General features: G+C 61.6%; 52 protein-coding genes, 1 tRNA gene and 1 pseudogene (1 of these 54 cut by a window edge). 38 read left to right on the top strand and 16 right to left on the bottom strand.

From position 1 onward, the window contains the following. The 9 genes from thrS to BM70_RS0121035 all read left to right on the top strand — a co-directional run. Positions 1-1,442, top strand: the 3' portion of a protein-coding gene (thrS, locus tag BM70_RS0121075) for a threonine--tRNA ligase (RefSeq protein ID WP_025857830.1). The gene continues 481 nt to the left of window position 1, outside the view; only the last 1,442 of its 1,923 coding nucleotides appear in the window; the start codon falls outside the window, past its left edge; its stop codon occupies positions 1,440-1,442. Further along, positions 1,442-1,993: a translation initiation factor IF-3 gene (gene infC / locus BM70_RS0121070; RefSeq protein WP_169850653.1), complete on the top strand. Its 552-nt coding sequence runs from the start codon at positions 1,442-1,444 to the stop codon at positions 1,991-1,993. Before thrS ends, infC begins: the two co-directional genes overlap by 1 nt. A gap of 60 nt (positions 1,994-2,053) precedes the next feature. Continuing rightward, the gene (gene rpmI / locus BM70_RS0121065; protein WP_002553160.1) at positions 2,054-2,248 is read left to right on the top strand and encodes a 50S ribosomal protein L35; all 195 of its coding nucleotides are present in this window, start codon (positions 2,054-2,056) and stop codon (positions 2,246-2,248) included. A 30-nt stretch (positions 2,249-2,278) separates the two neighbouring features. Beyond that, positions 2,279-2,635 carry a 50S ribosomal protein L20 gene (gene rplT, locus BM70_RS0121060; RefSeq protein WP_002553161.1) on the top strand — a complete coding sequence of 119 codons (357 nt, stop codon included), beginning with the start codon at positions 2,279-2,281 and terminating at the stop codon, positions 2,633-2,635. A 108-nt stretch (positions 2,636-2,743) separates the two neighbouring features. After that, positions 2,744-3,760, top strand: coding sequence for a phenylalanine--tRNA ligase subunit alpha (gene pheS / locus BM70_RS0121055; RefSeq protein WP_003192486.1), 1,017 nt, complete (start codon positions 2,744-2,746; stop codon positions 3,758-3,760). Positions 3,761-3,786: 26 nt separating this feature from the next. Next, positions 3,787-6,165: a phenylalanine--tRNA ligase subunit beta gene (pheT, locus tag BM70_RS0121050; protein ID WP_025857829.1), complete on the top strand. Its 2,379-nt coding sequence runs from the start codon at positions 3,787-3,789 to the stop codon at positions 6,163-6,165. A gap of 3 nt (positions 6,166-6,168) precedes the next feature. Then, positions 6,169-6,471, top strand: coding sequence for an integration host factor subunit alpha (gene ihfA, locus BM70_RS0121045; RefSeq protein WP_002553164.1), 303 nt, complete (start codon positions 6,169-6,171; stop codon positions 6,469-6,471). Further along, positions 6,452-6,808, top strand: coding sequence for a MerR family transcriptional regulator (locus BM70_RS0121040; RefSeq protein WP_003174972.1), 357 nt, complete (start codon positions 6,452-6,454; stop codon positions 6,806-6,808). The genes ihfA and BM70_RS0121040 overlap by 20 nt, the downstream gene beginning before the upstream one ends. Before the next feature lie 90 nt (positions 6,809-6,898). Next, positions 6,899-6,975: transfer RNA gene (locus tag BM70_RS0121035), tRNA-Pro, on the top strand. Positions 6,976-7,183: 208 nt separating this feature from the next. Here BM70_RS0121035 and BM70_RS0121030 read toward each other — a convergent pair. From BM70_RS0121030 to BM70_RS0120990, 9 genes are all read right to left on the bottom strand, one after another. Then, the gene (locus BM70_RS0121030) at positions 7,184-7,420 is read right to left on the bottom strand and encodes a hypothetical protein (protein ID WP_025857828.1); all 237 of its coding nucleotides are present in this window, start codon (positions 7,418-7,420) and stop codon (positions 7,184-7,186) included. A 37-nt stretch (positions 7,421-7,457) separates the two neighbouring features. Then, positions 7,458-8,732 (bottom strand): L-dopachrome tautomerase-related protein, encoded by a 1,275-nt coding sequence (locus BM70_RS0121025; RefSeq protein ID WP_218187295.1) that lies wholly within the window; start codon positions 8,730-8,732, stop codon positions 7,458-7,460. 108 nt (positions 8,733-8,840) lie between these two features. Next, positions 8,841-9,635 (bottom strand): SDR family NAD(P)-dependent oxidoreductase, encoded by a 795-nt coding sequence (locus BM70_RS0121020; RefSeq protein WP_025857826.1) that lies wholly within the window; start codon positions 9,633-9,635, stop codon positions 8,841-8,843. 318 nt (positions 9,636-9,953) lie between these two features. After that, positions 9,954-10,970: an aldo/keto reductase gene (locus BM70_RS0121015; protein WP_025857825.1), complete on the bottom strand. Its 1,017-nt coding sequence runs from the start codon at positions 10,968-10,970 to the stop codon at positions 9,954-9,956. A 32-nt stretch (positions 10,971-11,002) separates the two neighbouring features. After that, positions 11,003-12,325 carry an MFS transporter gene (locus BM70_RS0121010; RefSeq protein ID WP_025857824.1) on the bottom strand — a complete coding sequence of 441 codons (1,323 nt, stop codon included), beginning with the start codon at positions 12,323-12,325 and terminating at the stop codon, positions 11,003-11,005. Between the two features lie 48 nt (positions 12,326-12,373). Continuing rightward, the gene (locus tag BM70_RS0121005) at positions 12,374-13,231 is read right to left on the bottom strand and encodes a sugar phosphate isomerase/epimerase (RefSeq protein ID WP_025857823.1); all 858 of its coding nucleotides are present in this window, start codon (positions 13,229-13,231) and stop codon (positions 12,374-12,376) included. 49 nt (positions 13,232-13,280) lie between these two features. Further along, a complete protein-coding gene (locus tag BM70_RS0121000) occupies positions 13,281-14,453 on the bottom strand; it encodes a dihydrodipicolinate synthase family protein (protein ID WP_025857822.1) in 1,173 nt (390 codons plus the stop codon). Positions 14,454-14,471: 18 nt separating this feature from the next. Continuing rightward, positions 14,472-15,242: a 3-ketoacyl-ACP reductase gene (locus BM70_RS0120995; protein ID WP_025857821.1), complete on the bottom strand. Its 771-nt coding sequence runs from the start codon at positions 15,240-15,242 to the stop codon at positions 14,472-14,474. Next, positions 15,239-16,384, bottom strand: a complete 1,146-nt coding sequence (locus tag BM70_RS0120990) for an acyl-CoA dehydrogenase family protein (protein WP_025857820.1) — start codon at positions 16,382-16,384, stop codon at positions 15,239-15,241. Before BM70_RS0120990 ends, BM70_RS0120995 begins: the two co-directional genes overlap by 4 nt. A gap of 177 nt (positions 16,385-16,561) precedes the next feature. On the opposite strand from BM70_RS0120990, the gene BM70_RS0120985 reads away from it, so the two are divergent. Next, a complete protein-coding gene (locus BM70_RS0120985) occupies positions 16,562-18,073 on the top strand; it encodes an acyl CoA:acetate/3-ketoacid CoA transferase (protein ID WP_025857819.1) in 1,512 nt (503 codons plus the stop codon). Between the two features lie 47 nt (positions 18,074-18,120). Here the strand turns inward: BM70_RS0120985 and BM70_RS0120980 are convergent, their stop codons facing one another. Beyond that, the gene (locus BM70_RS0120980; protein ID WP_025857818.1) at positions 18,121-18,777 is read right to left on the bottom strand and encodes a TetR/AcrR family transcriptional regulator; all 657 of its coding nucleotides are present in this window, start codon (positions 18,775-18,777) and stop codon (positions 18,121-18,123) included. Positions 18,778-18,992: 215 nt separating this feature from the next. On the opposite strand from BM70_RS0120980, the gene BM70_RS0120975 reads away from it, so the two are divergent. The 14 genes from BM70_RS0120975 to BM70_RS0120910 all read left to right on the top strand — a co-directional run bounded on the left by BM70_RS0120975 (position 18,993) and on the right by BM70_RS0120910 (position 33,546). After that, positions 18,993-20,495, top strand: a complete 1,503-nt coding sequence (locus tag BM70_RS0120975) for an aldehyde dehydrogenase family protein (RefSeq protein ID WP_025857817.1) — start codon at positions 18,993-18,995, stop codon at positions 20,493-20,495. Between the two features lie 52 nt (positions 20,496-20,547). Further along, positions 20,548-22,203 carry a GMC family oxidoreductase gene (locus BM70_RS0120970; protein ID WP_025857816.1) on the top strand — a complete coding sequence of 552 codons (1,656 nt, stop codon included), beginning with the start codon at positions 20,548-20,550 and terminating at the stop codon, positions 22,201-22,203. Positions 22,204-22,383: 180 nt separating this feature from the next. Beyond that, positions 22,384-23,487 (top strand): sugar ABC transporter substrate-binding protein, encoded by a 1,104-nt coding sequence (locus BM70_RS0120965; protein ID WP_025857815.1) that lies wholly within the window; start codon positions 22,384-22,386, stop codon positions 23,485-23,487. Between the two features lie 74 nt (positions 23,488-23,561). Then, the gene (locus BM70_RS0120960) at positions 23,562-24,506 is read left to right on the top strand and encodes an ABC transporter permease (protein WP_025857814.1); all 945 of its coding nucleotides are present in this window, start codon (positions 23,562-23,564) and stop codon (positions 24,504-24,506) included. Positions 24,507-24,515: 9 nt separating this feature from the next. Further along, positions 24,516-26,021, top strand: coding sequence for a sugar ABC transporter ATP-binding protein (locus BM70_RS0120955; protein ID WP_025857812.1), 1,506 nt, complete (start codon positions 24,516-24,518; stop codon positions 26,019-26,021). An 8-nt stretch (positions 26,022-26,029) separates the two neighbouring features. Next, positions 26,030-26,977, top strand: a complete 948-nt coding sequence (locus tag BM70_RS0120950; protein ID WP_025857811.1) for an ABC transporter permease — start codon at positions 26,030-26,032, stop codon at positions 26,975-26,977. Positions 26,978-26,998: 21 nt separating this feature from the next. Beyond that, entirely contained in the window at positions 26,999-27,748 is a 750-nt protein-coding gene (locus BM70_RS0120945) for an electron transfer flavoprotein subunit beta/FixA family protein (RefSeq protein WP_025857810.1), read from the top strand. 2 nt (positions 27,749-27,750) lie between these two features. Further along, positions 27,751-28,680, top strand: a complete 930-nt coding sequence (locus BM70_RS0120940) for an electron transfer flavoprotein subunit alpha/FixB family protein (RefSeq protein ID WP_025857809.1) — start codon at positions 27,751-27,753, stop codon at positions 28,678-28,680. A gap of 23 nt (positions 28,681-28,703) precedes the next feature. Then, complete coding sequence (locus tag BM70_RS0120935) at positions 28,704-29,423, top strand: IclR family transcriptional regulator (protein WP_025857808.1); 720 nt, start codon at positions 28,704-28,706, stop codon at positions 29,421-29,423. 85 nt (positions 29,424-29,508) lie between these two features. Beyond that, positions 29,509-29,898, top strand: a complete 390-nt coding sequence (locus tag BM70_RS0120930) for a heme-binding protein (RefSeq protein ID WP_025857807.1) — start codon at positions 29,509-29,511, stop codon at positions 29,896-29,898. Next, entirely contained in the window at positions 29,895-31,094 is a 1,200-nt protein-coding gene (locus BM70_RS0120925) for an MFS transporter (protein ID WP_025857806.1), read from the top strand. The genes BM70_RS0120930 and BM70_RS0120925 overlap by 4 nt, the downstream gene beginning before the upstream one ends. Before the next feature lie 62 nt (positions 31,095-31,156). Next, positions 31,157-31,747 (top strand): TetR/AcrR family transcriptional regulator, encoded by a 591-nt coding sequence (locus tag BM70_RS0120920; RefSeq protein ID WP_025857805.1) that lies wholly within the window; start codon positions 31,157-31,159, stop codon positions 31,745-31,747. A gap of 170 nt (positions 31,748-31,917) precedes the next feature. Further along, a complete protein-coding gene (locus BM70_RS0120915) occupies positions 31,918-32,430 on the top strand; it encodes a VOC family protein (protein ID WP_025857804.1) in 513 nt (170 codons plus the stop codon). A gap of 102 nt (positions 32,431-32,532) precedes the next feature. Continuing rightward, positions 32,533-33,546: a zinc-binding dehydrogenase gene (locus BM70_RS0120910; protein ID WP_025857803.1), complete on the top strand. Its 1,014-nt coding sequence runs from the start codon at positions 32,533-32,535 to the stop codon at positions 33,544-33,546. A gap of 43 nt (positions 33,547-33,589) precedes the next feature. On the opposite strand, the gene BM70_RS0120905 is transcribed toward BM70_RS0120910, so the two are convergent. From BM70_RS0120905 to BM70_RS31450, 3 genes and pseudogenes are all read right to left on the bottom strand, one after another. After that, positions 33,590-34,423, bottom strand: a complete 834-nt coding sequence (locus BM70_RS0120905; protein WP_025857802.1) for a CmcJ/NvfI family oxidoreductase — start codon at positions 34,421-34,423, stop codon at positions 33,590-33,592. Positions 34,424-34,437: 14 nt separating this feature from the next. Beyond that, positions 34,438-35,166: an SDR family NAD(P)-dependent oxidoreductase gene (locus BM70_RS0120900; RefSeq protein WP_025857801.1), complete on the bottom strand. Its 729-nt coding sequence runs from the start codon at positions 35,164-35,166 to the stop codon at positions 34,438-34,440. 104 nt (positions 35,167-35,270) lie between these two features. Next, positions 35,271-36,682, bottom strand: a pseudogene (locus tag BM70_RS31450) (transporter). Positions 36,683-36,801: 119 nt separating this feature from the next. Between BM70_RS31450 and BM70_RS0120890 the strand changes: the two are divergent. Together BM70_RS0120890 and BM70_RS0120885 are read left to right on the top strand one after the other, a co-directional pair. Continuing rightward, positions 36,802-37,284: an Lrp/AsnC family transcriptional regulator gene (locus BM70_RS0120890; protein WP_025857800.1), complete on the top strand. Its 483-nt coding sequence runs from the start codon at positions 36,802-36,804 to the stop codon at positions 37,282-37,284. 91 nt (positions 37,285-37,375) lie between these two features. Continuing rightward, positions 37,376-39,781 (top strand): TonB-dependent receptor, encoded by a 2,406-nt coding sequence (locus tag BM70_RS0120885; RefSeq protein WP_025857799.1) that lies wholly within the window; start codon positions 37,376-37,378, stop codon positions 39,779-39,781. Positions 39,782-39,851: 70 nt separating this feature from the next. Here the strand turns inward: BM70_RS0120885 and BM70_RS0120880 are convergent, their stop codons facing one another. From BM70_RS0120880 to BM70_RS0120870, 3 genes are read right to left on the bottom strand one after another with little or no spacing between them, the layout of a single operon-like run. Continuing rightward, a complete protein-coding gene (locus BM70_RS0120880; RefSeq protein ID WP_025857798.1) occupies positions 39,852-40,772 on the bottom strand; it encodes a sulfonate ABC transporter substrate-binding protein in 921 nt (306 codons plus the stop codon). Continuing rightward, positions 40,769-42,100, bottom strand: coding sequence for an LLM class flavin-dependent oxidoreductase (locus tag BM70_RS0120875; protein ID WP_025857797.1), 1,332 nt, complete (start codon positions 42,098-42,100; stop codon positions 40,769-40,771). Before BM70_RS0120875 ends, BM70_RS0120880 begins: the two co-directional genes overlap by 4 nt. Before the next feature lie 2 nt (positions 42,101-42,102). Then, entirely contained in the window at positions 42,103-44,292 is a 2,190-nt protein-coding gene (locus BM70_RS0120870) for a TonB-dependent receptor (protein ID WP_025857796.1), read from the bottom strand. 209 nt (positions 44,293-44,501) lie between these two features. Between BM70_RS0120870 and BM70_RS0120865 the strand changes: the two genes are divergently transcribed. The 12 genes from BM70_RS0120865 to gspD all read left to right on the top strand — a co-directional run bounded on the left by BM70_RS0120865 (position 44,502) and on the right by gspD (position 55,279). Further along, a complete protein-coding gene (locus BM70_RS0120865) occupies positions 44,502-45,542 on the top strand; it encodes a LacI family DNA-binding transcriptional regulator (RefSeq protein WP_025857795.1) in 1,041 nt (346 codons plus the stop codon). A 252-nt stretch (positions 45,543-45,794) separates the two neighbouring features. Next, on the top strand, positions 45,795-47,456 hold the full coding sequence (gspE, locus tag BM70_RS0120860) for a type II secretion system ATPase GspE (RefSeq protein WP_177326574.1): 1,662 nt from the start codon (positions 45,795-45,797) through the stop codon (positions 47,454-47,456). Then, positions 47,453-48,649, top strand: a complete 1,197-nt coding sequence (gene gspF / locus BM70_RS0120855; RefSeq protein ID WP_025857793.1) for a type II secretion system inner membrane protein GspF — start codon at positions 47,453-47,455, stop codon at positions 48,647-48,649. The genes gspE and gspF overlap by 4 nt, the downstream gene beginning before the upstream one ends. A 13-nt stretch (positions 48,650-48,662) precedes the next feature. Further along, positions 48,663-49,052 carry a type II secretion system protein GspG gene (locus BM70_RS0120850; protein WP_025857792.1) on the top strand — a complete coding sequence of 130 codons (390 nt, stop codon included), beginning with the start codon at positions 48,663-48,665 and terminating at the stop codon, positions 49,050-49,052. 7 nt (positions 49,053-49,059) lie between these two features. After that, the gene (locus BM70_RS0120845; protein WP_025857791.1) at positions 49,060-49,485 is read left to right on the top strand and encodes a GspH/FimT family pseudopilin; all 426 of its coding nucleotides are present in this window, start codon (positions 49,060-49,062) and stop codon (positions 49,483-49,485) included. Further along, a complete protein-coding gene (locus BM70_RS0120840) occupies positions 49,482-49,814 on the top strand; it encodes a type II secretion system protein (protein WP_025857790.1) in 333 nt (110 codons plus the stop codon). Before BM70_RS0120845 ends, BM70_RS0120840 begins: the two co-directional genes overlap by 4 nt. Then, entirely contained in the window at positions 49,811-50,380 is a 570-nt protein-coding gene (locus BM70_RS0120835; RefSeq protein WP_025857789.1) for a prepilin-type N-terminal cleavage/methylation domain-containing protein, read from the top strand. Before BM70_RS0120840 ends, BM70_RS0120835 begins: the two co-directional genes overlap by 4 nt. After that, a complete protein-coding gene (locus BM70_RS0120830; RefSeq protein ID WP_025857788.1) occupies positions 50,377-51,078 on the top strand; it encodes a hypothetical protein in 702 nt (233 codons plus the stop codon). The genes BM70_RS0120835 and BM70_RS0120830 overlap by 4 nt, the downstream gene beginning before the upstream one ends. After that, entirely contained in the window at positions 51,075-52,067 is a 993-nt protein-coding gene (locus BM70_RS0120825) for a type II secretion system protein GspL (RefSeq protein WP_025857787.1), read from the top strand. The genes BM70_RS0120830 and BM70_RS0120825 overlap by 4 nt, the downstream gene beginning before the upstream one ends. Beyond that, the gene (gene gspM / locus BM70_RS0120820; RefSeq protein ID WP_025857786.1) at positions 52,042-52,644 is read left to right on the top strand and encodes a type II secretion system protein GspM; all 603 of its coding nucleotides are present in this window, start codon (positions 52,042-52,044) and stop codon (positions 52,642-52,644) included. The genes BM70_RS0120825 and gspM overlap by 26 nt, the downstream gene beginning before the upstream one ends. Then, positions 52,641-53,159, top strand: coding sequence for a general secretion pathway protein GspN (locus BM70_RS0120815; protein ID WP_025857785.1), 519 nt, complete (start codon positions 52,641-52,643; stop codon positions 53,157-53,159). The genes gspM and BM70_RS0120815 overlap by 4 nt, the downstream gene beginning before the upstream one ends. Positions 53,160-53,164: 5 nt before the next feature. Next, a complete protein-coding gene (gene gspD / locus BM70_RS0120810) occupies positions 53,165-55,279 on the top strand; it encodes a type II secretion system secretin GspD (protein WP_025857784.1) in 2,115 nt (704 codons plus the stop codon). Positions 55,280-55,882 lie beyond the last annotated feature (603 nt).

Genomic DNA, 55,882 nt, shown 5'->3' with positions numbered 1-55,882 from the left:
AAGACATGCCGGACGAGCAGGCCATGGGCCTGTACTACCACGAAGAATACGTCGACATGTGCCGTGGCCCGCACGTGCCGAACACGCGCTTCCTCAAGTCGTTCAAGCTGACCAAGCTGTCCGGTGCCTACTGGCGTGGCGACGCGAAGAACGAGCAACTGCAACGGATCTACGGCACTGCCTGGGCTGACAAGAAGCAGCTGGCGGCCTACATCCAGCGCATCGAAGAAGCCGAGAAACGTGACCATCGCAAGATCGGCAAGCGCCTGAACCTGTTCCACCTCCAGGAAGAAGCGCCGGGCATGGTGTTCTGGCACCCGAACGGCTGGACCCTGTACCAGGTGCTCGAGCAGTACATGCGCAAGGTCCAGCGCGAGAACGGCTACCTGGAGATCAAGACGCCTCAGGTCGTTGACCGTAGCCTGTGGGAGAAATCCGGGCACTGGGCCAACTACGCCGACAACATGTTCACCACCCAGTCGGAAAACCGCGACTACGCCATCAAGCCGATGAACTGCCCATGCCACGTGCAGGTCTTCAACCAGGGTCTGAAGAGCTACCGCGAGTTGCCGATGCGCCTGGCCGAGTTCGGTGCCTGCCACCGTAACGAGCCATCGGGTGCGCTGCACGGCATCATGCGTGTGCGTGGCTTTACCCAGGACGACGCCCACATCTTCTGCACCGAAGAGCAGATGCAGGCCGAATCCGCCGCATTCATCAAGTTGACCATGGACGTTTATCGCGATTTCGGCTTTACCGAAGTCGAAATGAAGCTGTCCACTCGTCCGGAAAAGCGCGTCGGCTCCGACGAGCTGTGGGATCGCGCCGAAGCTGCACTGGCCGCAGCACTGGACAGCGCGGGCCTCGCGTATGACCTGCAGCCGGGTGAGGGCGCGTTCTACGGTCCGAAGATCGAGTTCTCGCTGAAAGATTGCCTTGGTCGCGTCTGGCAGTGTGGTACCCTGCAGCTCGATTTTAACCTGCCGATCCGTCTGGGAGCCGAATACGTCTCCGAAGACAACAGCCGTAAACACCCGGTTATGCTGCACCGGGCGATCCTCGGCTCGTTCGAACGGTTCGTCGGGATCCTGATCGAGCACTACGAGGGTGCGTTCCCTGCGTGGCTGGCTCCGACCCAGGCAGTGATCATGAATATCACTGATAAACAGGCAGATTTTGCCGCTGAAGTTGAAAAAACACTCAACGAAAGCGGATTTCGTGCCAAGTCCGACTTGAGAAATGAAAAGATCGGCTTTAAAATCCGCGAGCATACTTTGCTCAAGGTTCCCTATCTTTTGGTTATCGGAGATCGGGAAGTCGAGATGCAGACTGTCGCTGTGCGTACTCGTGAAGGTGCTGACCTGGGCTCGATGCCCGTCGCCCAGTTCGCTGAGTTCCTCGCGCAAGCGGTTTCCCGGCGTGGTCGCCCAGATTCGGAGTAATTATTATTAAGCGTGAAATGAGACAAGATAAACGAGCTGCACCGAAAGCCCCGATCAACGAGAATATCTCGGCACGCGAGGTTCGGTTAATTGGCGCTGACGGCGAGCAGATTGGCATCGTCTCGATTGATGAAGCGCTTCGTATCGCTGAAGAGTCCAAATTGGACCTGGTGGAAATCTCCGCCGACGCAGTCCCGCCTGTTTGCCGGGTGATGGACTACGGCAAGTCGATCTTCGAAAAGAAGAAGCAGATTGCTGCGGCGAAGAAGAACCAAAAGCAGATTCAAGTAAAAGAAATCAAGTTTCGTCCAGGGACGGAGGAAGGGGATTACCAGGTAAAACTGCGCAACCTGGTACGTTTCCTGAGTGATGGGGACAGGGCCAAGGTATCCTTGCGATTCCGCGGCCGTGAGATGGCCCACCAGGAGCTGGGGATGGAACTCCTCAAGCGGGTTGAAGCTGACCTGCTTGAGTACGGTTCGGTCGAACAGCATCCTAAGATGGAAGGACGCCAGCTGATCATGGTCATCGCCCCGAAAAAGAAGAAGTAATCAACAGGGCACGGCAGGCCTTCTGATTATGTTTATCAACTGAATGCGGAGTATCCGAACATGCCAAAGATGAAGACTAAAAGTGGTGCTGCTAAGCGGTTTCTGAAAACTGCTAACGGTATCAAGCACAAGCACGCTTTCAAGAGCCACATCCTGACCAAAATGTCGACCAAGCGTAAGCGTCAACTGCGCGGTAGCAGCTTGCTGCATCCGTCTGACGTGGCAAAAGTCGAGCGCATGCTGCGCCTTCGTTAATTTTTGGATCAAGAATAGAGGAAGTAACTCATGGCTCGTGTAAAGCGTGGCGTCATTGCCCGTAAACGTCACAAAAAAATTCTGAAACTTGCTAAAGGCTACTACGGCGCGCGTTCACGCGTATTCCGTGTTGCCAAGCAAGCGGTAATCAAGGCAGGCCAATACGCCTACCGTGACCGTCGTCAGAAAAAACGTCAGTTCCGCGCTCTATGGATCGCTCGTATCAACGCTGGTGCACGTGTTAACGGTCTGTCCTACAGCCGTTTCATCGCCGGCCTGAAAAAAGCGTCCATCGAGATCGACCGTAAGGTTCTGGCTGATCTGGCAGTGAACGAAAAAGCGGCGTTTGCTGCGATTGTCGAGAAAGCTAAAGCCACGTTGGCTTAAGTACCCCCGACAGTCACCCTGGGTTACGCTGTAGCCCAAGGTGTTAAACGTCATAAATAGGGGAAGAGCCTTCAAGCTCTTCCCCTATTTTGTATCTGGAGTCTGTACATGGAAAACCTGGACGCGCTCGTCGCTCAAGCCCTTGAGGCTGTGCAAAGCGCTGAAGATGTAAATGCCCTGGAGCAAATCCGGGTTCACTACCTTGGCAAAAAAGGTGAATTGACTCAGGTGATGAAGACCCTGGGGAATTTGCCGGCTGAAGAGCGCCCGCAAGTCGGTGCGTTGATCAACGTCGCCAAGGAGCGTGTCACAGAGGTTCTCAATGCGCGCAAGGCGTCGCTCGAGGAGGCCGATCTTGCGGCCAAGCTCGCCGCCGAGTCCATTGACGTCACCTTGCCTGGCCGTGGCCAGGCCTCGGGCGGTCTGCATCCGATCACCCGGACTCTGGAACGTATCGAGCAGTTCTTCACCCATATTGGCTACGGCATCGCCGAAGGCCCTGAGGTCGAAGACGACTATCACAACTTCGAAGCGCTCAACATCCCAGGCCATCACCCAGCCCGGTCGATGCACGACACTTTCTATTTCAATGCGAACATGCTGCTGCGCACCCATACCTCGCCGGTACAGGTCCGCACCATGGAAGCGAACAAGCCGCCGATCCGCATCGTCTGCCCAGGCCGTGTGTACCGTAGCGACTCCGATATCACCCACTCGCCGATGTTCCACCAGGTCGAAGGCCTGCTGGTTGATCGCGACATCAACTTCGCCGACCTCAAGGGCACCATCGAAGAGTTCCTGCGGGTGTTCTTCGAGAAGGAGCTGGCGGTGCGTTTCCGTCCTTCGTTCTTCCCGTTCACCGAGCCCTCCGCTGAAGTCGACATGGAATGCGTGATGTGCAGCGGTAAAGGCTGCCGCGTCTGCAAGCAGACCGGCTGGCTGGAAGTGATGGGCTGCGGCATGGTTCACCCTAACGTGCTGCGCATGTCCGGGATCGACCCGGAAGAATTCTCGGGCTTTGCCTTCGGCATGGGCGTTGAGCGTCTGGCCATGCTGCGTTACGGCGTGAACGACTTGCGTCTGTTCTTCGACAACGACTTGCGGTTCCTCGCGCAATTTCGCTAGTCGTAACGAATCTTTAGGAGAGCAGGATGAAATTCAGTGAACAATGGCTGCGTGGCTGGGTAAGCCCGCAGGTAGATCGCGACGCGCTGGTTGCGCGTCTGTCGATGGCCGGTCTTGAGGTCGATAGCGTTACCCCGGCCGCCGGTGTCTTCAGTGGCGTGGTGGTGGGCGAGGTGCTGAGCACCGAGCAACACCCTGATGCCGATAAGTTGCGTGTGTGCCAGGTCAGCAATGGTGTGGAAACCTTCCAGGTCGTGTGCGGAGCGCCCAATGTGCGCCCGGGCCTGAAGATTCCGTTCGCCATGATCGGTGCCGAGCTGCCGGGCGACTTCAAGATCAAGAAAGCCAAGCTGCGCGGCGTTGAGTCCAACGGCATGCTGTGCTCCCAGGCGGAGCTGCAGGTAGGCGAGGGCAACGATGGCTTGATGGAACTGCCGGCCGATGCGCCAGTGGGCCAGGACATCCGTGTTTACCTGGAACTGGAAGACGCCAGCATCGAGGTCGACCTGACCCCGAACCGCGGCGACTGCCTGTCCCTGGCCGGCCTGGCGCGTGAAGTGGGTGCGTTGTACAACGCTCCGGTCACTCGTCCAGCCGTTGCCGCCGTGCCGGCTGTGCACGACGAAGTACGCCCGATTGACGTGCTGGCGCCAAACGCCTGCCCGCGTTACCTGGGCCGTGTGATCCGCAACGTCGACCTGTCCAAGCCCACCCCGCTGTGGATGGTTGAGCGCTTGCGTCGCGCCGACGTACGCAGCATCGACGCTGCCGTCGACATCACCAACTACGTGATGCTGGAGCTGGGTCAACCGTTGCACGCGTTCGATCTCGCCGAAATCAACGGCGGCATCCGTGTACGCATGGCCGAAGAGGGCGAGAAGCTGGTGCTGCTCGATGGTCAGGAAGTCAGCCTGCGTGCCGACACCCTGGTCATCGCTGACCACTCCCGTGCCCTGGCGATTGCCGGCGTAATGGGTGGCGAGCACAGCGGTGTGTCCGAGACCACCCGTGACGTGTTCCTTGAAAGTGCCTTCTTCGACCAGATCGCTATCGCCGGCAAGGCCCGTTCCTACGGGCTGCACACCGATGCATCGCACCGCTATGAGCGCGGCGTGGACTGGAAGCTGGCGCGTGAAGCCATGGAGCGCGCCACAGGCCTGCTGCTGGAAATCACCGGTGGCGAAGCTGGCCCGATCACTGAAACCGTCAACGAGCAGTACCTGCCGTCCGTTGCGCCGATCACCCTGCGCGCCAAAAGTGTCGAGCAGATGCTCGGCCTGGTGATCGCGCCGGCTGAAATCGAGCAACTGCTGTCCGCCCTCGGCCTGGGTATTTCCTCAAGTGGGGAAGGGCAGTGGCACGTTGAAGTACCAAGCCATCGCTTCGATATCAGCCTGGAAGTCGACCTGATCGAAGAACTGGCCCGCCTCTACGGTTACAACCGTCTGCCGGTCCGTTACCCGCAAGCGCGCCTGGCGCCACAGCCGAAGGCCGAAGCGCGTGCGCACCTGCCTGAGCTGCGTCGTTTGCTGGTCGCTCGTGGTTACCAGGAAGCAGTGACCTACAGCTTCATTGATCCCAAGCAGTTCGAGCTGTTCAATCCAGGTGTCGAGCCGCTGCTGCTGGCCAACCCGATTTCCAACGACATGGCAGCCATGCGTTCGTCGCTGTGGCCTGGCCTGGTGAAAGCACTTTCCCATAACCTGAACCGTCAGCAAGACCGCGTGCGCATGTTCGAAAGCGGCCTGCGCTTCGTCGGCCAACTCGACGGCCTGAAGCAAGAGCCAATGCTGGCTGGCGTGGTGTGCGGTAGCCGCCTGCCGGAAGGTTGGGCACAGGGTCGCGATGCCGTGGACTTCTTTGACGTCAAGGCTGACGTGGAAGCGGTACTGGGCTTTGCCGGTGCTCTGGATGCGTTCACCTTCGTACCTGGCAGCCACCCGGCGTTGCACCCGGGCCAGACGGCCCGCATCGAGCGCGAAGGGCGCTTGGTGGGCTTCATCGGCGCAATTCACCCTGAACTCTCGAAAACGTTGGGTCTTGACCGTCCGGTTTTCGTCTTCGAGCTGGTTCTGGCTGAAGTCGCTTCGGGCAAAATGCCTAAATTCAGCGAGCTGTCGCGCTTCCCTGAAGTGCGTCGTGACCTGGCGTTGATTGCCGACCGCGAAGTGGCCGCCACTGCCGTTCTGGATGTAATCCGTGAAAATGCAGGGGAATGGCTGACAGACCTCAGGCTATTTGACGTCTATCAGGGTAAAGGTATTGATCCGCATAGAAAAAGCCTTGCAGTTGGCTTGACCTGGCAGCATCCATCGCGCACTCTTAATGACGATGAGGTGAATACCACGACACAAAATATCCTCACCTCGCTCGAACAAAGGTTGAACGCCACGTTAAGGAAGTGACGTATGGGGGCTTTGACGAAAGCTGAGATGGCGGAACGTCTGTACGAAGAGTTGGGTCTGAACAAGCGCGAGGCCAAGGAATTGGTCGAGCTGTTTTTTGAAGAGATCAGACACGCTCTGGAAGACAACGAACAGGTCAAATTGTCCGGTTTCGGCAATTTTGACCTGCGGGACAAACGCCAGCGGCCTGGCCGCAATCCAAAAACGGGAGAAGAAATCCCGATCACGGCTCGCCGTGTGGTCACCTTTCGTCCAGGGCAGAAGTTGAAGGCCCGAGTTGAGGCTTATGCTGGAACCAAGTCATAACGACGAGCTACCCGTCATCCCAGGCAAACGCTACTTCACCATTGGTGAAGTCAGCGAGCTCTGCGCGGTAAAACCGCACGTGCTGCGCTATTGGGAGCAGGAGTTTCCTCAACTCAACCCCGTCAAACGCACCGGGAACCGTCGGTATTATCAGCGCCAGGATGTGCTGATGATCCGACAGATCCGCGCGTTGCTGTACGATCAAGGGTTCACCATCAGCGGCGCACGCCAGCGCATGTCCGGTGATGAAGCCAAAGACGACACCACCCAATACAAGCAACTGATCCGCCAGATGATCTCCGAACTCGAAGATGTGCTGGTGGTTCTGAAAAAGTAATTCCGGCTTTTAAAATACTTCCACATTTCAAAAGCTTGCGGTATATTCCGGATCGCTTCGTCAAGAAGCGAACCCAGTAACACGCCTAGTCGGGGCGTAGCGCAGTCCGGTAGCGCACTAGCATGGGGTGCTAGGGGTCGAGTGTTCGAATCACTCCGTCCCGACCATATTTTTCAATGAGTAAGCCCAATCTGAAAAGGTTGGGCTTTTTCATGTCTGCGAAATGCCCTCCACGATCACGCCCAAGTGAAATCTGCTCGTGACCAACGCCGACGCCAAGGGTGTCGTGCGTAATCTGCTGGCCGAAGGCCTGGAAGAGGTCTCCGACAGAGGCAAACTTCGCCCGAAGGTCGCGCCGCACTTAGAGCACGCGGCTTATGTTCTGGCGAGACTGAACCGGGAAATCAGCCACCGAACGAGTGGGAAAGACACGAGCTGGGTCACGGGAACCAGAACCGCGACTTCCACCAGCACCATGAATGGAAAGCTCAAGTCATGGGTAACCGGCCCCAGTAACGTCAGGACCAGCAAGAGCGTCGGATATAGGCCGAGATAGCCGATCAGGATGCGCTTGGCCGCTGAGTCCTGCGGCGGTTGGCTGCGTTGATTCATTGTGTTCTCCTCAGTTGCTCCGGAGGTTCGCGTAAGCCTAAGGCGCCGAACCTGTCTGAGACGTTTGGTCGCCTAACAGGAGGCGCCACAGGTCAAAACGTTCAGCGCCGGGCTTGACTGAGCCCGCGAGGTGATCGTTCAGCGCACTTGATGTAAAAAGCAGTTCGCCGTCGGGCATCAAGGACGGTGTATCAGGCCAATGCACATTGTCATCTGCGGCAATCAATGCCATCACTTTGGTGTGGGCGTCATACTTGACGATGCCATTGTGTGTGACGTCTGTGATATAGAGATTGCCTTTGGCATCCGTCACGATCCCATCCGTGTTACCGCCTACCGGGCCCAGATCTTCAATGGCCGCTGCGACCTGTGCCGTGGTGGCGTCGGGTTTTCTCAGGATCGAGGTTGGAATCGAATGGGCGCGGGTGCCGGTTGTCACCGTCCAGTAAAGAGTGTCGGCGTCCGGAGACAATGCAACTCCGTTGATACCAATCTTCAGTGGTTTACCTGGCCACACCTCTGCGCCGTGAGCGATGACATTCACGCCGGGCTCCACATCCAGTGCCGGGTGCTTGTCCAATACACGCCGTGACGTGCCCGAGGCGAAATCCACAACAATCAGGCCCACCTTGTTGTTCGGCGCACTGCGTGAGCCGCTATCTGATATATAGGCCACGCGGCGGCGCTCATCGACCACGATGTCATTGAGAAGGCTGCCAGCGCGGTCGGCTACCTGGTCAAGTTTAATGCGTTTCACCGTGCGTCCTGACTTCAGGTCGAGTACCAGTACCTTCTGAGAATTCGCGGGTGCTTCAGACTCACCCGCGACAAATCCCATGTCCAGGGCCCACAGCCAGCCGTTGCGGTTATCCACATAAAAACCAAGCACGCTGCGCAGGCTGTCTGCCGCAGAGCCCGCGACGGCATTGGCTTGTATCGACGGGAACGCTGTCAGGCGAGCCGGGCCGGTCTGCACGCGGGTGTCCAGTATGCTCAGCGTTGCTGTAAGGGATGCTGACGCCAAGCGAGGCGTGCTCACAAAGGCCCTGCCTTGGTTGTCGAAATGCAACCCGGCAATGGGGGCGTTCACCGAGTCGGCGAAAGGCGTTGCGCTCGTGTTTTCAACTGCGGGCTCCCAACTCACGCCGGCGTAACTGCGCCAGCGCTCCAGTCGAGCGCCATCGGCTGCACTTGCGGTTTGGAGGAAGGTGATGGCCGTGGCCAGCATGAGCGTGGTCAGGGAGAGCGGGCGAGGAGACATGATGAAGCACCGTTGTTGGTGTTGAGTGGCATCCAGTAAAGCGATGCGCATGAAATAACCTGGCCGCACTGAGCGGATAGCCGCTGCGGTGCGACCAGGCAACGTCAGGTTGGTTTGCACAAGGGCAACGAAGCCGAGGTTTGATATCCGGCGTTCTACTCAGAGAATCGAGCGAAAGGTGCCACCCTCAACACGCACAGCGGCACCGTTCGATGCGGCACCCAGAGGGCTGGCCAGGAGGGCAACCATCGCCGCAACTTCTTCGGCCTCGATCATCCGGGCGATCAGTGAGCTGGGTCGGTAGGTGTTGAAGAAGTGCGCTTCTATTTCGGTATCAGTCATCCCTGCCCGCGGAGCGGTCTGCCTGAGGTAATTGACGATGCCCTCCGAGCGAGTAGCGGCTGGCAGCACACTATTGACGGTGACACCGGTGCCCTTGGTCAGCTCGGCCATTCCGCGGGAAACGGCGAGCTGCGCCGACTTGCTGACGCCGTAGTGCACCATGTCCGGCGGGGTGAATGCACCGACCTCGCTGGACATGAATATCACCCGGCCCCAGTTCTTCGCGAGCATCCGAGGGAAATAGTGGCGAGACAGGCGCACCCCCGACATCAGGTTGACATCGATCATGCGAAACCAGTCTTCATCCGTAATGTCAGCGAACGGCTTGGCTTCGTAAAAACCGAGGTTGTTCACGAGAATGTCGGCGTCTGGCTGTGCTTCGATGAGCCTGGCCACACCTTGGGTTTCGCTCACATCGGCAACAATTGTCTTGATGCTGCTGCCGGGTGCTGCAGTCGAGATCTGCGCTGCTGCATCATCGAGCTTGTCAACGCTGCGCCCGGTGATGGTGACGATCACACCTTCGCTGGCCAGCGTTTTCGCAATAGCCAAGCCAATGCCAGCCGTGGCTCCGGTAATGATGGCTGTCTTGCCCGTGAGTTGCAGATTCATGGTGTATCTCCAGCAGTGGGCATGGCGGCGGATTGGTCCGACGTATGCCTGGATTCAGTAAAGTGCTTGAGTCATTCGCCGGGTACATGGACGACATCGAAGTGCTCGTATCCTGTCTGCGCAACCAGCGACAGAAGGATTACCGGGGACTGCGTGCACTCTATTGATGCCTGCAACGGAGATAAACTTCCGATAGCGAACAGTACTTGTTCTTTTGAGAGCAAGGTTGGCGTTTGCTTTTCCCAGGGGCGTGAGGCTTGGTCAATCGAGAAGCGATCAAAGGCATCAAGCGCCGGCTTCCTTGCCGGCGCTGTCCGATCAGACGGGTGTCGGTGCGTCTTCGCGGATTAACGCGGCTTGTTTGAGGCGTATCCAGAATTCACCGGGGATGGGATGGCTGAACCATTCAACGTTTTTGTCGATTTGATCCAGCGTGCGGGTGCCGGCAACAAAAGAGGCGATGGCCGGGTGGGCCACCACAAATTGCATGGCCGCGGCGGGGAGGGGCACTTCAAACTCCCGGCAGATCGTTTCGATTGCTCGAACCTTTTCCAGTATCGCAGCAGGGGCGGGGGCATAGTTGTAGCGGGCGCCCGGTACAGCGCCGGTGGCCAATATGCCGGAGTTGAAACCGCCACCGATTAACACCGAGGCCCCCCGTTCCTCACACAGCGGCAGAAACGCATCCAGGGATTCCTGTTCCAGAAGGGTGTAGCGGCCCGCCATCAGAAAGCAGTCAAAGTCACGCCGTTTCAAGGCTTCGTGGCACACCTGCCATTCATTTACGCCAACCCCGATCGCCTTCACCACGCCCTGATCGCGTAGCGATTCCAGCGCTCGCCAGGCACCATTCATGGCCTGTGCGAACACTTCAGGCTGATCGGCGCCGCGGGTAAACACATCGATATCGTGGATGAAGCAGATGTCGATGCGCTCCAGCGCCAGACGCTGCAGGGAGTCTTCGAACGAGCGCATGGTGCCGTCGTAGCTGTAGTCGAAGATCATCTCGTTGGGGGCGGCATTGTTCCACGGACTGAAATCGATCTGCGCACGAGGCTTGGCTTTCAGCACCCGGCCGACCTTGGACGAAATGACAAATTCGTCGCGCGGTTTCCACCGCAACGAATGCCCGGTCCGCAGTTCCGCCAGCCCATGGCCATACATGGGCGCGGTATCGAACAGGCGCACGCCACCGTCCCAGGCGCGCTGGAACATGGCGTCGGAAGTGGCTTCATCGGTGGGCGCGAACAGGTTGCCGACCGGCGAGGTGCCGAACGCAAGGCTTGAGACTTCCAGGTTGACTCGGCCGAGTTTTCTTTTTGTTGACGGCTGCATGCGTGGTTCTCCAGAGGTATCAGGTTAGGGAATTACCTTGAGGGATTGCGGGTTTGATGCGGGGTGAAACGGGTATCCGCTGATTGCGCGGTGAGAGGGGCCGGAGGGCGTGTGCCATCGATCACACGCATGACTACCCAGGCCAACAGGTAGGCGCTCGCGCACAGGATGAAGAGAATGTTGTAGCCCAGGTTCACCTGTTCCAGAGCCTTGTAGTGGTCAAGTACCAGGCCAATGATCAGTGGAAAGATCATGCCGCCGACCGAACCGGCAGTGCTGCCGATCCCCATGACCGAAGCAACCTGGGAGCGAGGAAAGTTGTCGGCTACCGTCGTGAAAATGTTCGCCGACCAGCCCTGGTGAGCGGCGGCAGCCAGGCTCAGCAGCGCCACCATCGCCCACAAGCTGTCGATGTAGCTGGAGCCCGCCAGCGGAGTAACCAGCACCGCCATGCACAGCATGGCGGTGCGGCGGGCACGCTGTACCGGCCATCCGGCGCCGATCAGGCGCGAGGACAACCAGCCGCCCATCACACTGCCTACCGATGTCGCGCAATAGACGACCATCAATGGCAGTGCCAGGTCAGCCAGGCTGAGTCCGAAACGCGTGGTGAAATAGGAGGGCAGCCAGAACAGCATGAACCACCAGATGGGATCGGTCAGGAACTTGCCGGCGATGAAGGCCCACGTGGTGCGCAACGTCAGCAACGTGCGCCATTTCACGGCGTGCTCGGGCTCCACGTTGGCGTCCTGATTGATGTAGGCCAGTTCCGTGACGGATACGCACGGATGGGCGCCGGGTTTGTCGTAGAACAGTTTCCAGAAGATCAGCCAGACAAAGCCGGTGAGCCCGGTTACCACGAACGCGGCCTGCCATCCGTAGCGGCTCGCTAGCCAGGGCACACAGGCTGGCGCGAGAATGGCACCAATACTGGTTCCGGCCGTGAGGATGCCCACCGCCAGGGCGCGTTCCTTCTTGGGAAACCATTCGGACACAGCCTTGATCGCCGCCGGAAAGTTGCCGGACTCCCCCAGCCCGAGGAGGGCACGCATGATCATGAAGCTGAAGGTTGATTGCGCCGCAGCGTGGCCCACGGCAGCCAGGCTCCAGACCGTCAGGCATAGCCCGTAGCCGAGCTTGGTGCCGAGGCGGTCGATCAGTCGGCCGAACAGCAACAGCCCGGCGGCATAGCAGGCCTGGAAGGCCACGACCAGGTAGCTGTAGTCAGTCTCGCTCCAATGGAACTGCAGTTCGAGCATGGGCTTGAGCAGCCCCAGCACCTGGCGGTCCAGGTAGTTGATGGTGGTGGCGAAAAACAATAGCGCGCAAATCTTCCAGCGATAGGGGTGGGTCATGGTGCGGCCTCGTTTCTTATTGTTTTGGCGGTGCGTGCAAGCAGCAGATCAGCACACGTCCTGCAAACGTTGGGCGCAGGTTTCCAGCACCTGTGCCTCATCGACGGTCCACCAGTGGTCGCGCGAGAATATCTCCACTTCAACATGGCCCCGATAGCCCGCGGCTTCGACGTGGCGCCGCAAACCACGCAGGTCGATCACACCATCGCCCATCATGCCCCGGTCCAGCAGCATGTCCCGGGTGGGCACAAGCCAGTCCGACACGTGCAGACCGAGGAGGCGCTGCTGACGACCGGCACGCTTGATCTGCTGGTGAAGTGTTGGGTCCCACCAGCAATGGTAGGCATCGACGGCGACACCCAGTGACTGGAATCCGTCCGGCTCGATTTGTTCGCACAGGTCCAGCGTCTGTTCCAGCGTGGACAAGCATGAGCGGTCGGCAGCGTACATCGGGTGCAAGGGCTCAAGGGCCAGGGGCACGCCATAACAGCGGGCCTGGTCGCGTAGCATCGAGATGCCTTCGGCCACCTGGGCGCGGGCGCCTGCAATGTCCCTGGAACCCTCTGGCATTCCCCCCACGACCATGACGAAACATTCGGCCTGAAGCTCCGAGGCCTCGGCGATAGCCGCGCAGTTGTCCAGCAGTGCGGACTTGAAGCCCTTGGTATCGCGAGCAGTGAGGTAGGTGGACCGGCAGTAGGCGTTGACCTTCAGGCCGCTGTCGCGCAATTGCCGGCGAACGGCACTCAGGTCCTGGCCTTCCATGTCTCGCCGCCACGGCGCGACGGCACCAAATCCCGCCTTGGCGATAAGGTCCAGGGTTTTCTGGATGGGCAAGCGGTGGCCGAGGGTTGCGGTGTTGATCGAACACAGATCCAGTCGATTGACCAAGGGACGTAGGGGCATCGTTTTCTCCTGGGAAAGATCGCCCGGGCCATGAGGCCCGGGCCCGTGGCTACGGGTTGACGCCGTGCACTTTCAGCCATTGCTGCAGGCGCGAGATGGCCAGTTCCGGATTGCTCAGCAGCCCGGCCTGGTCGGCCAATCGGAACACCTCGCAGAAATAGTGCAGTGGACGCATCGCCTGATGCCCTTCGAGCATGGTGAAGTGATCCTGATGACCATTGAGCCAGGCCAGGAACACGACGCCCGTCTTGTAGTACTGGGTTGGCGCACTGAAGATCAGTCGCGCCAGCGGCAAGGTGGGAGCGAGCAGCGCGTTGTAGCGCGCCCGGTCGCCTTGTTCCAGGGCAGTCAGCGCCTGGGAAGCGGCTGGGGCGATGGCATCGAAAATGCCAAGCAATGCGTGGGAATGGCCCTGTTCATCGCCCTCGATCAGTTCGGGGTAGTTGAAGTCATCGCCGGTGTACATTTTCACCGATGCCGGAAGCCGGCGGCGCAGGGCGATTTCCTTGTCCTTGTCGAGCAACGACAGCTTGATGCCGTCGATCTTGCTTTCGTTTTCGTGAATGATCTCCAGGCAGGTGTCCAGCGCTGCTTCAAACCCGGTGTTGCCCCAGTAACCCTGCAGGGCGGGGTCGAACATGTCACCCAGCCAATGCAGGATGACAGGTGTCTGGGCATCGCCCAGTACATTGCGGTAAACCTGACGATAGTCTTGCGGGCCTTTGGCCACGCGCGCCAGGGCACGGCTGGCCATCAGGATAATGCGCCCGCCCAGTTTGCCGATGGCCTGATGTTGCTGGTCGTAGGCGCGCAGCACGTCGTCCAGCGTGCGGGCGTCGCTGGCGGCCAGGTGATCGGTGCCACAGCCGGAAAAGATCACTGCGCCCTTGATGTCGCGTGTCTCCTCCAGCGTGCGCTGGATCAGTTCCAGTGCCGTTGGCCAGTCCAGGCCCATGCCACGCTGGGCGGTGTCCATGGCCTCGGCGATTCCCAGGCCCTGTTCCAGCAGAAAGCGCCGATAATGGAGCGTACGTTCCCAGTCGATCGGTGCCGCGGCCCCGGAGTGTCGAGGTGCCAGAGGATCGGCCACCACATGGGCTGCGCTGAGCGCGATGCGATGATTGCTGGCGAGCTTTGGAATGATCGGCAGCGCCGTGCCGACCAGCGAGTAGGGCGCAGTCTTGCCCTGGTCGAACGTTGGCAATTGGATAGTCAGTGACATGGCAGGGTCTCCGGCAGGTCAGAATTTTGGAATCAACAGGCCGCCGTCGACGGGCACGGCCTGGCCGACGGTGTAGGGCAGGCCACCACTGGCCATGGTGGTAATCACCGTGGCTACGTCCTCGGGCGTACCCCAGCGCTTGATCGCCGTGAGGCCACGTTCGATCTCTGCGTCGTAGCGTGCTTTCGATGGCGCGGTCATTTCCGTTGCGATCAGTCCCGGCTGTACCTCGTATACGCCGATGCCCTCATCGGCCAGGCGTACCGCGAATAGGCGCGATGCCATGGACAGGCCCGCCTTGGAGATGCCGTATTCGCCGCGCAGCACCGACACCGCATGCACGTTGGAGGAGGTGACGGTGACGATGCAGCGATGCATCCCTGTCGGTTTGTAGGTGAGCAAACGGCGGGCGAATGCCTGGGTCAGGAAGAACGTGCCACGGGTGTTCACCCGCTGGCAGCGGTCGTAGCTTTCCGGGCTGACATCCAGCAGGTCACCGCGGCTGGCGACCGAGACGCCAGCATTGTTGATCAGACAGGACAACGGCCCGATTGCTGCCTGGGCAGCGTCGAGCAGGGCCTCGTGCCGTTCGATCACGGCAATGTCGCCCGCCAGCACGGCGGCGTTGGCCCCCAGCTCGGTCACCGCTTGCAGGGTGGCTTGCAGGGCCTCGTCCACTTGCAGGTCGACCAGGGCCAGGTCAAAACCCGCGCGGGCCAGTCCAACCGCCGAGGCGCGCCCGATGCCACCCCGTGCACCGGTGACCAGTGCAGTCGGGCGGGAACTCATGAGCGGGCTCCCTGGGTCAGCAGTTCACGAGCGATGATGGTGCGCTGGATCTGGTTGGTGCCTTCGTAGATCTGGGTGATCTTGGCGTCCCGGTACAGCCGTTCTACCTCAAAACCGCGAATGAAGCCGCTGCCGCCGAACATCTGCACGGCATTGGCCGTTTGTGCGACCGCCACGTCCGCAGCGAAACATTTGGCCATCGAGCAAGCGATGGTGGCGTTGTCATTGGCGTCCAGGCGCTGTGCAGCATCCTGTACCAGCAACCGCGCTGCACGAATGTCCTTGGCCATGTCGGCGAGCATCCATTGCAAACCTTGGTTGTCGGCGATCGGCTTGCCGAACTGTTTGCGTTGCGGCACGTATTCCAGTGCGGCTTCAAGGCCGGCCTGGGCAATGCCCACCGCCAGTGACGCGATGCCCACGCGGCCTTTGTCCAGCGCGCTCATCATGATGTGGAAACCGCGGCCTTCCTGGCCCAGCAGTGCGTCTTCGGTCAATTCGACATCGTCGAAGTTAAGGCCGCCCACCTGGGAAGCTCGCTGGCCCATCTTGTGTTCTTTAGGGCCTTTGGATACGCCTGGCAAGTGGCAGTCGACGATGAAAATGCTCATGCCGCGCTTGCCTGCCTCAGGGTCGGTGCGTGCCAGCACGAACGCCAGGTCGGCGATCGGTGCGTTGTGAATCCACAACTTGGAACCGTTGAGTGTCCAGCCGTTGGGGGTACGCACGGCCGTGGTGCGGATACCTGACACATCAGAGCCGGCTTCGGCTTCGGTAATGCAATAAGCCGGATGCTTATGTGCGCTGAGCAGTTCGGGCAGGTAGCGCGCCTGTTGGTGTGCAGTGCCGTGGACCGAGAGCAGGGTGCCGATCAATTCCAGCAAGCCGCACTGGTCGGCCACCGAGGCATAGCCGCGCGACAATTCTTCCATCACCAGAGCGTAGGCCAGGGTGTCCAGCCCGGCACCGCCCTGGGTATCGGGCACGGTGATTCCGAACAAGCCCAATTCGCCCATTTGCCGATACAGGGCGGCCGGGAAGCTTTCCTCCTGGTCGAGCTTTTCGGCGAGGGGGCGCACGGTCTGATCGGCGAAGCGGCGGGCGACGTCGCGAATCTGCAGGTGAATCTCAGAAAGTTGCATTGTTTTTTTCCTTTCCGGTGAGCAATGAACGGTGGGTTGTTTTCGATCTCGAGCTGGACTAGAGTGAGATTTATGTAACCAACCGGTTATTTATTTAAGGCGTCCTTCCAGAGCGCGTCAAGCGTTCTGTACACCGGGGATGCAAACAGCGAAACCTTTCACTGGGAGAAAGCAAAAATGAGAAGACGCTGTTGTTCGACCGCAGATGTCGCTGCAGCCATTGCCGATGGCGCCACCGTGGCGATTTGCGGGTCCGGGACGTTGCTGGAACCTGATGCCCTGCTCAGTGCAATCGAGCATTCCTTCCTGACCACCGGCCACCCGCGAGACCTGACCATCGTCCATGCGTTGGGCATTGGAGACGGGCAGGGCAGCGGTCTTGAGCGTCTGGCCCACAAAGGACTGGTGCGCAAGGTGATAGGTGGGCACTGGAGTTGGTCGGCGAAAATGCAGCGCCTGGCCAGGGACAACGAAATTGCGGCCTACACCCTGCCGGCGGGGGTGATCATGACCCTGATGCGCGAAATCGGTGCCGGTCGGCCGGGCCTGATCACCCACATCGGCCTGGGCACCTTTGCCGACCCGGTAGTCAATGGCGGTCGCTGCAACGAGTCTGCAGTCGAGACCATTGTCGAACGAATCGAGATCGATGGCCGGCCGTACCTGCGCTACAAACCGTTCAAGGTTGACGTGGCACTGGTGCGGGGCAGCCTGGCCGACCCCAGCGGTAATATCACCCTGGCCCATGAAGCGGCTGACCTGGACGCCTATGCCCTGGCCCTGGCGGCGCACAACAGTGGTGGCAAGGTTTACGTGCAAGTTCGTGGGGTGAGCGAAACCCCGTTCGTGCCTGCCCGCATGGTGCGCATTCCGGGTGTGCTGGTGGACGCCGTGGTACGTGTGCCGGATCAGCGCCAGTGCCTGGTGGCCGATTACGACCCGCAGATCAGCGGCGAATGCCTGCCCGATTCGCAAGCTGTTGAAGCGCCTCTGGCAGAGGACATCCGCCGCATCATCGCGCAACGGGCCGCGGATGAATTCAAACCCGGCATGTCGCTCAATTTCGGTTTCGGGATCCCCGCGGGTATTCCCTCATTGCTTGCCGAGCGGGGGTTGCAGGACCAGTACTGGGGCACCATCGAGCAGGGCATCCACAATGGTCGAATGATGGACGGAGCCATGTTCGGCGCGGCGCGTTATCCCCAGGCGATCGTCACGTCTCTGGATCAGTTCGACTTCTACAGTGGCGGCGGGGTTGACCTCGCGTTTCTCGGGATGGGCGAAATGGATCAGTTCGGCAACGTCAATGTGTCCAGCCTGGGCGGTCGCCTGGTCGGCCCCGGCGGTTTCGTCGATATCACCCAGGGCGCACGCAAGGTGGTGTTCTGTGGTGCCTTTGAAGCCAAGGGTTTGCAGGTGGCCCGCCATGGCACGGAGCTGGAAATCGCCCAGGTCGGCGAGGTGCCGAAACTGGTGGCGCAGGTCAGTCACATTACGTTCAGTGGGCCCCAGGCCCTGTTGTCCGGAAAGGAGGTGCTGTACGTCACCGAACGGGCGGTGTTCCGTCTGGTGGAGGGTGGCGTGGAATTGATCGAAGTGGCCCAGGGTGTGGATGTTCAGCGCGATGTGCTGGACCGCATGGCATTCATGCCGTTGGTAGGCGAGCCGATGCTCGCTGCGCTGAAATGAACACTCCCTTGCATGGCGTTACCGGCATGAAAGGGAGGTGCATGGCGTCATCGAGGCCTGAGCATTCCCAGAACGGTCTCGACGTTGAAGTCGATTCGCGCCTGGAGGGCTTCGGGCGACATGAGGTCGAAGCCGTAGATGATTTGTCCGGTAAAGCGGTTGTTGAGGTAGTAGTAGTTGATGGCGGCGATGGAAATGATCAACTGCACCGGATCCACGCCGGGGCGGAACACACCGTCGGCGACGCCACGGTCAAGAATGCTCGCGACCATCTGCACCATGGAACCGTGCATGTCGTGCATCTTCTCCCGGGAGTGCTTCAAGTGCGCGGCCTTGTGCAGGTTTTCGCTGTTGACCAGGGTCAGGAAATGCGGGTTTTTCAGGTAGTACTTCCAGGTGAACGTCACCAGTTGAGTGATCGCCGTTTGCGGGTCGAGCTCTTCGAGTTTCAGTTTGCGCTCGGCCATGCGGATGTCGTTGTAGGCGGTCTCCAGCACGGCCTGGAACAACTCTTCCTTGCTGCCGAAATATTCGTAGATCATGCGTTTATTGGATTTGGCCCGTTCGGCAATGCTGTTGATGCGTGCACCGCCAAACCCCAGTTTGGCGAATTCGACCGTGGCGGCCTTGAGGATACGAAGCTTGGTTGCCTCCGAGTCGCGGGTGGCGCGCGGCGCACTTTCTTCCATGGGTTCATTCGTCATTCAGGTGGCTCCGGTAACAGTCTTGTATCAACGAGGCGGGTTTTTCGGCGGCGATGCACGGCGATCTGCGCCTGACCTGCTTCTGGAAATTCATAGCGAAAAGAGCTTAAAGGTCACTGAAAAAGTAAGCAACCAGTTGGTTATATACATTAGACTTTTGGCCGGTAAGCCAGGCCAGGAGTCGATTGGATTCCCGTTCGGAAAAGGACACTATCATGAACAATAATGCCTTGATTCATTCACTGCCTGCTCAGCCTCGCCACTTCGATATGTTCATCGACGGGCAATGGACACAAGGCTCGGCCACACGTTCGGTGACCCGCCGCAGCCCCGCCCACGATGTGCCGGTCAGCGTTTACCCTTCAGGCAGCGCCATTGATGTAGACCAGGCCGTGATCGCCGCGCGCCGGGCCTTCGAGCAGGGCACCTGGGCTCACGGCAGTGGTGAGGCACGTAGTACCGTGCTGCTCAAGACCGCGCAACTGATCCGCCAGCACTGCGAAGAACTGGCCCTGTGCGAAACCCTGGAAACGGGCAAGCCCATCGCCCAGTCCCGTGGTGAAGTACTGGCGGCCGCGGGCATCTGGGAATATGCCGCCGGACAGGCGCGCGCGCTGCACGGCGACGCGTTCAATAACCTGGGCGACGACATGCTGGGCCTGGTGACGCGTGAGCCGGTAGGCGTCGTGGGGTTGATCACACCGTGGAATTTCCCGTTCTTCATTCTTGCCGAACGCCTGCCATTTATCCTGGCGTCGGGATGCACCGTGGTCATCAAGCCAAGCGAGCTCACTTCCGGCACTACACTGATCCTGGCGGGCCTGTTGCAACAGGCGGGGCTGCCCGATGGCGTGGTGAACGTGCTGACCGGGCCGGGCTCGGTGGTTGGCCAGGCCATTTCCGAACACGCCGACATCGACATGGTGTCGTTCACCGGCTCGACCGAGGTCGGCAGGCTGACGCTGGCTGCCGCTGCCGGCAACATGAAGAAAACCGGCCTGGAGCTGGGCGGCAAGAATCCGCAGGTGGTGTTCGCCGATGCGGATCTGGATGTGGCTGCGGACGCCATCGTCTTCGGCATCTGCTTCAACGCCGGCCAATGCTGTGTCAGTGGCAGCCGTCTACTGGTGCACCGCTCTGTGGAGCAGAGCCTCACGGCGAAGATTCTCGATCTGCTGGGCAAGGTTCGCATCGGTGATCCGCTGGATGAGGCGACCCAGGTCGGGTCGATCACTGAACAGCGCCAGTTGGAGCGAATTCTCGGCTATGTCAGTCAGGGCCGCCGCGAAGGTGCACAGTTGCTGACTGGCGGGTATCGAATCGAATCGCCCCAGGGCATGTACCTGCAACCGGCGGTTTTTTCCCAGGTAACGCCGCAGATGACGTTGGCGCGCGAAGAGATCTTTGGCCCTGTACTGACCATTACCGCCTTCGACGACTTTGACCAGGCGATGCAGATCGCCAACGACACACCCTTCGGCCTGGCGGCCAGTGTCTGGAGTCGTGACCTGAACACTTCATTGAAAGCCATGCGCCAGATAAAGGCGGGAAGGGTATGGGTCAATACCACCATCGCAGGTGGCCCGGAACTGCCTTCCGGCGGCTTCAAACAATCGGGCATCGGCCGCGAGACCGGGCGCTACGGCGTCGAGGAGTACACCGAGGTCAAGTCCGTGCATGTGCAACTGGGAGAGCGTGCCCGCTGGGTGCAGGGCTGAGCCGGACCGGGCCGCATCGACCCGAGGACAACAATAAAAATGAGGTATCACTATGTATGATTTCGTCATCATTGGCGGCGGTTCTGCCGGTTGTGTACTGGCGGCGCGCCTGAGCGAGGCGGACAACGTCAAGGTGCTGCTGCTCGAAGCGGGGCCGGCGGACACCAACCCGTACATTCACATGCCGGTGGGTTTCTTCAAAATGACCGGAGGGCCCCTGACCTGGGGCTTCAACACCGTTGACCAGGCCACGATGAAAAACCGCTCCATTGTGTATCCGCAAGGACGCGTCCTGGGGGGCAGTGGGTCGATCAACGCCATGGTCTATACCCGCGGCAATGCGCGCGACTACGACGATTGGGAGCGCGAGGAAGGCTGCCAGGGCTGGTCTTATCGGGACGTGCTGCCGTACTTCCGGCGTGCCGAGGACAACGAGCGCTTTTCCAACGAGTACCACGGTACCCAGGGACCGCTGGGCGTGTCCGATCCCATCAGCCTCAACGAAGTGAGCAAGGCGTTCATTCGTTCGGCGCAGGAAGCCGGAATCCCCCATAACCCGGACTTCAACGGGGCAAAACAGGAAGGCTGTGGTGCCTATCAAACGACCCTGCGCAATGGCCGACGTTGCAGTACGGCTCAAGGTTACCTGAACAAAGCAGTGCGCAAGCGGCCGAACCTGACGATACAGACCGAATGCCTGGTCACTCGGGTGCGTATCGAAAATGGCCGCGCCACGGGCGTGGAGTACGTTCAGGGCCGTGATTCACGGGAGGTTCGCTTTGCCCAGGCGTCTCGCGAAGTGGTCGTCGCGGCGGGTGCCATCGGTTCGCCGAAGATTCTGATGTTGTCCGGCGTTGGCCCGGCGCAGGAGCTGTCGCGGCACGGCATTACCGTGCACAAGGACCTCCCGGGCGTGGGGCAGAATCTGCAGGACCATTTCGATATCGATATCGTCTGCGAACTGAAGGAACCCAAGAGCCTGGACAAGTACGCGAAACCCCACATGACCGTATGGGCAGGCCTCGAGTACCTGTTGTTCAACAAGGGCCCGGTCACCTCCAACATCGCCGAGGCCGGCGCGTTCTGGTACGGCGATTCCCGCTCCCAGATCCCGGACTTGCAGTTCCATTTCCTGCCGGGCGCCGGGGTCGAGGCGGGGATCCCCCCGGTGCCTTCGGGGTCGGGGTGCACGTTGAACTCTTATTTCCTGCGCCCACGCAGCCGTGGCCAGGTCAGGCTCAACAGTGCCGACCCGTTGCAGGCGCCGTCGATCGACCCCGCCTACATCAGCGACCCGTATGACCTTCACGTGTCGGTCGAAGGCATCAAACTCAGCCGGGAAATCCTTTCCCAACCCTCCCTGGCGCGGTATATCAAGGCCGAGCATTTTCCCGGCAGCCGCATCAAGACCCAGGCGGACTATGAAGACTACGCCCGGGAAAGCGGCCGCACCGGCTACCACCCGGTGGGGACCTGCAAGATGGGCATCGACGAGCAATCGGTGGTCGATCCACAACTGCGGGTCTATGGCATCCAGGGGCTACGCGTCATCGATTCCTCGGTGATGCCTCGACTCAACAGTGCCAACACCAATGCGCCTTCAATCATGATCGCCGAGAAGGGCGCTGATCTGCTGCTGGGGCGTCAGTTGCCGCCTTCCGAGGTGCGCTCGGCCGTCGATCAAGGCGTACGGGATCGCGCCCACTGAAGCCTTGCCGACCGTCTCGTGTGCGCGCAGCGCCATCGAGACGGCGCTTTATCAATCCCTTCCAAGCTAAACATCAACGCGAGTGATTGCATCTTGGCTGGTATGGATTTATAAATAACCGGTTGGTTACATAAAACTATAAAAATACTGATTGTCCGGTGCCCGGCACCTGGAGGGAACATGAACAAGAATGACAAAGACCCGACCAATGAATTTGAATTCAGCCGCCGCAAACTGCTGATCGGCGCAGCCAGCCTGGCAGGTGCGGGCGCTGTTGCCAGCCTGTTCCCGCGGGTGCTCTGGGCCCAGGGGCAGGTGACGTTTTCCAACTCCTTCCGTTCCATGACCAACCCTTATCACGCCCTGTTCAACCGAGGTGGCGAAGCCTTTGCAAAGAGTCAGCAGGTTGCCTACTCGCCGCTGGTCAGCGAAGGCAATTCACAAAAAGGCATCGCCGATATCCGCGCGCTGATCTCCAAGACTGACGGCAACCTGGTGCTGACCGTCGACCCCAATGACTCGGCAGACACCCGCGCGATCATTGAAGAATGCGTGAAGGCCGGCGTCTACGTGACCACCATCTGGAACAAGCCTGACGACATGCACCCCTGGGACTTCAATCCCTATTGGGTGTCGCACCTGTCCGAGGATGGCGAGGCTGTGGGCGAGCAGATCGCCACGCAACTGTTCGAGGCCATGGGCGGCAAGGGCGGCGTCGTTGCCTTGGGGGGAATCCTCAGCAACGTGCCAGCGATCAACCGTCGCAAAGGGCTGGACGCGGCGCTGAAAAAATACCCCGACATCAAGCTGCTGGACTTCCAGCCAGCCGACTGGAGTGCCAACAAGGCCTTCGCCATCGTTCAGTCGTGGCTGACACGATTCGGCAGCGACCTGAAGGGTATCTGGTCGTGCAACGACGACATGGGCATGGGCGCCCTGGAAGCGCTGCGCGGTGAAGGCCTGGCCGGCAGTATCCCGATTGTCGGCATGGACGGTACCGAGCAAGCGGTGCAGGCGATCCGCTCGGGCGAGTACATCGCCACCAGCACCATTGATCCCTACTGGGTTGGCAGCATGGGGCTGGCGTTGGGCTATGCGGCCAAGACGGGCAAACTGGACCCGGCCAAGGAGCCTCGCGAACATCGCGAGTTCTACATCCGGCCGCAATTGGTTAACCGGGACAACGTCGAGGCGTTCTTCAGCGCGAACTTCAAGACACCGCCAAGCCTTGATGTCACGGACTACTGGTCTCGCGTGGCCGGGCCTATCCGCTACGACTCGTAGCCGCTCGCCGTTGCCGGTTTACTGGCGCAATGGCGCGCCGGTCCTGTCATTTCCTGTCTTCTGGAGTTTTCGTCATGGCCCGTCTGAGACGGTTTTCCTCGCTGATTGTATTGCTGCTCATCGGCTTGCTGGTGGGGTCGATCAACCACCACTTCTTTGATCCCATGAACCTGACGCGCATCGCCACGGCGTCGACGATTCCCTTGCTCATGGCACTGGGCGGCATGTTTGTGATTCAGATGGGCAGTATCGACCTGTCGGTCGAGGGCGTGGTGGCCATTGCCGCTGTGTGCTTTTCGCTGCTGATCTCCAACACCCTGAACGATCACGCCATCGGGCTCTGGGCGTTACCGGTGGCTGTCGTGGTCGGTTCGCTGATGGGGCTGCTCAACGGGCTGCTCCAGGTCAGGCTGCGCATTCCGTCATTCATCGGCACGCTGGGCCTGGGCTTTGTCGGTATCGGCCTGGCCACTGCGCTGTTGCAGGGCAATACCGTGCGCGTGGTCGACATGGATGTGCGCGCCGTGGCGTTGCATCGCCTGTTGGGGCTGCCCCTGTCGGTCTGGATCGTCGGCATCGCGCTGATCATTGCCCATGTGGTGTCGCGTCATACCGTGTTGGGGCGCCATGCCCTGGCCATAGGCGGTGCCGAAGATCTGGCGCGCCTCAACGGCGTGCAGGTGGGGCGTATTCGAGTGGCCGTATTCGCATTGGCCGGTGGTTTTTATGGTCTGGCAGCGATCCTGGCGGTGGCTCAGTTCGGACAGGGCCATGCGCTGATTGCTCAAGGGCAATTGTTCACCGCGATCACTGCGATTGTCGTCGGCGGTTGCTCGTTGGCCGGCGGCAACGGCAGCCCCTTCGGTACGTTGCTGGGGGTGCTGATTGTGGTGGTACTGAGCAATGGCATGGTGTTGATGGGGATCCCTCCCTATGTCCAGCAGGGCGTACAGGGCGTGTTGATTATTGTGGCCGTGGCCATGGCGCTGGACCGTGCGAAAGCACGTGTCGTGAAGTGAGGACGCATCATGCTCGCACTCAAGAATGTCAGTAAACGCTTCAACGGCATCACGGTACTGAAGAACATTTCCATCGAGGTCATGGAAAACGAAGTGGTCGGTTTGATCGGTGAGAACGGTGCCGGAAAATCCACCCTGATGAAGATTCTCACGGGGGTCTATCAGCCCGATGAGGGCCATCTTGAGCTCGATGGCCAGCCGGTGACCCTCGACGGACCGCGCGGCGCCACCGCCAAGGGCATTGCCATGGTCTATCAGGAACAGTCGATCCTCACCAACCTGTCGGTCGCGGAGAACCTGTTCCTGGGCCGCGAAGCCGAGTTCACCCGTCTGGGTTTCATCAACTGGAAAAAGCTTTATGCGGCGGCGCGGTTCCAGCTGGCCAAGGTCAACCTGGATATCGACCCCGGCACCTTGTGCAGCGAACTGAGTTTCGGCCAGCGGCAGATGGTGGAACTGGCCAAGTCTCTGGCGCTGGAAGAAATGACCGATGGGCAGTTGGTGATTCTGCTGGACGAGCCGACCTCTGCGCTCGAGCAGAAAGAAATCGACACGCTGTTCCGCCTGGTGCGTCAGCTCAAAAGCCGCGCGTCGTTCATTTTCGTCTCGCACCGGCTCGACGAGCTGCTTGAACTCAGTGACCGGGTGTATGTGCTGAAGGACGGCGAAGTGGTGTCGCAGATGCCGGCTGCCGACGCCACCAAAGACCACCTGCACACCCTGATGGTCGGTCGCTCGCTGCACACCGAGTACTACCGCGAAACCCTGCAGCAAGCCTGCAACGAAGACGATGTGGTGTTAAAGGTCGAGGGCCTGACACTCAAAGGTGTTTTCGATGCGCTCGATTTCGAGTTGCGGCGCGGTGAAGTGCTGGGCATTGCCGGTGTGATCGGCTCCGGGCGTGAGGAACTCTGCCGGGTGCTGGCAGGATTGATGAGTAAAAGCAGTGGCGCGATAACGGTACACGGCAAAGTGCTTCGCGATCACGGCGCTGCGGCCTCGATCAGGGCCGGCATCGGCTATGTCCCGCGCGAGCGTAAGGTCGAGGGCATCGTTTCCATGCTCAGCGTGGCCCAGAACATGACCTTGGCACGCATCGGCCAGGTGACATCCTTCGGACTGCTGGAAACGGGCAAAGAGCGGGCAATCGCTGAAGACTGGATATCCCGCCTTCACATCAAGACACCCGGGCCTGACGCATTGTTGCTGAACCTGAGTGGGGGTAACCAGCAGAAGGTGGTATTGGCCAAGTGGCGCAACGCGCAGTCATCGATCCTGATTCTCGACCATCCCACCCGTGGCCTGGATGTGGGGGCCAAGGAGGATGTCTATGAACTCGTCAGAGAGATTACAGCCCAGGGCGTATCGGTGATCCTCACCGCCGATACGCTTGAGGAAATGATCGGGCTCAGCCACAGGATTCTGGTGATGCGCGATGGCGAGTTTGCCCAGTCCTTCGATTGCCCACCAGGTTGCAAACCGCAACAGGTGGACCTCATCAAACACATGGTTTGAGGTTTCCAATGCCTATTTCCCTGATTGATTTTCGCAGCCAGGCGCCATTGCTGGCACTGCTGTTACTGATGGCGCTGATTACCGGCTACGACCCTGGCTTCATTCAGCCCAACGCAGTGCTGGGGCTGGCGGCCGATACCGCGGCCCTGTTCATCATGGCCACGGGCATTACGTTTGTGGTGCTTATTGGGGGTATCGACCTGTCGTCCCAGGCGGTGGCCTCGATGGCCAGTGTCATCGTGGCGTTGCTGCTGCCTGATTTCGGCACCTGGTCGGTGCCTGTCGCCATTGCCGCCGGGGCGGCGGCCGGTGCAATCAGCGGCGTGCTGCATACGCGTCTGCGACTGCCCTCGTTCATCGTCACCCTGGCGGTGGGTGGTGTGGTTGCAAGCTTGAACATGCTGTGGTCGGGCAACCGTACGCTCAATATTGAAGGGGCTGATCGCGCGTCTTCCTTCGGCTGGGTGATTGGGCAGAGTGCGGGCATTCCCAATGAGGTCTGGGTCGCCATAGCGGTGATGATTGTGTGTGTGGTGATCCATCGTAAAACCGCCTTCGGCCGCTTCACCAACGCAATCGGTAGCGGTGAGCCAGCCGCATGGGCCTCCGGGATCAATGTGCTGCGGGTGAAAATCATCAGCTTTGCGTTGTCCGGCGGCTTGGCGGCACTTTCCGGGGTGATGATGGCCGGTCGTTTGTCGAGTGGTTCGCCAACGCTGGCCAATGAATTCCTGCTGCCGGCCATCGCTGCGGTTTTGGTGGGGGGGACTGCGCTGACCGGTGGTGTCGGCGGTATATGGCGCACGCTGATCGGGGCGTTGCTGGTTTCTGTCGTACGCATCGGCATGACGTTTGTGGGGGTCAGTGTATTCGCGCAGCAGATTGTCTTTGGCGTGATCCTGATCATCGCGGTGGCGTTCACCATTGATCGGTCGAAACTGCCTGTCGTCAAATAAAAAAGAGGGTATGCATTCCATATGAAAGTGCTTGTAGCGGTGAAACGGGTGGTCGATTACAACGTCAAGGTTCGCGTCAAGGCGGACAATTCCGGCGTCGACCTCGCTAACGTCAAGATGTCGATGAACCCTTTCTGCGAAATCGCCGTGGAAGAAGCCGTACGCCTGAAAGAGAAAGGCGTGGCGACTGAAATCGTCGTGGTTTCCATCGGCCCTGCCACTGCTCAAGAGCAGCTGCGTACTGCCCTGGCACTGGGCGCCGACCGCGCTATCCTGGTCGAGTCCGCTGAAGAGCTGACCTCCCTGGCCGTTGCCAAGCTGCTCAAAGCCGTTGTCGACAAGGAACAGCCTCAGCTGGTGATCCTCGGCAAACAGGCGATCGACAGCGACAACAACCAGACTGGCCAGATGCTGGCTGCGCTGACCGGTTACGGCCAGGGCACCTTCGCTTCCAAAGTCGAAGTGAGCGGCGACAGCGTAGCTGTGACTCGTGAAATCGACGGCGGCGCGCAGACCGTTTCCCTGAAACTGCCGGCCATCGTCACCACCGACCTGCGTTTGAACGAGCCGCGCTACGCGTCCCTGCCAAACATCATGAAAGCCAAGAAGAAGCCGCTTGAGTCGGTCACTCCTGAAGCTTTGGGCGTTTCCACCGCCTCCACCAACAAGACCGTCAAGGTTGAAGCACCGGCTGCACGCAGCGCGGGCATCAAGGTCAAGTCGGTGGCTGAACTGGTCGAGAAACTGAAAAACGAAGCGAAGGTGATCTGATCATGACTATCCTCGTAATCGCCGAACACGATAACAAGGTGCTGGCCCCGGCCACCCTGAACACTGTGGCTGCCGCTGCGAAAATCGGTGGTGATATCCACGTATTGGTTGCAGGCCAAGGCGCTGGCGCCGTGGCTGAAGCCGCTGCGAAAATCGCGGGCGTGAGCAAAGTACTGCTGGCTGACAACGCCGCTTACGCTCACCAGTTGCCAGAAAACGTTGCCCCGCTGGTCGCAGAGCTGGGCGCTGGCTACAGCCACATCCTGGCTGCCGCCACCTCCAACGGCAAAAACATCCTGCCACGCGTTGCCGCGCAGCTGGACGTTGACCAGATCTCCGAGATCATCTCGGTGGAAAGCGCCGACACCTTCAAGCGCCCGATCTACGCCGGTAACGCCATCGCGACCGTACAGTCCAACGCTTCGGTCAAAGTCATCACCGTGCGTGCTACCGGTTTCGACCCGGTTGCCGCCGAAGGTGGTTCGGCTGCCGTTGAAGCCGTTGCGGCTGCCCACGACGCGGGTACTTCCAGCTTTGTTGGCGAAGAGCTGGCCAAGTCGGATCGTCCTGAGCTGACCGCTGCCAAGATCGTCGTTTCCGGCGGGCGTGGCATGCAGAACGGTGACAACTTCAAGCACCTGTACGCCCTGGCCGACAAGCTGGGCGCTGCGGTCGGCGCCTCCCGCGCGGCCGTTGACGCAGGTTTCGTACCCAACGACATGCAGGTCGGCCAGACCGGCAAGATCGTTGCGCCACAGCTGTACATCGCCGTCGGTATCTCCGGCGCGATCCAGCACTTGGCCGGTATGAAAGACTCCAAAGTGATCGTTGCGATCAACAAGGACGAAGAAGCCCCGATCTTCCAGGTGGCTGATTACGGCCTGGTGGCGGACTTGTTCGAAGCCGTACCACTGTTGCAGGCTGCCCTGTAACGGTATCCGAGAGCCTAATCTGCATGGTCAATGAGAACAAACGGATTCAGTCGGTGGAGCGGGCGATGGCGATTCTGGAGACCATTGCTGCCGCCGGTGGAGAGGCACGGCTGGTGGACCTGGCCGAAACCATGGGCCTGCACAAGAGCACCATGCATGGGCTGCTCAATACCCTGGCGGCGCTTGGGTATGTATCACGTCAGGGGACGGGTTATGCGCTGGGCCTGCGCCTGCGCGAGATCGCGCAGCCGCTCAATGATGCCGATGCGCTGCTCAAGGAGGCGTTCGCGCCGGCATTGTCGGCCCTCGTACAACTGACCGGTGAAACCTGCTACCTGGCCGTGCCCTGCGGAACCCGAAAATACGTGTACATCGATGTACTGGAGCGCGGTGAAGGGGCGCTTGCCAACACGTCGCGTGGCAAGCGGGAAGGCTTGACCACCTCGGCCATCGGCAAGGTTTTCCTGGCGCTGGACAAGGATCTGTCACGCAGTCTGCGCAAGGCCGGTTTGCTCACGCCTGACCTCGAGCATGATCTGAACCTGATCGTAGAGCAGGGTTACGCACTTGATCTGGAGCAGGCTGAGCCGGGGCTCAACTGCATGGCACTGCCCCTGAGAAAACAGGGGCGCCTGGTGGCGTCATTATCGGTTGCCGGTCCGGTGTCGCGCCTGCCTCAAGCGACGCTGGTGGCTATCGCCGGCAAAGTCATGCGCGACATGTACGACATGATCAAACTTTGATGCCCGAGCGGGCAGGGCATCTGTTCTGCAAAGGATCAAGCCGTGATCATAAGGGCCCAACCAATCGGTACCACGGAGCGCTTGCATGTTTGAAATGATGGTTCAAGACGTTATCGCCCGCGCCAAAGTCCTGGCCAGGGAACAAGGGTTTTCGGTGTGCATCAGCGTTGTCGATGCTTCCGGGCTGCAGGCCGGGTTCCTGCGGATGGATGATGCGCTGCCCGGCGCCATTGAGATTGCGATCAAGAAAGCACGCACGGCGGCATTGTTTCGTACCGACAGCATTGAAATCGGTGCCGCCGCTCAACCGGGTGGCCCGATCTACTCGCTGGAGTTCACCAATGGCGGCATGATCAGTTTCGGTGGCGGGGTGGTCCTGCATGACACCCAAGGTAAGGTTGTCGGCGCGCTAGGTATCTCCGGCGCCACTGTCGAGGCCGATCAAATCATCGCGGTAGGGGCTGCTCGTCCATGAGTGTGGCCAAGCAACGTCTGCACCCCGGCGTCTGGGCGTTGGCGGTGACAGCGTTTGCCATTGGTGTGGCGGAGTTCATCGTGGTCGGTGTGCTGCCGGCCATTTCCAGCGAGTTGGGCGTGCCATTGGCGCGTGCGGGAAGTCTGGTGGGGCTGTATGCGCTTGCGCTGGCCGCGGGCACGCCGTTGCTGGTGCTTGCCTTGGCCCGCTTTCCGCGCAAACCGGTGCTGCTGTGGCTGATTGCGGTGTTCCTGGCCGGCAACCTGGTCTCGGCACTGTCCGTTGACTATTACACGTTGTTGGCGGGGCGCATCGTCACTGCCGTGGCCCACGGTGGCTTTTTCGCCATTGGCGCTACAGTCGCGGCACGCCTGGCGCCCAAGGGGCAGGAGAGCAATGCCATTGCGGTGATGTTTGCAGGGCTGACACTGGCGATGGTGATCGGGGTGCCGCTGGGCAGCTTCCTGGGCAATGGAATGGGCTGGCGATTGCCGTTCTACGCCGTGGTTGGCCTGGCAGCATTGGGCTTTGCCGCATCGTGGCGTTGGCTGCCCGCGATCGAAGCACCGCCAGTGGCCAAGCCTCGTGAGCAACTGGCGGCGGCGGTCAACCCGGCGATTCTCACCATGATGCTGATCACTGTGCTGGGATTTGGGGCGTCGTTTGCGGCGTTTACTTTCATTACGCCCATCCTGACGGACATCACCGGCTTTTCGGCGGCTACCGCGAGCCTGTTGCTGGTAGTGTTTGGGGCTGCGACGCTGGTGGGGAACCTGCTCGGGGGACGGCTCGCTGCCGTCATCGGTTGGCAGGCGACGTTGCGCTGGCTGTTGCTGGCCCTGGCCATCGTGTTGATTGTCATCGCCTGGGTGTTGCCGTACCAGGGGGCGATGGGGGTCATGCTGTTCTTCTGGGGCGGCCTGGCCTTTGGTATTTCGCCTGCCGTACAGGGCGGGATGCTGGCCACCGCCCAGCGATATACCCCGAAAGCCGTGGACTTTGCATCGGCATTGAATATTTCGGGTTTCAATCTTGGGATATCGCTGGGCGAAACGACCGGAAGTGCACTGGTCGCTCACGGACAGTTGGCGCTGACACCGTGGGCCGGTGTCGCGGCGGTGGCCTTGGCGCAAGTGCCTTTGGCCTGGCTGGCCAGGCGAGAACGTCGTTTTGGGCGCCAGGCATTGGCAAGCTGACGAACACTTGGCCGAGCCGCGTGCCTGACGGCCGTGGCTCAGCGTTCTGGAAAAAGACCTCCATGCTTGATCAGAGAATCGTAACGACCGAGGAGCACGTACGTCGCATTGCCTGCAAATTGTTCGTCGACGAGGGATTCCACCGGGTCAGCGTGCGCCGGCTCGCAGCTGTGCTGGGCATCCAGCCCGGGTCCTTGTACAACCACATGGAGAGCAAGCAAACGCTGCTATTCGACGTCATTGAGCGTCATGAGCGCCAGTTGCTTGATGAAGTGCGCAGGTTGACCAAAACCGCGGACGAAGTCGGCGACGCGTTGCTCGGTTATGTGGAAACCGTCATTCGCTTCAAATTGCGCTACCGCTATGCCGCCCTGCTTTCCCGTCTGGAACTGCGGTCTCTCGACTCCGCTCAGCGTGACATCATCAACGCCTTGCGCAGTGAGCACTGCGAACGCTTGCGCGAGATGCTGGGGGGCAAGAAAGGATCTTCAGTATTCACCTGTGCCGACGACTTTCTGGAGCGCTGCATCCTGGTCCTGTTGGACGGCGTCATAGACCTCAATGACGCCGATCCCGCTACCCCGTTGCATCGAGTCATCCACGACTACCAAAAGCTCATCGTCAATACGCTCGGATGGGCTCCGCGTACCTAGCGGCTGACGAAAAATCCATATTTCAATGCGTCTGGAGAATGCCAGGAGAAGTGAGTCAGTCCTACCTTGACTCATGCCGACTCTCCACATAAGGTTGCTTTATATAACCAACCGTTTGGTTACATAGATGGGTATAAAACAATTAAACCAACCCGAAACGGAAACAGATCATGAAACTCTACGGTATGGAGCACGTTGGCTTCACGGTGCCTGACCTTGACCAGGCTGTGCATTTCTTTGAAGACGTATTGGGCGCCGTCACTGCGATGGAAACCGGGCCCGTGGTCGTCGATAACGCGTTCATGGCCCGGCGCCTGGGTGTGCCTGAGCAGTGCCGCATTGAAAACATCAAGGTGCTGCGCTGTGGCAACGGCGCCAACCTGGAGTTGTTTGAATACTCAGGCGAGGTGCAGGGTGGTCCTCTCAAGCGCAATAGCGAAGTGGGTGGTTTTCACTTGGGCTTCCAGGTCGATGACGCGGTCGCCGCCGCGGATCGTTTGCGGGAGAAAGGGGTGGACGTGTTGGAGGGACCTACGTTCATCGACGCCGGACCGATGCAGGGCCTCACTTGGGTCTATCTGCGCACGCCTTGGGGGCAGTTTTTGGAACTGGTCAGCCGAAGCGGCCCACTGGGCTATGAGCAGGATGACGGTCCCCTCCTTTGGGTTCCGCTTTCGGCCTGAAATACCCATCGATTCTGAGACATGAGCGCTCCGTGCAGCGCGCCATGAATGGACCGCAAGCCCTGCAGGCAGAGTTTGCTGGCACCTTCGGAGAGACATCATATGCAACAACAGGAAATCTGTTTTCCAGCCAAGGGACAATTCATTCTCCAGTACTGCGAACCGTCGCCGCTGAACCCGAGTGAGGTCCGTGGTCGCACTATCGCGACACTGATAAGCCCAGGCACCGAGCTGGCCTGGGCAGCCGGGGATGAGTTTCCGATCAAACCGGGATACTCGGCAGTGTTTGAGGTTGAAGAATGGGGTGCTGAGGTGACAGAGGTTGCCATCGGCGACCGTTTGTTCTGCATGGGCAGCCATCGCAGCTTCCAGCAGGTTGACGTTGCCCATACGGTCTCCATTCCCGCCGACATGAAGTCTGAAATTGCCCTGTTGGCCCGCCTTATCGGTGTATCGATGACGACATTGATGACAACCAAAGCGCGCCCTGGCGACCGCGTGGTCATTTGCGGCGCTGGCCCGGTCGGCTACCTGGCAGCGCACATCTTCCAGTTGTCGGGATACGAGGTCGTGGTGGTCGAACCTGACGCCAAGCGACGCGCTCAGGCACAGGCGTCCGGGCTCAGCGCGGTGTTTGCCGCGTTTCCGTTTGATCAGCCTGCACTGGTGGGACACATTGCCTTGGTCGTTGACTGTTCAGGGAACGAACAAGCGGTGCTGGAGGGTTGTCGCATCGTGCGCCAGAACGGTGAGGTGGTCCTTGTCGGCGTACCGTGGCGGCGCCAATCGGAACTGTCGGCGCACGAACTGCTCAACGCCGTATTCAATGGTTTCGTCGAGTTGCGCAGTGGTTGGGAATGGGCCTTCCCATTAGTGTCCCGGTCATTCAAATGGGAGGAACTGCTGGAGGGTTACAACAACAGCGCTCAAAGCATCATGACGGGGTTCCGCAAAGCCATGAGCTGGCTTGCGCAGGATCGGATTCCCGTGGAAGGCATGGTGTGCAGGCAAGCGCCTGACGATCCGCAGCGGGTTTACCGTGCGCTGCTGGACCGCCGCATCGATGAGCCGTTCATTGTGTTTGATTGGGGGCTGACGACTCACCATCGTTGCTGATGGATTGCCGGTGAGCGTCATCCCCGCATGACCCTCCCGACACTCACGCATCAAAGAACACCAGCGCCCGCAACTCGATACTCCGCCGTGGCGGCGCTCCCTCGGGCGTAGTCGGGTCATCGAACGCGGTATGCGCACTCAGCCTGGCCACGTCTTGCCGCGAATCGTGGATCTTCAGCAGCAGGGCTTCATCCGGGCGCAACCGAGGGTAGTAATACCAGCGGTGCGCCGGGTTGGCCTTGACCGAAAACGTCTCGCCTACCTTGTCGCGGTAGACCAGGTCGCTGGGCAGCAGGTCGGTGTCGGCCATGCTGCGTGCATCGCACAAGGCCAGCGGCGTGCTCAGCACTGGCGAGCCGATGGGCCGCCATACGTTGATGATCGCAAAGCGCTTGAGCAGGCGTTGTTCGGCTTCGTCGGCCGGGAGGTGGTCGCGCACGCGGCGAATGGCCGAGCGCTCGGTCTGGTCGTTGTGTACGTAGCGCACCGGTTCGCGCAAGCCACGCGCCTCGCGGCCAGGGTCGTCGACGCGGACCGTATGATCGAAGATCACCACCTTGACCGCACCGGTCTGCTGCTTGAGCAGGGCTTCGGTTTCCGGGTAGTAGTGCAGGCGCACTTGCTCGTCATCTTCCAGGTTTTCCACGGCACTGGTGTGATCGACCTTTTCGAAACCCTGGCGATTGATGCTAGCGGGCTCATCCAGCAGCCGTGCGTTATGGATGGTGACCTGGGTCGGGTCCAGTACGCCACTGCGTTGAACCGTGCCGTCGGGCGGCGGGTAGGTGTAGTTCACCGGGCGTTCGCCGGTGTCCTGCAGGTAGTTGAGCACGCCGAGCACGGAGGCCGGGGCGAGTTGAGTCTGATGGGTTCCCATAAAACACCTCCAGGTCAGAACGGTTCCTTGAACGGCCGCAGGTCCAGCTCCTGGGTCCAGGCGCTGCGCGGTTGGGTGTGCAGGTACCAATAGGCGTCGGCGATATCGTCGAGTTTCAATGAGCCGTCTTCACCCAGCTTGGCCAGGTACTCCGGCGCGCGGCGCTTGATGCGTTCGCCGTCGATGGAACCGTCGATGACCACATGGGCGACATGCACATGCTTCGGGCCGAATTCCCGGGCGAAGGACTGCGCCACCGAGCGCAACCCGGCCTTGCCCGCTGCGAATGCGGTATACGGCGGCTTGCCGCGCAACGAGGCCGTGGCCCCGGTAAACAACAGGCTGCCGCCGCCATTGGCAAGCAGTGCGCGGGTGGCCTCGCGGGCGAACAGAAAACCACCCAGTGTAGAGGCGCGCCACGTCTGTTCGAACAGCTCTGCGCTCAATTCCAGCGACGGTGCCGAGACCGAATTGCCCACGTTGAAGATGGCCGCCTTGAGTGTGCCGAGCTGATTCACCTGCGTGATCGCCTCTAGCACCTCGGCCTCGATACCCGAGTCGGCCACCACCGCATTCGCCTTGCCGCCGCTTGCTTCGATATCCGCGACCACCGCCTGCAACTTGTCCAGGCTCCTGCCGCTGACCGCCACGCGATAACCCTCACGGGCAAACCGTCGCGCCAGGGCCGCGCCCAGCCCCGCGACCGCGCCGACCCCGGCAATCCACACCACTGACTCAGCCATCCGTCACATCCTCCAGTGAGCTACGTGACTGTCAATCTACCCATGGCCGGGCGCGAAGAATAAGAACATCGACAGCTAAGGTTATGCCCGCCCGGCGCTATGGATTATTGCGCGCCAAGCAACACCCATCCCGCCAACGCGACCAGCCCGGTGTTCAGGCAGGCCAGGGCAAAGCCGAAGCGCACCAACTGGCCTTCCTCCTCGGCGCTGGTCTTGGCCAACCCGAGCACCAGCATCACGATCGACAGCGAACCCAGCGCGGCATGCCCGGCCGCGCTGTTTTGCACGGCCGCCAACAACCCGCGTGACGACTCGGGCAACAGCGCCACGGCCGGCATGAAGATCGCGTTGCCGCCGACATTGGAGCCGGTCATGTAGCCCGACAGCCCACCGAGCAACGCCACCAACGGCGCTGCGGCGATACCCGGCAACCCGTTCAGCACCTGCACCAGGCCGTCGAGGAAGCCTGCCTTGACCATCATCTGCGACATGGCCAGGAAGAAGAAAATCGTCAGCAACGGCCGCCGTGCCCGTGCACCGAGCACGCCGAGCAAGGCATCGCCGCCACGGCGGTGCACCCATAACAGCACCAGCAGCAAGGCAATGCCGGGGGAGGCCAGCGGTTTCCAGGCGACATGCATGCCGCGCACCACCCAGGCATCTTCCAGGTGGGTGAAGGCATTGAGGCCCTTGAGCAGCACGATGCAAATGATCAGCGCCAGGTAGGGCCAGGCTTTGCGCGGCCAGGCCAGTGCCGTTGTGCCCTGGCGTCGATGCAGCGCCAGCAGCAACGTCGCGGCGGCCACGCTCAACCCCGCGCTCACACCGGCCACTTCCGGTCCCAGCCAACGGCTCGCCCCGTAGAGTACGCCCAGGAACAGCAGCCCCAACCCCACAAAGGCGCGGCTGATGCCCACCCCGCAGTAGTACGAGGCCAGGGCGGCCAGCACGATAAAGACCGGCGCACTGGTCAGCGCCGAAGTCGACGCCAGCGCCGTCGCGTCCACATGCGCCAGTGATGCGCCAGTGATGCGCCAATCACGGTCGCCAGGCCCAGGGTGCCCCACGGCATGATCGTCATGCCGGTCAATGCCACACGCAGCGCGATGCGGCGTTCGAACAGGCTCAGCAGCAACGGCACCGTGGCGATCAGCGAAACACCGAAGCCGGTCATGGCCTCCAGTAACGGCGCCAGCCCCAGCACGATGAACAACACCAACTCGGCGCGCTTCAAGCCCAGCGCCTGTACCCATTCACTGAGGGCCTGGTTGACTCCCATGCGTTCGATCAGAATCACGAATGCCAGGCCCGGCACAATCACAAACGCAGTGCTGGCGAACAACACCGCCGTGTCCTGGAAGGCCGCCAGCGCGGCGTTCGGCAGCAACCCCTCGAACAGCCACAACACCGCCACCAGCGCGGCGCCGGCAATGGCGGCCTGCACCGGCGGGCGGCGCAGCACCATCAGCATCGACATCACCAGCAACACCGGTGACAAGTGGATCAAAAACGCCATGAGACACTCCATTTCTGCATGCCAGAGGAGTTGGGATAGTATTGAGGTCCCGGTCGTCATTGGTCTCTGATTCGAGACTGTTTTCGATAAAATTTCTCACCCTGTCGAGAGCGCCCCCGATGGCCAAACCTGCTTCTTCCATGCTGGACCTGGACGGCTTCGACTGGTCGATCCTGGCCCTGGTGCAACGCGACAATGGCTTGCCCCTGCGTGCCCTGGCCGAGAAGGTCAACCTCTCCACCGCCGCCGTGCAACGCCGTATCAAGCGCATGGAAGAGGGTGGGGTGATCACCGCGAACGTGGCGGTGGTCGACCCGGTCAAGGCCGGCAAGCCGATCACCATCCTGGCCGAGGTCTCCGTGGAGCGCACCAGCATCGACGCGCTGACCGCGACCAAGGCGAGTTTCTCCGTGCCCCAGGTGCAGCAGTGCTACTACGTCACGGGCGAGGTGGATTTCGTGCTGGTGCTCAATGTGGCCAGCATGCAGGAGTACCAGGCACTTGCCGCGCAACTGTTCGCCGAGAATCCCAACGTGAAGTGGTTCAAGACGCTGGTGGCGCTGGATCGAGTCAAGGTGGGCCTGGAAGTCCCCATCCGTTGAAACTTTTTTAAAAGTTGTGGGCGGCAGCTGTCCCCTTTTTTCACTTCGCCTGTCATTCCAGGTAAGTGAACATCATCGAGAGCTTCCTCCAATGCCCGCAGTCCGACCCTTGCGCTTGCGCCCGTTGCTGAAACTGAGCCTGATGCTGAGCCTCAGCGCCAGCCCGTTATTCGCCGCTGTCAGCTACGCCGAAGACACCGCCACCCGCCGCAGCTACCAGGTGCCAGCCGGCAGCCTGAGTGCGGCGCTGACGCGTTTTGCCGGGCTGTCGGGGGTCAACCTGTCGGTGGACCCGGCGCTGGTCAACGGTCGCAGCAGCGCCGGGTTGTCTGGCGAGTATGGCGTGGAAGAGGGCTTTGCCCGCTTGCTGCAAGGCTCCGGCCTGCAACTGCAACCGATGGGTGAGCAGGCCTACAGGCTGATCCCCGCGCCGGACGGCAGCAGCCTGGAATTGGCACCCACGTCGATCCTCGGCACCACCGGCCTGTATGACGGCGACACCTACGCCGGTGGCCAGGTGGCCCGCCGCACGGCACAGGGCATGCTGGGCACGCGGGACTTCATGGAGACCCCGTTCAGCATCACCACCTACACCGCCGATGCGGTGAAGAACCAGCAGGCGCGTACCCTCGGCGACCTGATCGCCAGCGACCCTTCGGTACGCGCCACCAACCCGGCTGGCGGGCGTTACGAACAGTTCACCATTCGCGGCTTCAGCCTGTTCAACAGTGACGTGGCCTACAACGGCCTGTACGGCGTGTTGCCGACGTACACCATCGACATGGAAATGGCCGACCGCGTCGACATCCTCAAAGGCCCGAGCCAGTTGATCAACGGCATCTCCCCGCGTGGCAGCGTCGGCGGTGGGATCAACGTGGTGCCCAAGCGCGCCACCGACAAGGACATCAACTCGTTTACCGGCAACTGGGCTTCCGACAGCCAGGCGGGTGGCGCGGTCGACATTGGCCGACGCTTTGGTGAAGACAACAAGTTCGGCATCCGTTTCAACGGCGTGAAGCAGTCCGGCGATACCGAATGGGACCACCAGCGTGTCGATCGTGAAATGGCCGTGCTGGGCCTGGATTTTCGCGGCGAGCGCCTGCGCCTTTCCACCGATCTCGGCCGCACCGAACGCGACACCGATGCACCGCAGGAGCGCGTGCAGGTGGCGGCGGCCGCCCCGGTGCCGAGCGCCAACGACGTGCGCCGCAACTATGCGCAGTCCTGGAGCAAGGCCAGCACTAACGACACGTTCGGTACAGTCAACGGTGAGTACGACCTCAGCGACAACGTGATGCTCTATGGCGGCGTGGGCGCGCGTAAAAGCAACCACGACTTCCTGCGCCATGCGGTGTCAGTGAGCAACGCAGCCGGTGATTTCAGCGTGCAGCCGCGGGATTTTACCCGTGATGAAAACGTGCGCACCTACACGGCCGGCGTGCGTAACTGGTTCCATACCGGGCCGGTGAGCCATGAGGTCAACCTGGCCGCCAGCTACTTCTATATGGACTTCACCAACGGCGGTGCGCGTTATACGTCGCCGTCGAGCAATCTCTACAACCCGGTGCAAACGCCGACGCCTTTGCGGCCGACGCGGTTTGATCCCAAGGTCTACACCGAAAACAAATTCAGCGGCGTGGCCTTGTCCGATACCCTGGGCTTCTTCGACGACCGCCTGCTGCTCACCCTCGGCGCCCGCTGGCAGCGCGTGAAGGTCGATGACTGGAGCGACGGTGTCAAAGGCGACACCGCCTACGACGAGGAAAAGGTTTCGCCGTCGGGCGGCATCCTGTTCAAGGCCACCGACAAGCTGTCGCTGTACGCCAACTACATGGAAGGCCTGAGCCAGGGCAAGATCGCGCCTTCCACCTCGGTCAACGATGACGAAATCTTCCCGCCGTTTATCAGCCGTCAGGTTGAAGTAGGCGCCAAATACGACGCCGGAGCCTTCGCCGTGACGGCTGCCGTGTTTCGCATCAAGCAGCCGGCTTACGAAACCAATGCCACCTCATTGGTGTTCGGCCCCAACGGCAAGCGTCAGAACTCGGGGGTGGAGTTGAGTGTATTGGGTGAGCCGCTCAAGGGGTTCCGCCTGCTGGGTGGGGTGATGTACATCGACAGTGAGTTGACCAGCACCACCAACGGCACCTTCGACGGCAACCGCGCCCCGGCGACGCCCAAGTACAACGTCAACCTCGGCGCCGAATGGGACGTGCCGGGCCTTGAAGGCTTGACGCTGACCAGCCGTGGCATCTATTCCAGCTCGCAGTACCTGGACCAGTCCAACGTCAAGGAAATCGACGCCTGGAACCGTCTCGACGTCGGCGCGCGCTATGCGTTCAAGGTGGATGACAAGCACATCACCCTGCGGGCGAATGTGGAAAACGTCGCCGACAAACGCTACTGGAGTTCGGCCGGTGCGTCGGATGACAGCGAGCCGGGGTTGACCTTGTCGACACCGCGTACCTATCTGCTCTCGGCCACTGTCGACTTCTAAGAGGTGTGCGCCGATTCAACTGTGGGGACTTCAGGTAACTGACCCACCGCCATCGCCGGCAAGCCGGCCTCTACAGAGGGGCGGCTTGCTTCACGTCGATGGCCTTGGGCAGCAACCGGTTCTGGTAGAACAGATCCGCCGTCGCCTGCTGTGCCTGGATGATCTTGTCGTCAATCGGCAGGATCGGCGAAGGCGGGCGGTTGTCCATGTAGCGCGCGATCACCTCGGCGGGCAGGCCCATGAAGCGGGTGAGCACCTTGAGGCTGTCTTCACGCTGGCTGCGAGTGAGGGCTTCGGCGGCGCTGAGCTCACCGAGCAGGTCATGGATAAACGCAGCGTTGGCCTGGGCATAGTCGCGTCGGGCGGTGTACACCGGCCCTGACAGTCCCAGTCCTTCGCCATTGGCCAACACATGGCTGGGGCTCTGGATCAGGGCCAGCGACGAATAGGGTTCCCAGATCGCCCAGGCATCCACGCTGCCTTGCTCGAACGCTGCACGCGCGTCCGCAGGTGGCAGGTACACCGGCTGGATATCCTTGTAGCTCAGCCCGGCCTTGTTCAGAGCGCGCAGGATCAGGTTATGGGCGCTGGAGCCCTTCTGGAACGCAACTTTCTTGCCCTTCAGATCCGCCACCGAATGCAGCAGGCTGTCGTTGCGCACCAGGATGGTTTCCGCGCTGGGCTTGGGAGGCTCGGCGCCGATGTAGACCAGGTCGGCCCCGGCCGCCTGGGCGAACAGGGGCGGGATGTCGCCGGTGGAACCGACATCCAGTGCGCCCACGTTCAACGCTTCAAGCATCTGCGGGCCGGCGGGGAATTCAATCCATTTCACGGCGGTCTGCGCGAAGCGCTGTTCCAGCAGGCCATGCTCCTTGGCGAGCACCAGGGCGATGGAGCCTTTCTGGTAGCCGATGCGCAGGGTAGCGGGGTCGGCCGCCAGTGCGGGTTGGGTGACGGCCAGCAGGGCCAGTAACAGCGCCGGAATCTTCATGCATCAACCTTTTTAAAGCGATTATCGGGGCGTGCCAAACCGAGGTTTTCACGCAAGGTCGAGCCGGTGTATTCGCTCCGGAACAGGCCGCGCCGTTGCAGCTCGGGCACCACCCATTGGGCAAAATCCTCCAGCCCGCCCGGCAGGTGCGGCACCAGGATGTTGAAGCCATCGGCGGCGCCATTGTCGAACCAGCGCTGCAGCTCGTCGGCAATCTGCGCGGGCGTGCCGATCAGGCTGTAGTGCCCGCGTCCACCGGCAATCCGACGGCCCAACTGGGCGAGCGTCAGTTGTTCACGGTGGGCCAGGTCACTGAGCAATTGCTGGCGGCTGCGTTGTCCGCTGTCGGTCAATGGCAGTTCCGGCAGGGGGCCGTCCAGCGGGTAGCCGGACAAGTCGAAGTTGCCCAGCATGCGCCCCAGCAAGGCCACGCCCACTTCGGGCTCGACCAGGTCCTGGAACGCCTCGAATTTAGCCTGGGCTTCGGCCTCGGTCTGGCCCACCACCACAAACACCCCCGGCATGATTTTCAGCGAATCCGGCTCACGTCCATACCGGCCCAGGCGCGTCTTGAGGTCGGCATAAAACGCCTGGGCATTCGCCAGCGACGTCTGCGCGGTAAACACCACCTCGGCGGTTTGCGCCGCCAGTTCACGGCCGGTTTCCGACGAGCCGGCCTGCACGATCACCGGCTGGCCCTGGGGCGAGCGCGCCACGTTCAGCGGGCCTTTGACGCGAAAATGCTCGCCGACATGATCCAGCACATGCTGCTTCGCCGGGTCGTAGTAATTGCCGCTGGCCTTGTCACGCACGAAGGCGTCGTCCTCCCAGCTGTCCCACAACCCCGTGACCACCTGATGAAACTCCCTGGCGCGGCTGTACCGCTCGGCATGGCCAAGGTGTTCATCGCGGCCGAAGTTCTGCGCTTCGGCGGCGGCGTCCGAGGTCACCAGGTTCCAGCCTGCACGGCCTCCCGACAGGTGATCCAGCGAGGCGAATTTGCGCGCCACATGGTACGGCTCGTTGTAGGTGGTGGTCGCTGTGGCGATCAGGCCGATGTGCTCGGTCACCGCACTGAGCGCCGACAGCAAGGTCAGCGGCTCGAAATGGTCCGAACGCGCCATATGGCTGGCGATCTCACCCGTGGCCGCGGCAATGCTGTCGGCCACGAACAGCGCATCGAACTTCGCCGCTTCGGCCACGCGCGCCAGGTGTTTGTACTGGGCGAAGTCCAGCCCGGCATTGGCCGGCACGTCCGGGTGGCGCCAGGCGGCGACGTGGTGCCCGGTGGCCATGAGAAAGGCGCCGAGCTTCAATTGACGGCTCATGCTTAGAAATCCTTGCGCAGTTGCACGCCGAAGTAACGTTCATCGTCACGGGGGACGGCGCGGTAGATGTAATTGCCGCCACTGGCCAGCAACGGTGAATAGGATTTGTCGGCGAGGTTCTTGGCCAACACCGCGACGCGCCAGCCATTGCTGTAGTCGGCCAGGGCCACGCTGGCGTTCCAGATGCCATAGGCGCCTTGCTTGGTGTCGACATTCTGGCTGATGTCGTACTGCACTTCGCTCTGCCAGCTGTAGTCGGTGCCCAGTTCGATGTCCAGGCCGTTATCCAGCGGGATGGTGTAGTCGGCGCGCACGTAGCTTTTCCAGTCAGGGCTGAAGGGCAGTGGCTTGCCATTCACGTTGCAGGACGCGGCGGCACCGGGTGGGCAGGCGAATTCGTCGATGCGCGCTCGGGTGTAGGCCAGGGCACCGGACAGCTTGAGTTGCTGGGTGGCCTGCAAGGCGTAATCCAGTTCGACGCCTTCGGTGCTGACGCTGCCGGCGTTGATCAGACGGGTCACCACCTGGCCGGCGACGGTGTCGAAAAAGTTGGCCTGGTAGTTGTCGTAGTCGCTGTGGAAGACCGCCAGGTTGGTGGTCAGGCGGTTGTTCCAGGCGCTGGCCTTGATCCCGGCTTCCCAGGTGTTGGAGGTTTCCGGCTTGAGCGCGTCAGTGTCGCGCGGCTGCATATTGAAGAATACGTTGTACGCCGGGCCTTTGTAGCCACGGGAGTGGGTGAGGTAGCTGGTGATGCTGTCGGTCAGGTCGTACTGCACGCCCAGGCGACCGGACCAACCGTCTTCATCCACCGAGCCCGAACTGGACGTGGCCGGCTGAATCCCGCTGACCGTGGTGGTCGAGGTGGAGACGCGGCGGTGATCGTATTTCAGGTCATCGTGGGTATAGCGCAGGCCGGCGATGCCACGAAAGCGTGAGGTGAAGTTCAACGTGGTTTCGCCGAACACCGCGTAGCTGTCGTTGGTGGAGCTGTAGTCGGCGATGCCACGGTCGGTGCGTGTGGTGGTCGTGAGGGTGCGCTGGTAGGTTTCTTCGTCCTTGCCATGCATGTAGAACAGGCCGCCGACGTATTCCAGGAATTCTCCCTTGGGGGAGGCCAGGCGCAGTTCCTGGGAGTACTGGTTGAACTCCAGCTCACCCTTGTCGGCAGTGCCGGGGAACGCGGCGGTGATCGTGCCGAGGCGGTCGCCGTCCTGGTACTGGTTGTTGTCCCAGCCGCGCCAGGCGGTGATCGACGTCAGGGTGTAGTCGCCGAGGTTCCAGTCCAGCTGCGCCGACAAGCCTTTGTTGGTGTCCTCCACATGGGTGCGGGTATCGGTGTTGATGTCACGGTTGTCGCTGGACGCCCGCACCGGGCTCAGCGCGTTGGCGAACGCCGGGGTCAGGGACTTGCTGACCACGCCATTCGGTGCGTCATCGTGGGACTGCATGTAGTCGGCGATCAGGGTCAGCTTCACATCGTCATTGGGCGTGAATTCCAGCTTGCCGCGAATGCCTTTGTGGTTGTAACCGTTGACCTCCTGGCCGTTGTGCTTGTTGTCCACGTTACCGTCGTAGCTGCCAAACAGCGTGCTGATCGAACCCTTGAGCACATCCGGCACCAGGCTGCCGCCGATGCCGAAGCGCGTGCGGCTTTCGTTGCCGCTGTAGAAGGACTGGTCGACATAGCCGTGGGTCTCGGCGGTGGGCGCCTTGCTGGTGATATTCAGCACGCCGGCCGAGGCGTTCTTGCCGAACAAGGTGCCTTGGGGCCCGCGCAGCACTTCGATGCGTTCCAGGTCCAGCAGGTCGAGGGTGGCTTGGCCGGGGCGGGCGTAGACCACGCCGTCGATCACCGTGGCGACCGTCGGCTCAACGCCGGGGGAGGTGGAAATGGTACCTACGCCGCGCACGAACAGTGAGGTGTCCTTGTTCGAGGCGCCCGTGCGAAAGTTCAGCGACGGCACCTGTTGCGCGATGCTCGCCACGCCGTTGCGGTTATCGCGCTCCAGTTGTTCGCCATCGAGTACAGAGACCGCCACCGGCACTTTCTGCAGCGATTCTTCGCGGCGGGTCGCGGTGACGGTTACCGACTTAAGGGTAGGTTCCTGCTCATCGGCAGCAAAGGCGCCGCCGACGGGAAGAGCCGTCAGCCCCGCCAGGATCAGGAACGTGCTGCGTTGAAGTGTGTGCATGCTGTGTCCGCTCGAAAAAAGTGCCCTGAACCGCTGCGGTTCTTGCGACCGTCAGCGCCTGTAAACATGTCTTGGGCATTCGCTCGAGCGAGTAGCAGACAAAGCGCTTTGTTAGCGCTAACATCGACATTATTGGTGGGTCTGTTTTAGAACGTCAAATACTGAAAAATTAGTCCTATATTCTTTTTGGTTTTTATCAGGATCATCCCGTGAGTGAAGACAAACCGCGCAAGCGCCGTGGCGCCGGGCGCGTCACCTTGAACACCGTGGCCCGCCAGGCCGGGGTGTCGGCGATTACTGTGTCGCGTTACTTCAACCAGCCGGAACAGGTTTCCCCCGAGCGTCGCGAGCGGATCGCCCAAGTAGTGGCCGAGTTGGGCTACGTGCCCAACCTGGTGGCCGGCGGGCTGGCATCGGCGCGCGGGCGCATCGTGGCGATGGTGATTCCGAACATCTCGGGGCCGATCTTTGCCAACACCATCCAGGGCTTCAGCGACACCCTCAGTCGGCATGGGTATCAACTGTTGCTGGCGTCGAGTTACTTCAGTGCCGAGCAGGAAGAAAGCGCGGTGCGTGCGTTCCTCGGTTGGTCACCGGCGGCGCTGGTGCTGACCAGCCGCTTCCACAGCGCGGGCACCGAGAAGATGATCGCCGACGCGGATATTCCGGTAGTGGAAACCTGGGACTACGTGCCCGAGCGTGCGCCCTTGCAGGTCGGTTTTTCCCACTACGACGTGGGCGTTACCGCCGCGCGTTACCTGCATGGCCAGGGCTATCGGCGCATTGCCTTCGTGCAGAACAGTGCAGCGGGGGACTTCAGTGCGATGGAGCGGGGCGAAGGGTTTGCCGCGACGCTGGCCAAGCTGGGCGTGCAGCCCTGGGCCTTTGCTCCCGACGCCGACCGCGCGCCCTTCGAAGCGGGCAAACAGGCAATGGAAGCGCTGATGAGCCACGCCACGCCGCCGGATGCGATCTTCTTCGCCAACGACAACCTGGCGGCCGGTGGCTTGCTGGCGGGGCAGCGTGCCGGGCTGAAGATTCCCCAGGACTGCGCGGTGCTGGGTTTCGGCGATTATCCGTTTGCCGAAATGCTGTTGCCGAGCCTCAGCACCATCAAACCGCCGGCATTGGACATTGGTGTATTGGCCGCCACGCGAGTACTCGAAAGTTTGGGCGTGCTACCTGTTGAGGATGAAGTAAGCCGTTTGAATTTATTGGAATGTCGTTTGATTGCGCGTGAGAGTGCATAAGTGGCTAATTGCAACTAGCAAGATGATGGCTATTAGCTGCTAAGGCCCTGGCTCGGGCTTCCTGGCAATTGTGTTTATTTTATTCCCCTTCCTCAGGAACTAGCGCTATAACTTCCAGTCGATAACCCCGGCTTACTCTCGCTTGGGTTGTGGCTAACTAATGGCATCTTTCCATAGTTCCAAATAGCCATACTTTCTCGCAACACTAGATACCTGAACATTATGTCGTCAGCGCCTATCGATGCCTGCCAGATGCAGATCCCGCACACCGAACAGGTGTGCGCGTGGCTGATGCAGCATGCCGGGTTGAAAACCGTCGACCTGGAGCGCGCCCGACGCCTGTCCACCGACGACCTGCTGAGCCTGCTGACGCGCCTGGGGCTGGTTTCCGATGTCGAACTGGCCCGCGCCTGGGCGGCGTTGCTTGGCGCGCCGCTGCTGCTGGCCGACGCCGCTTCACCACTGCTCGATCCGTTGCCGGCGCTGACCGAACGCTTCATGCGTCACTATCAGGTGGTACCCATGGGTTGGCACCAAGGTGGCCTGCGGGTGCTGGCCGCCCACCCGGCGCAGCTCTATCCCTTCCAGGCCCTGGCCTATGCCTGCCAGGTGCCGGTGTGGCTGGCCATCGGCCCGCGCACGGAAGTCGACACGCTGATCGAGCGCTACTACGGCCAGGGTCGCTCGGCCATGGGCACCCTGATCGAAAACCTCGATGAGCAGGGCGGCGCCCAGGAAGATATCGAACATCTCAAGGACATGGCCTCCGAAGCGCCGGTGATCCGGCTGGTCAACCTGATCCTGCAGCGCGCGGTGGAACAGCGCGCCTCGGACATCCATATCGAACCCTTCGAAAACCAGCTCAAGGTGCGCTACCGCATCGACGGTGTGCTGCATGACGCCGAAGCACCGCCGGCCAGTTCATCGGCGGCGGTGATCTCGCGGGTGAAGATCATGGCGCGGCTGGACATCGCCGAACGTCGCCTGCCCCAGGACGGGCGCATCATGCTGCGTATCCAGGGCAAGGCGCTGGATCTGCGGGTGTCCACGGTGCCCACCAGTTTCGGCGAGTCGGTGGTGATGCGCCTGCTGGACCGGCAAACCGTGCAGTTCGACCTTCCCAGCCTGGGCTTCGACGGCCAGCGCCTGGCCGCCTTCCTCGATTTGCTGGAGCGGCCTCACGGCATCCTGCTGGTCACCGGGCCCACCGGTTCCGGCAAGACCACCACGCTCTACACCGCGCTGTCGCGGCTCAACACCGCCGAACGCAAGATCATCACCGTGGAAGACCCGGTGGAGTACCAGCTCGAAGGCATCAACCAGATCCAGGTCAAGCCTGCCATTGGCCTGGACTTCGCCGGGGCGCTGCGCTCCATCGTGCGCCAGGACCCGGACGTGATCATGATCGGCGAGATCCGCGACCTCGAAACCTGCCGCATCGCCATCCAATCGTCCCTCACCGGGCACCTCGTGCTCTCCACCCTGCACACCAACAGCGCCGCCGCCAGCATCACGCGGCTGCTGGACATGGGCGTTGAGAGCTACCTCATTGCCTCGACCGTCAGCGGCATCCTCGCCCAGCGCCTGGTGCGGCGCCTGGACCCGGCCACCCGCGTCGCCTTTGAAGCACCGCCCGAACTGATCGCTGAACACGGCCTGGATCGCCTCACCGAACAACGCCCGATCCTGCTCTACCGTGGGGATTATCACGGCCGCAGCGCCATCACCGAACTGCTGGTGATGAACGACGAACTGCGCGGCCTGCTGATGCGTCATGCCGACGCCGCCACCCTGGAGCAGGCTGCGCGGCGTGCCGGTCTGCGCACCTTGCATGAAGAGGGGTTGCGCCAGGCGCTGGCGGGCATCACCTCACTCGAAGAAGTGTTGCGCGTCACCCGTGGAGAGGGCGCGTGAGGCTGTTCAGATTCCGCGCCCTGGACAGCCAGGGCGGGCCGCAGAACGGTACGCTGGAAGCCACGGATCAAGCCGCTGCCGTCGCCGCGCTGCACAAGCGCGGCCTGTTGCTGTTGCAGATTGAACCCGCCGGCAGCCCCCTGCTGCGCAACGCACGCGGGCAGTTGAAGGGCCAGGCGCTGGTGAGTTTCACCCAGCAACTGGCGACGCTGCTGGGGGCCGGCCAGCCGCTGGAGCGCTCGTTGAGCGTGTTGCTCAAACAACCTGGTCCACCTCAGGTCCGCGCGCTGATCGAACGCATCCGCGATCACGTCAAGGCGGGCAAGCCGTTATCCGCGGCGCTGGAACACGAGGGTGGCAGTTTCTCGCCGTTGTACCTGAGCATGGTGCGCGCCGGGGAGGCCGGTGGCGCGTTGGAACACACCCTGCGCCAACTCAGCGACTACCTGGAGCGCAGCCAACGGCTGCGCGGTGAAGTGATCAATGCGCTGATCTATCCGGTTTTCCTGGTGGTGGGTGTGCTCGGTTCGCTGGCGCTGTTGCTGGCCTATGTGGTGCCGCAGTTCGTGCCGATCTTCCAGGACCTGGGCGTGCCGATTCCGTTGATCACCGAGGTGATTCTGGCTCTGGGGGAATTCCTCGGCCGCTATGGCCTGGTGCTGTTGGCCGGGTTGATCGTGATCGGTTGGTTATGGGCCGCACGCCTGCGCGATCCGGTCTTTCGGCAAAAATACGACCGGCACCTGCTCGGCATTCGCGTGATCGGCCCGTTGCTGCAACGCGTCGAAGCGGCGCGCCTGACTCGCACCCTCGGCACGCTGCTGAGCAATGGCGTGGCCTTGCTGCACGCCTTGGTGATTGCGCGGCAAGTCTGTACCAACCGCGCGCTGCAGGCTCAGGTGGGGCATGCGGCGGAATCGGTAAAGGGCGGTGGCACCCTCGCCAGCGCATTTGGCAGCCAGCCGCTGCTGCCCGAACTGGCCCTGCAAATGATTGAAGTCGGCGAACAGGCCGGCGAACTCGACAGCCTGTTGCTCAAGGTCGCCGACATTTTCGACGTCGACGCCAAGCGCGGCATCGACCGCCTGCTCGCCGCACTGGTGCCGTCCCTGACGGTGGTCATGGCGGTGCTGGTGGCGGTGATCATGTTGGCGATCATGCTGCCGCTGATGAGCCTGACCAGCAATATATGAAGGAGCTGAACCGATGAGAAAACCACGCCGCCAAGGCGGTTTCACCCTGCTGGAAATGCTCGCGGTGATCGTGCTGCTGGGCATCGTCGCCACTATCGTCGTGCGCCAGGTCGGCGGCAATGTGGACAAGGGCAAGTACGGTGCGGGCAAGGCCCAGCTCGCCAGCCTGAGCATGAAGATCGACAGCTATGCCCTTGACGTTGGCGCACCGCCCAGCAGCCTGCAACAACTGGTGGATCGGCCGGGCGGCTATGCCAAGCCTTCGGACCTCAAGGACCCGTTCGGGCACGCCTTCGGTTATCGCTTCCCTGGCGAACACGGGGCGTTCGACCTGATCTTCTACGGCCAGGACGGTCAACCGGGTGGCGAAGGCTACAGCGCCGACCTGGGCAATTGGGAGTAACGCGACCATGCCCCAGCGCGGCTTTACCCTGCTGGAAATGCTGGTGGTGATCGTGTTGATCAGCCTGGCCGCCAGCTTGCTGGGGCTGGGTGTGCGCCAGGGTTTGCAGGCGGCGAAAGAGCGCCGGGCGGTCGGGCAGATGGTGGAGGCGCTGCGCAGCACACGGGCGGGGGCGATTGTGAGCGGGCAGACCGCGCGTACGACGTTTGATCTGCGCGGCCGCACGTTCCAGGCGCCGGGGCGTGGGCTGCAACGCTGGCCGTCCGAGCTGCACGTGACGCTGCACACTGCCGAACAGGTGGGACCTGCCGTCGAGTTCTATGCCGATGGCAGCTCCACCGGCGGCAACCTTCTCGTGGCCAATGGCGCGCGACGTTGGCGCATCGATATCGGCTGGCTCACCGGCAGCGTGCAGTCCAAGGCACTGCCATGAAGCGCCAGGCCGGGTTCACGCTGCTGGAAATGCTCGCCGCCCTGACGTTGATGGCGGTGTGCAGCACGGTATGGCTGGTCGCGTTCGGCCAGAGTGCGCGCTCGTTGTCCCAGGTTGCCCACAGTGATCGGCTCACCCACGCGGCGCTGACGATTTTCGATCAGGAGACGGCGGGGCGATTGAGCAATGGCATCAGCCAGGGCGAACTCGATGGCATCCGTTGGCAGCTGACCAGCACCCGGCAACAGGCGCATGTGTTTCGCCTCGACCTGACCCTCAGCGAGGGCACGCACCAGGCCCGTTTCAGTACCTTGAAGGCGCGCCTGTGAAGCGCCGCGAGCAGGGTTTTACCTTGCTGGAAATCCTCGTGGTCCTCAGTTTGCTTGGCGTTTTGCTGGCGCTGGTCGGCGGGGCATTGCTGGGGGCCAATCGGGCCGTGTCCAAGGCCCAGGCGTATACGGTGACCCTGGACGAAGTGCGCGCCGCGCAACAGTTCTTGCGCACGGCGATCAGCGAGGCATTGCCGCTGGCGGTGGGCGAGGGCGATGGTTTTTTTCTCGGCACGGCGCAGCGCCTGGCGTTTGTCTCGACCTTGCCCGGTGCGCTCGGTGGCGGGATCCACCGGTTCAGCCTCCAACAGGTCGAACAGGATTTGCAGGTCGGGTTTTCTCTGCGTGAACCCCAGGTGCTGCTGAAAAACATCAAAGATTTGCAGTTCAGCTATCGCGGCGTCTCACCGCTGGGCCAACCCACTGGATGGGTCAATGAATGGCCATGGCCCAAACGCCTGCCTTCAGCGGTGCGCATCACTGCCAGCGTCGAGGGGCCCGTACCCTGGGTCACCCAGGTGATCGCCCTGCGCCTGAACCTGTCCAACGGGAGCGTCGAAGAATGAAGCGCCAGCGCGGTGCGGCCTTGCTGCTGGTGCTGTGGGTGCTGGCGTTGCTCAGCGTGTTGCTCGGTGGCCTGGCGGGGTGGGTGCAACTGGAAAGCCGCCAAGCCCTGTGGTTGCGCCAGCATACCCAGACCGTCCTGGCTGCCGAAGCGGGTATCGCGCAGGTCATGGCCGATCGGCGCTGGGTTGCCGATGGTCGTGATATGCCCCTGGCCTTTGACGACGCCCAATTGCACGTCAGCCTGCGCAGCGAGCGCGGCAAGCTCTACCTGATCAACGCCGAACCGCAGGACTTCACGCGCCTGGCCCTGGCCTGCGGCGCTACCCCGGCCCAGGCGACGCAACTGGCCAAGGCCCTTGAAGCGCGCCGCCAACAGGGCCTGGCGCCGTTCCGGGTGCTGGAAGAAGTGCGCCAACTGCCCGGCATGAGCCAAACCCTCTACAGCCAATTGCTGCCTGAAATCACCTTGTGGAGCGACCTGGATCGTCCCGATCCCGCCTTCGCCAGCCCGCTGATGCGCAAGGCACTCAACCTGCCGCACCAGAACGCCGAGGGCAAAGACCCGGGCGAAGTGCTGGTAATCGACAGCCGCGCCGAGCGCCCCGGTGGTTATCAGGCGCGGCTGCAAGTCACCGTTTTATTGAGCCCATCGGAGGACAGCGCACAACCCTACCGGGTGTTGCGTTGGCAAGAATGAATCGACTGGAACCCATCGCCCGGCATTGGCGTGGCAGCCTGCTGCAACAGGGGTGGCGCGTGTGGAGCGCGGAGTTGCGCGCCTGTGTGCCCGGTTGGCTGGCGCTGCAAGAGCCGCCCGAGCAGATCCATCGCTGGCCCTTGGACGCGCCGGTCGTACCGGGCAGTGCGCGCCAGGTGTTGATGCTCGCCGCCGATACCGTGCTGCTGCAACGCGTACAACTGCCTTTGGCCGCCGGGCGCAATCTGAGTGCCGTGGTCGGCTATGAACTGGACCGCTACACCCCGTTCGAGGCCGACCAACTCTACTTTGTTGCGCGTCAGGAGCGACGCACGGCCACTCAGCTTGAGGTGACACTGGTGGCGATCCTGCGCGAGCGCCTGGACCAGATCCTCGCCGACTGCGCCGCCCTCGGCCTGCATCCCCATCGCGTGGATGCCGCCAACCTCGGCATCGACCTGCTGCCCGCACCGCTGCGCCCGCGCCAACGCCCGGCGGGCATGGGCTTGCAACGCAGCCTGCCGTGGCTGTGCGGCGCCTTGGTGATCGCGGCGATGCTGCTGTGGCTCAACGACCGCCAGCGTGTCATCGATGCCATGCACGCCAGCGTCCAACAGCAAAAAGCCCAAGTCGCCGAGGTGCATGCCCTGCGCCAGCAACTGCTCAATACCCGGGGCGCGGCGCAGTACCTCACCCGGCGCAAACTGGCGCAACCACCATTGGCCGCGCTGCTCAACGACCTGACCACCTGCCTGCCGGCCGACACCTGGCTGGATCAGTTGGACGTGAAGGACGGTGAGATTTCCCTTTCCGGCCAGAGCGCCAAGGCCAGTGCGCTGATCACCCGTATCAAAGGCTGCCGCAGCCTGGAAAACGCCCAGTTCGAAGGGGTGATCCAGCCCGATGCGCGCACCGGCAAGGACCAGTTTGCCTTGCGCGCTCATCTACGCCAGGAGGCCGCCGATGCGCCGACCCCTCACACCCCGTGAACGCCGCGGCGCCGCGTTGCTGATGCTGGCCTTGGTGGTCGGCGCGGCCTACTGGCTGCTGGTCGACAGCTGGTTCGCCGGCCCTTTGCGCGACATGGGCGAACAGGCCGAACAGCTGCGCGAACAACAGCAACGTTATGCCGGCGTGCTGCGCCAACGCGATGCGCTGCGCCAACAGCTTGAGCAGGCACAGCAGGACCCGGCCAGCAGCACCAGCCTGTTGCCGGGGGACGACCCCGACGTGGTGGCCGCCGACCTGATGCAACGTCTCGCCGATCTGGTCAACAGCCACGCCAACCTCGGTGGCGGTTGCAGCCTGACTCAGCGCAAGCCCATCACCCCGGAGCAGGACGACGGTGAGCCCTACCGCCAGGTCAAGGTCAGTCTGACCCTCGACTGCGCCATCGAACCCCTGGAAGCGCTGCTGCACGCGCTGGAATACCAGCCGCCGTTCCTGTTTGTGGATGAGCTGCGCATCCGCCGCAGCCAACAGGCGCCCGCCAGTGGCGGGGCGGGCAAGCTGGTGGTGCACCTGCTGGTGCGCGGTTACCTGCAGCCGGCACGGGTGACGCCATGATCGGCAGACTGCGCCCCGTGGAATGGGGCTTGCTCGGCCTGGCCGGGTTGCTCGGTGGGTTGATGGCGGTGATCCTCAGCAGCATCGGCGATGAACCGCAGTGGCTGCCTGAAGCGCCTGTGCGCGCCCATCCAGCCACACAGGTGCAGGTGGCGCCGAATGTGCCGCTGGACAACCTGGCCGCGACTTGGCAAGCGCCGCTGTTCAGTCCGGATCGCAGCCCGGATCGCCGGGTGGGTAAAGCCCAGGTGAGCAGCCTGGCGAACCTGACCCTCAGCGGCATCCTGATCACCGGCAACCTGCAAATGGCCATGCTCAAGCAGGCCGATGGCCCAGCCCTGACGATCCGCCTGGGCCAGACCCTGCCCAACGGCTGGCGCCTGGACCACCTCACCCCGCAATACGCCCGTTTCAGCCAGGATGGCCGCGCGCAAACCTTGAGCCTCTACGCCAAGCGCTTGCCGCCGCCGTCCAGCCGGCCCCCCATTACTTTGCCCCGCGAGCCCCTCCCTTGATCGACATGCGCACCTCAACGTTTTGCCTGGCCACCGCCCTTGCCCTGGGTGGCTGCGGCGCCTTCCCCGACCGTCTTGAACCCGGCGACGATCTGCTGCACGAGGCCATGCAGGGCACCGGCTCGCAACGACCGCCGGCAGAACAACCCGTGCCTGAAACGGCGCAGCCGGCAGTCAAATCGCCGCCGCAGCGCCAGCTGATTCGCGGCACTCAGCAATTCGTGCGCGCGCCTGCAGCGCAGTCGGTGGCGAAGGAGGAGGGCGGCGATATCGTGTTCAACTTTGCCGACCAGCCCATCGAAGCGGTGATCAACAGTGTGATGGGCGACCTGTTGCACGAAAACTACAGCATCGCCCAGGGGGTGAAGGGCAACGTGAGTTTTTCCACCTCCAAGCCGGTGGACAAGCAGCAGGCGCTGTCGATTCTCGAAACCCTGCTGTCCTGGACCGATAACGCGATGATCAAGCAGGGCAATCGCTACGTGATCCTGCCCGCCAGCCAGGCCGTGGTGGGCAAACTGGTGCCGCAAATGAGCGTGGCCCAACCCTCCAGCGGCCTGTCGGCGCGCTTGTTTCCGCTGCGCTACATCTCTGCCACCGAGATGCAGAAACTGCTCAAGCCGTTCGCCCGCGAGAATGCATTTCTGCTGGTCGACCCGGCGCGCAACGTACTGAGCCTGGCCGGCACGCCGGATGAACTGGCCAACTACCAGGACACCATCGACACCTTTGACGTGGACTGGCTCAAGGGCATGTCGGTGGGCGTCTTCGGTCTGCAACGGGCGTCGGTGGCCGAGTTGATGCCGCAATTGCAAAGCATGTTTGGCCCTGAAAGCGGCATGCCCCTGGCCGGCATGCTGCGCTTTTTGCCGATCGAGCGGACCAACTCGGTGGTGGCGATTTCGTCCCAGCCCCAGTACCTCAGTGAAGTGGGCGACTGGATCCGAACCATCGATGAGGGCGGCGGCAACGAGCCGCAGATGTACGTCTACGACGTGCGCAACATGAAGGCTGCCGACCTGGCCAAGTACCTGCGGCAGATCTACGGCACCGGCGTGATCAAGGACGACACGCCAGCCAAGGTCGCGCCGGGATTGCGCACCACCACCTTGTCCTCACCCACCAACGGCGGCTTGCAGAACATCCCGCCGGCCGCAGAAGAACCGGAGCCGGAAGAGAAAGAAGTCGCCCCCGCCAGCGGCCTCGAAGCCGGCACCCGCATCACCGCGCAAAAGAGCAGCAACCAACTGCTGGTGCGCACCCGGCCGGCGCAGTGGAAAGAGATCGAAGCGGCGATCAAACGCCTCGACAACCCGCCCCTGCAAGTGCAGATCGAGACCCGCATCCTCGAGGTCAAACTGACCGGTGAACTGGACCTTGGCGTGCAGTGGTACCTGGGGCGCCTGGTGGGCAATTCCACCAGCACCACCGTGGCCAATGCCTCCGGTAGCCAAGGTGCGCTGGGCGGTGGTGGGGCAGGGCTGGGAGCGACGGACTCGTTGTTCTATTCGTTCGTCAGCTCGAATTTGCAGGTGGCGTTGCATGCCCTGGAAACCAACGGCCGCACCCAGGTGCTGTCGGCGCCGTCGCTGGTGGTGATGAACAACCAGCCGGCGCAGATTCAGGTGGGGGACAACATTCCCATCAGCCAGACCACCGTCAACACCGGGGATGCGGACACGACGTTGAGCAGTGTCGAGTACGTGCAGACCGGGGTGATCCTGGACGTGGTGCCGCGCATCAATCCGGGTGGGTTGGTGTACATGGATATCCAGCAGCAGGTCAGTGATGCCGAGAACCAGGCGGCTGATAGCGACACGCCGGTGAATCCGCGTATTTCGACGCGATCGGTGTCGACGCAGGTGGCGGTGCAGAGCGGGCAGACGGTGTTGCTGGGGGGGTTGATCAAGCAGGACAACGGGGAGAGTGTGAGTGCTGTGCCTTATCTGGGTAGGGTGCCGGGGTTGCGGTGGTTGTTTGGGAGTACCAGCAAGTCGAAGGATCGGACGGAGTTGATTGTGTTGATTACGCCTAAGGTGATTACCAGCAGTGGGCAGGCGCGGCAGGTGACGGATGATTATCGGCAGCAGATGCAGTTGTTGCGGCCTGGGGGGAGGTAGGTCGTTTGGTGTACATATCCGTTATTTAGGTAACTCCGGCTTTGGAGCGTGGGCCGCACGCTCCAAAGCCTGCGTTCGACCAGCGTGTTTGACGGGGCGCCTAAGATCAAAATCAAAAGCACACGCGGCGGCCTAGTAGCCGACCGGTATCTAACTGTCGGCCCGGGTCAACTGTGGGAGCTGGCTTGCCTGCGATGCAAACACCTCGGTACATCAGGCACACCCAGTTGATGCCATCGCAGGCAAGCCAGCTCCCACAGTGGGGCTCAGCGTTTTGCCTGGTTTTTTAGCATCATTGTTGACGACCATCGCCGGCAAGCCGGCTCCTACATTAATGGACCGCGTTTGCCTTTGCCTTTGCTCTACACCACTCAAGCCGGCTGTCAGGCCGCTGTGCTCTCGCTTTTGACTTTGATCTGAAGCGCCCCGTCAAACACGCTGGCCGGAATTCGGCAGGGATTTGGGGGGGTAAACCGGCAGGGATGCCGGTTTAGCCGCCCCGCGCCATGGATGGCGCGTGGCGGCGGCCCCCAAAATCACTGTCGGATTACGGGCATACCGAGCCTAGGCGAGGTACCGAGTGTTGGGGCGAAGGCTTTTTGC

It is taken from the genome of Pseudomonas sp. CHM02 (genome assembly GCF_000612585.1).
GTDB lineage: Bacteria > Pseudomonadota > Gammaproteobacteria > Pseudomonadales > Pseudomonadaceae > Aquipseudomonas.
Note: the sequence above shows the minus strand (reverse complement) of the source record. Positions and strands in the feature narration are given on the sequence as shown.

What these genes read in the sequence shown, in the direction of transcription:
- gspD (WP_025857784.1), top strand. Translation starts at nt 53,165, where the DNA reads ATGCGCACCTCAACGTTTTGCCTGGCCACCGCCCTTGCCCTGGGTGGC.
- BM70_RS0120900 (WP_025857801.1), bottom strand. Translation starts at nt 35,166, where the DNA reads ATGGCTGAGTCAGTGGTGTGGATTGCCGGGGTCGGCGCGGTCGCGGGG.
- ihfA (WP_002553164.1), top strand. Translation starts at nt 6,169, where the DNA reads ATGGGGGCTTTGACGAAAGCTGAGATGGCGGAACGTCTGTACGAAGAG.
- BM70_RS0120815 (WP_025857785.1), top strand. Translation starts at nt 52,641, where the DNA reads ATGATCGGCAGACTGCGCCCCGTGGAATGGGGCTTGCTCGGCCTGGCC.
- BM70_RS0120870 (WP_025857796.1), bottom strand. Translation starts at nt 44,292, where the DNA reads ATGCACACACTTCAACGCAGCACGTTCCTGATCCTGGCGGGGCTGACG.
- BM70_RS0120990 (WP_025857820.1), bottom strand. Translation starts at nt 16,384, where the DNA reads ATGCAACTTTCTGAGATTCACCTGCAGATTCGCGACGTCGCCCGCCGC.
- BM70_RS0120995 (WP_025857821.1), bottom strand. Translation starts at nt 15,242, where the DNA reads ATGAGTTCCCGCCCGACTGCACTGGTCACCGGTGCACGGGGTGGCATC.
- BM70_RS0120875 (WP_025857797.1), bottom strand. Translation starts at nt 42,100, where the DNA reads ATGAGCCGTCAATTGAAGCTCGGCGCCTTTCTCATGGCCACCGGGCAC.
- BM70_RS0120985 (WP_025857819.1), top strand. Translation starts at nt 16,562, where the DNA reads ATGAGAAGACGCTGTTGTTCGACCGCAGATGTCGCTGCAGCCATTGCC.
- BM70_RS0120975 (WP_025857817.1), top strand. Translation starts at nt 18,993, where the DNA reads ATGAACAATAATGCCTTGATTCATTCACTGCCTGCTCAGCCTCGCCAC.
- BM70_RS0121010 (WP_025857824.1), bottom strand. Translation starts at nt 12,325, where the DNA reads ATGACCCACCCCTATCGCTGGAAGATTTGCGCGCTATTGTTTTTCGCC.
- BM70_RS0120970 (WP_025857816.1), top strand. Translation starts at nt 20,548, where the DNA reads ATGTATGATTTCGTCATCATTGGCGGCGGTTCTGCCGGTTGTGTACTG.
- pheS (WP_003192486.1), top strand. Translation starts at nt 2,744, where the DNA reads ATGGAAAACCTGGACGCGCTCGTCGCTCAAGCCCTTGAGGCTGTGCAA.
- BM70_RS0120935 (WP_025857808.1), top strand. Translation starts at nt 28,704, where the DNA reads ATGGTCAATGAGAACAAACGGATTCAGTCGGTGGAGCGGGCGATGGCG.
- BM70_RS0121015 (WP_025857825.1), bottom strand. Translation starts at nt 10,970, where the DNA reads ATGCAGCCGTCAACAAAAAGAAAACTCGGCCGAGTCAACCTGGAAGTC.
- BM70_RS0121000 (WP_025857822.1), bottom strand. Translation starts at nt 14,453, where the DNA reads ATGTCACTGACTATCCAATTGCCAACGTTCGACCAGGGCAAGACTGCG.
- BM70_RS0120915 (WP_025857804.1), top strand. Translation starts at nt 31,918, where the DNA reads ATGAAACTCTACGGTATGGAGCACGTTGGCTTCACGGTGCCTGACCTT.
- BM70_RS0120885 (WP_025857799.1), top strand. Translation starts at nt 37,376, where the DNA reads ATGCCCGCAGTCCGACCCTTGCGCTTGCGCCCGTTGCTGAAACTGAGC.
- BM70_RS0121040 (WP_003174972.1), top strand. Translation starts at nt 6,452, where the DNA reads ATGCTGGAACCAAGTCATAACGACGAGCTACCCGTCATCCCAGGCAAA.
- rpmI (WP_002553160.1), top strand. Translation starts at nt 2,054, where the DNA reads ATGCCAAAGATGAAGACTAAAAGTGGTGCTGCTAAGCGGTTTCTGAAA.
- BM70_RS0121020 (WP_025857826.1), bottom strand. Translation starts at nt 9,635, where the DNA reads ATGAATCTGCAACTCACGGGCAAGACAGCCATCATTACCGGAGCCACG.
- BM70_RS0120880 (WP_025857798.1), bottom strand. Translation starts at nt 40,772, where the DNA reads ATGAAGATTCCGGCGCTGTTACTGGCCCTGCTGGCCGTCACCCAACCC.
- BM70_RS0120905 (WP_025857802.1), bottom strand. Translation starts at nt 34,423, where the DNA reads ATGGGAACCCATCAGACTCAACTCGCCCCGGCCTCCGTGCTCGGCGTG.
- BM70_RS0120965 (WP_025857815.1), top strand. Translation starts at nt 22,384, where the DNA reads ATGAACAAGAATGACAAAGACCCGACCAATGAATTTGAATTCAGCCGC.
- BM70_RS0120940 (WP_025857809.1), top strand. Translation starts at nt 27,751, where the DNA reads ATGACTATCCTCGTAATCGCCGAACACGATAACAAGGTGCTGGCCCCG.
- BM70_RS0120890 (WP_025857800.1), top strand. Translation starts at nt 36,802, where the DNA reads ATGGCCAAACCTGCTTCTTCCATGCTGGACCTGGACGGCTTCGACTGG.
- BM70_RS0120955 (WP_025857812.1), top strand. Translation starts at nt 24,516, where the DNA reads ATGCTCGCACTCAAGAATGTCAGTAAACGCTTCAACGGCATCACGGTA.
- BM70_RS0120825 (WP_025857787.1), top strand. Translation starts at nt 51,075, where the DNA reads ATGAATCGACTGGAACCCATCGCCCGGCATTGGCGTGGCAGCCTGCTG.
- BM70_RS0120960 (WP_025857814.1), top strand. Translation starts at nt 23,562, where the DNA reads ATGGCCCGTCTGAGACGGTTTTCCTCGCTGATTGTATTGCTGCTCATC.
- BM70_RS0120910 (WP_025857803.1), top strand. Translation starts at nt 32,533, where the DNA reads ATGCAACAACAGGAAATCTGTTTTCCAGCCAAGGGACAATTCATTCTC.
- BM70_RS0120840 (WP_025857790.1), top strand. Translation starts at nt 49,482, where the DNA reads ATGAAGCGCCAGGCCGGGTTCACGCTGCTGGAAATGCTCGCCGCCCTG.
- gspE (WP_177326574.1), top strand. Translation starts at nt 45,795, where the DNA reads ATGCAGATCCCGCACACCGAACAGGTGTGCGCGTGGCTGATGCAGCAT.
- BM70_RS0121030 (WP_025857828.1), bottom strand. Translation starts at nt 7,420, where the DNA reads ATGAATCAACGCAGCCAACCGCCGCAGGACTCAGCGGCCAAGCGCATC.
- BM70_RS0121025 (WP_218187295.1), bottom strand. Translation starts at nt 8,732, where the DNA reads ATGCGCATCGCTTTACTGGATGCCACTCAACACCAACAACGGTGCTTC.
- BM70_RS0121005 (WP_025857823.1), bottom strand. Translation starts at nt 13,231, where the DNA reads ATGCCCCTACGTCCCTTGGTCAATCGACTGGATCTGTGTTCGATCAAC.
- BM70_RS0120850 (WP_025857792.1), top strand. Translation starts at nt 48,663, where the DNA reads ATGAGAAAACCACGCCGCCAAGGCGGTTTCACCCTGCTGGAAATGCTC.
- pheT (WP_025857829.1), top strand. Translation starts at nt 3,787, where the DNA reads ATGAAATTCAGTGAACAATGGCTGCGTGGCTGGGTAAGCCCGCAGGTA.
- BM70_RS0120930 (WP_025857807.1), top strand. Translation starts at nt 29,509, where the DNA reads ATGTTTGAAATGATGGTTCAAGACGTTATCGCCCGCGCCAAAGTCCTG.
- BM70_RS0120980 (WP_025857818.1), bottom strand. Translation starts at nt 18,777, where the DNA reads ATGACGAATGAACCCATGGAAGAAAGTGCGCCGCGCGCCACCCGCGAC.
- BM70_RS0120845 (WP_025857791.1), top strand. Translation starts at nt 49,060, where the DNA reads ATGCCCCAGCGCGGCTTTACCCTGCTGGAAATGCTGGTGGTGATCGTG.
- gspM (WP_025857786.1), top strand. Translation starts at nt 52,042, where the DNA reads ATGCGCCGACCCCTCACACCCCGTGAACGCCGCGGCGCCGCGTTGCTG.
- rplT (WP_002553161.1), top strand. Translation starts at nt 2,279, where the DNA reads ATGGCTCGTGTAAAGCGTGGCGTCATTGCCCGTAAACGTCACAAAAAA.
- BM70_RS0120925 (WP_025857806.1), top strand. Translation starts at nt 29,895, where the DNA reads ATGAGTGTGGCCAAGCAACGTCTGCACCCCGGCGTCTGGGCGTTGGCG.
- BM70_RS0120950 (WP_025857811.1), top strand. Translation starts at nt 26,030, where the DNA reads ATGCCTATTTCCCTGATTGATTTTCGCAGCCAGGCGCCATTGCTGGCA.
- BM70_RS0120945 (WP_025857810.1), top strand. Translation starts at nt 26,999, where the DNA reads ATGAAAGTGCTTGTAGCGGTGAAACGGGTGGTCGATTACAACGTCAAG.
- BM70_RS0120830 (WP_025857788.1), top strand. Translation starts at nt 50,377, where the DNA reads ATGAAGCGCCAGCGCGGTGCGGCCTTGCTGCTGGTGCTGTGGGTGCTG.
- BM70_RS0120920 (WP_025857805.1), top strand. Translation starts at nt 31,157, where the DNA reads ATGCTTGATCAGAGAATCGTAACGACCGAGGAGCACGTACGTCGCATT.